The organism is Pseudomonas sp. LB3P58, from assembly GCF_054897895.1.
On sequence record NZ_JBUBVE010000001.1, the window covers coordinates 3,348,402 to 3,405,723 of the forward strand.

Sequence of the window (57,322 nt, forward strand, 5' to 3'; positions counted from 1 at the left end):
GAGATCTTCGGACCGGTTCTGGTCGCCATGCCCTTCGATGACGAAGCGCAATTGCTCGAGCAGGCCAATGACAGCCTGTACGCGCTCGCCGCTGGCATCTGGACCCGCGACTACAAACGCGCCTGGGCGCTGGGCCGAAAAATTCAGGCCGGTACGGTGTGGATCAACACCTACAAACAGTTCTCGATTTCCACACCGTTCGGCGGCTGGCGCGACAGTGGTTTGGGCCGTGAAAAAGGTCGCCTCGGCATCCTGCAGTACATGGAACAGAAAAGCCTTTATTGGGGCATGAATGAACAGCCACTGGCCTGGGCCGGTGTGCAACGAGAGGTTGGGTTATGAGCGTTTTAGGCATTGATGAAGTCACCTACGGCGTCGAGGACCTCGACACCAGCGTGCGTTTTTTCAGCGACTGGGGCCTGACGAAAGTCAGCGAGCAGCCTGACGAAGTGATCTTCGAAACCCTCAACGGTTGCCGCGTGGTGCTCGCCGATATCAACAAGGCCGGTTTGCCGCCCGCCATCGAAGCCGGTTCGACCGTGCGCGAAGTGGTCTGGGGCGTCGAAAGCGACGCTGACTTGACGCTTTATAGCGAACGAATCGCCAACGATCCGGGCTTCATCGAAGCGGATGGGCGCATCGGTTGCACCGACCCCAATGGCCTGGCGATCCGTCTGCAAGTGACCCGCAAGCGTGAACTGGAGATCGAGTGCAGCGGCCATAACACCTGGCAGACCAAAGGCCGGATCAACAAGGCCGCGCCGATCTACGACCGCGCCACGCCGATCGAAGTCGGCCATGTGGTGTTTTTCGTCAAGGACGTCAACGCCTGCGAAGCCTTCTACCACGAGCGTTTCGGCTTCCAGGCCTCTGACCGCTATCCGGATCGCGGGGCGTTCCTGCGCACCGCCGAAGAAGGCGGCCACCACGACCTGTTCATGCTGCAACTGCCCGCCCCTCGCGCCGGCCTGAACCACGTCGCCTTCACCGTGCGCGATGTGCACGAAGTGTTCGGCGGCGGCATGCACATTTCCCGCCGCGGCTGGGCCACGGAAATCGGTCCGGGTCGGCACCCGGTGTCGTCGGCGTTCTTCTGGTATTTCAAGAACCCGGCCGGCGCGCTGGTCGAGTACTACGCCGACGAAGACCAACTGACCGGCGAATGGCAGCCGCGGGACTTCGAGCCGAGCCCGACGATGTTCGCTGAATGGGCGATTGCCGGCGGCATCGATGGCAATACCCGTCGCCAGCAACATGTCGAAGCGCCGCAAGGCAAGTTCCTTACCGACAAACCGAAACCCTGAGCAGGAGTCGTCCATGTCTTCGCTGAATATTGCTATCGCCGGGGCCGGTATCGGTGGCTTGACCGCCGCCATTGCGCTGCTTCGCGCAGGCCATAACGTCACCGTTTTCGAACAGTCGAAAGCCTTTTTGCGGGTCGGCGCCGATATCAACCTGACACCTAATGCCGTACGTGCTCTGGATGGTCTTGGGGTGGGCGCTGCCGTGCGCATCCCGGCCGCTCGTCCAACGCACCGGATCAGCCGTCTGTGGGACAGCGGCGAGGAAACCTCGCGCCTGGAAATGTCCGATGCCGCCGAACAGAAATACGGTGCACCGCAACTGACCATTCACCGCGCCGATCTACTGGCTGCACTGGCGGACGTCTTTCCACCCGAACAGGTGAAGTTTGGCAAACGCGCCGAGCACGTCGTGCAAACCGCCGACGGCATCGAGTTGCGCTTCAAGGATGGCAGCCGTCACGTCACCGATCTGTTGATCGGCGCCGATGGCATCCATTCGGTGGTGCGTAATGCGCTGTTCGGTGATGAGCAACCGCGCTTTACCGGAGTGGTCGCTTACCGCGCCGTCGTACCTGCCGAACGCGTGGCGCATGTGCCGAACATTCAGGCGTTCACTAAATGGTGGGGGCCTACCCCGCAAAGCCAGATCGTGACGTTTCCGCTGAACCAGGGTCGGGACATTTTCATCTTCGCCACCACCGCTCAGGACAGCTGGCATGAAGAGTCCTGGACCAGCGCCGGCGATGCCGATGAGTTGCGCAGTCATTATCAGGACTTCCACCCGGATGCTCGCGCCCTATTGGATGCGTGCAACGAGGTGCTCAAGACCGCGCTGTACGAACGCGATCCGCTGCCGTTCTGGTCCAAAGGTGCGATGACGCTGCTGGGCGATGCCTGCCATCCGATGATGCCGTTCATGGCGCAAGGCGCCGGCCAGGCGATCGAAGACGCGGTGGTGCTCGCTCGCCATTTGCAAGACCTGACCAGCACCGCGCAGATCGCCGATGCCCTGCAGGCTTATCAGCAGGCGCGGTTGCAACGCACCAGTCAGATCCAGATCGGCTCGCGCGGCAACCAATGGCTCAAGGACGGCGGCAACGCCGACTGGGTTTATGGCTATGACGCCTGGGCCGTGCCGATGCCGAACGTGGCGTGAGCAGGACCGTAGCCATGAGCGAGACCTTGCTGGTGACCGTGCTGCTCAAGCACGACCAATCAAAGAACCTGGAAGACATTCAGCGGCACATGAAGCAGCAGGACTGGTGGGAGCGGTTTCCCCCGCAAGGCGTCGAGGTGGTGTCCTGGACCGTGGCCATGGGCCTGGGCCAGATCGTCACCCTGCGGTTGCCGCCGAGTCTGCTGCCGACCCTCAACGTCGAGCTCGAACGCTCGGCCTGGGGCGTGTTCAGCACCGAAGTTTTCCCGACGTATGACTTTATTCCCGTGCGCGAAATGATCCGCGAACGGGTACGTAACGGAGGTCAATGAGATGAGCAATACCGAACCCTACCTGGAGCCCCATCAGGCCCGCAAACGTCCCAACACCCAATTCGAAGAGTTGCTCGGCGACTCCATCGAACGCGCCTTTGGCAACGGGGTGACCGAGTTGCCCGACCTGCTCGCGCACCTGAATCTGGCCGGGCCGCCTTGCCCGCTGACCACCGGAGAGTGGACAGCAGACGCCTATAAAACCCTGATGGCTCGGCTGGGCGAATGACCCGCCGGAGGACAATAAGAAATGAACATGAATACAACCGTCGATCCAGCTGAAAACCTCTTGGCCAACGGGTTGAAAAACCTTTGGTTCCCGGTCCTGCCCTCCGATCAATTGGGCGAAAAACCGGTATCGATCCGCCGTCTGGGCTACAAGATCGCCCTGTGGCGCGACAATGACGGCAGCGTCCACGCCCTGGAAGATCACTGCCCTCATCGCGGCGCGCCGCTGTCCCAGGGGCCGGTGCTGGGTGACCGTCTGCAATGCCCTTATCACGGCGTCGAAGTGCGCTGTGACGGCACGGTCACCAAAGTCCCCGGCAGCCCCGGTTGCAAGCTCGAAGGCAGCCGCCCGACACGCATGTTCCACACCCGTGAAGCCGCTGGCGCGATCTTTCTGTACAACGCTGCAGATCCGCACGTGGACACCCCGCCGGAGCTGGTCCTGCCAGAGCAACTGACCTCCCCCGAATGGAGCAGCTTCCTCTGCTACACCGAGTGGAAAGGCGATTACCGCTACGTCATCGACAACGTCATGGACCCGATGCACGGCACCTACCTGCACAAGATGTCGCACTCCATGAGCGAAGGCGAAGCCACCGCCAAGTTCGTCACCCGCGACACCGACAACGGTTTCTTCTTCGAGAAAGAAGGCCAGCGTGGGGTGAATTTCGACTGGACCGAGTTCATGGACAACGGCTGCCACTGGCTGCGCCTGGAAATTCCCTATCCGAAAACCGGTGGCCCGGGCGGCAACTTCACCATCATCGGCAGCTACACACCGAGCAGCCGTTCCTTGTCGGCGGTGTTCCACTGGCGTTGCCGTCCGCTGACCGGCTGGCAGCGCGACACCTGGCGTTTCCTCTACAAAAATCGCCTGGAAGCACGCCACTGGGCGGTGCTGGAACAGGACCGGGTGCTGCTCGAATTCATGGAGCCGGACGCCAACCAGCGGGAAAACCTCTATCAGCATGACCTGGGTGTGGTGCGTCTGCGTCGCTACCTGAAAAACGCGGCCAAGGCCCAACTGGAGCTGATCGACGCGAAGCAGTTGCCATGAACGCAGCCGTGCATCGTGTTCAGGCCGGCTCGTTGATCGAGCCGGCCAGCGCCACCTGGTCGAATGCCTTGCTGATCGGCAATGAAGTGGTGATGTCCGGCATGACCGGCCATCCCGCTACACGCCTGGCCGTTGTGGCTGACGCGCCGCTCGATACCTACGCCCAGACGCTTGTCGTGTTGCACAAAGTCCGGGCGCTGGTTGAAGCGGCGGGTGGGCATGTCGGCAACATTTACCGGCTGACGGTGTATGTCACCGACATCGCCGACAAGGACGAAGTGGGTCGCGCACGGCGTGACTTCTTCGAAGGTCAGGCGGTTTTTCCTACCTCCACGCTGGTTGAAGTGAGCGCGCTGGTGTTTCCCGAACTGCGGGTGGAGATCGAGGCCGGCGCGCGTCTCGATCTCGATTTGCGTACTGTCGAAAAGAGGTGACCGATGTCCCATTCCTCCCCCCTCACCGCTCGCGTGCACACGCTGCGCTATGAAGCCGAAGGCATCATCAGCGTCGAGTTGCGGCCGTTTGGCGACACGGTGTTCGCCCCGTTTGAAGCCGGCTCGCACATCGATCTGCATTTACCCAACGGTCTGGTGCGCAGTTATTCATTGCTCAACTCGCCAAGCGATCAAGGCCGTTACGTGATCGGCATCCTGCGTGATCGCAACAGCCGCGGCGGCTCGGAATTTGTGCACGCGCAACTGCGGGTCGGCATGCAACTGCCGATCTCGTCGCCGCGCAATAATTTCCAGCTCGACCTGAGTGCCAGACACAGCGTGCTGGTGGCCGGCGGTATCGGCATCACACCGATTTACTGCATGTTCCGCCAACTGCTGGCACTGGGAAAATCCGCCGAGCTGATCTACTGCGCCCGCTCGCGACAGGAAGCCGCGCTGGTTGAGGAACTCAGCGGCTTGAGTGCCAAAGTCGTCTATCACTTCAACGATGAAAAAGGCATGCCGCCAGACCTGAGCGCCTACCTGGCCGATCAGCCCAGCGATACGCACTTCTATTGCTGCGGTCCGACGCCGATGCTCGATGCTTTCGAAAGCACCTGCGAAGGCCTCGGTTACCCTCATGCGCATATCGAGCGCTTCGCGGCGGCCGAACTGCCGCCGTCTGAAGACGCGCAGAGCAGCTACAGCGTCGAGCTGAAAAAAACCGGCAAGACGCTGTCGATCGAGCCCGGTTTGAGTTTGCTCGACGTGCTGCTTGAGGCGGGTTGCGACATCGAATACAGCTGTCGTGAAGGGGTCTGCGGGTCGTGCGAAACACGCGTGCTGGAAGGTGATGTCGACCACCGGGACGGCGTGCTGACCAAAGCCGAACGTGCCGCGAATAAATCCATGATGGTATGTGTGTCGGGTTGCAAGAGTCGGCGCTTGGTACTGGATCTATAACGCGAGTATCAAGTTTCCAGGGTTAAACAGGCCGACAGGTATGTCGGCCTTTTTTATGCGCGTGACATAAAAAACGCACAGTGAACGTGCAGTTTCGTTACCCCTCGACGCGCCCGTTTCATGGGCAATACAAACAAATATGTTTCCCATATAAACAATTGTTTTTATTGAATTTTTAAGCACCTGACAGCTTTCGGAAGTTGGCATAGTTTCTGCTCAGGTAACCCTGAGTTCATAGGCCATACGCCGTATTACCCATGAAACAATAAAAACAGAAACGCACTTAATCAAAGCAACACCCGACGTTATCCGCCCATCGCCACTTTCAAGGCGAACGGAACAGTGTTGCCGGTCACTTTGTAGCGTTCAATTGAGCAGCGGAGTCAACATGAAGCATTACGTTATATGTATGGGACTGATGATGAGCAGTTGCGTGAGCTTCGCCGGTGAACCCGGTCCCGCTGCGCCCATGACATCGACTACCGGTAAAAAGCCATTTCCGCATATCGCCTGGCGCAGCGACGATGGCGAAAGCAGCCTGGACATCGGTGGTGCCCTGCGAACCAACTACCGCGACGAGCATTGGGACACCACCGAAAACAACGGGCGTTTTCTCTTCGACACCTTCCGCATCGACGTACAGGCGACTTACAAAAATCTTTATAGCGATGTCGGCTACTGGTTTCAGGATGACGGCAAGCGCTCCATCGATCGCGGCTTCGTCGGCTACCGCCTGAACAGCAACTCAAACCTGCAACTGGGCGCGCCGCTCAAACCGTTTGGCCTGGAACCCTATCCGCAATTTGGCTGGAGCTATCACCTGCCCTTCTTCATGGGCTATGGCGTCAGCGCCGGCACGGGCTTGAAGTACAGCTATAAGGATCAGGACTGGGATCTGCAACTCGGGTACTTCCCGCGCATGTTGCCTTCCGACATTCGCTACTCGCCGGAAGTCGGGCGTTTTGCCGACCTCAAGGACAATGCCATCCCCTTCACTCAGTCGCGCCAAGACAACGAGAAACACAACCAGATCAACGCCCGGGTCACGCGGACCTTTATCAATGACGGCTGGAAAACCGAGATCGGCGCGTCGGTGGCCGCCGCCCAGTTGTACAACGCCACCACCAAAGACGACGGCGATTACTGGGCCGGCGGTATCCACGCCATCATCAACGCCGGCGCGTGGACCGTCTCCACCCAAGGCATTCGCTACGAGTACGACCCCAAAAACCCTGCCGGTGTCAGCAACGACTCGGTGCTGATGGGCGGCAACGGCCTGACGCCCGCGTACCTGATCGCCTCCAAGGCCACCATTGCTTCGCTGAACGTCGGCTATGACATTCCTACGCCGAAACTGGGTCAGTTGAAGAAGATCAAACTGTACAACGACTACAGTCGCATGATGAAAGACAAGAGCGGTTGGGACGACTCGCAGATGTACACCGTCGGCGCGCAGTTCCTGGCCATGCCGATCATGGCGTGGGTCGACCTGACCTGGGCAAAAAACGCCAACCCCTATGGCGGTGCGGAAAACGGTACGGGCTTTACCAATACCCATTCGGTTGGCAGCAATCAGTGGTATTACCGGACCAACGTCAATATCGGGTACTACTTCTGATCCCGTTATCGCCTCGCCCCTGACGCCCGTCTCTTCGAACAACGCTCGAAAAGCCGCCGCGTCAGTCGGCTCTGCGGGCTCGACATAGCCCCTGAAGCCCGTAAAAGACTCTGCCTATCACGACCCAATACTCCCCCTATTAGCTGACTTCCCAACTGGGGTCTAACCTTACTCGAGCGCCGGCACCATAAGCCGGCCGGTCAAGAGCTGATAAGGAGATAGGAATGGGTCAGAAGCCTGACTAAACCTGCCGTGGGCCACCGTGCAGGCAACTCGATTGCCGCTGTTCAGAATTCCCCTGTGATCAAAACAATCAGTTGATCAAACTGCTGGCCCTGCAGCCTGTGTCATTGGTTTCGCCCGTTGCTGTTTAACGCCCGCGTTGGGCCGGATAGCCGGATGAATACGACCAAAGGTAGCTCACACATGGCAAACGAATCGAAATGCCCGTTCATTAGCGCCGCTGGCGGTGGCACGACAAACCGCGACTGGTGGCCGAACCAACTGAATCTGAAGATCCTCCATCAGCACTCGTCCCTGTCCGACCCCATGGACGAGGACTTCAACTACGCCGAAGCATTCAAAAGCCTGGACTTTGAAGCGGTCAAAAGAGACCTGACTGCGTTGATGACCGATTCCCAGGACTGGTGGCCGGCGGACTTCGGTCACTACGGGCCACTCTTCATTCGCATGGCCTGGCACGCCGCCGGTACGTACCGCACCGGTGACGGTCGTGGTGGCGCCGGTTCCGGTCAGCAACGCTTCGCGCCGCTCAACAGTTGGCCAGACAACGTCAGCCTCGACAAGGCGCGCCGGCTGCTCTGGCCGATCAAGCAAAAGTACGGCCGTAAAATTTCCTGGGCCGATCTGATCGTCCTCACCGGCAACGTCGCGCTGGAGTCCATGGGCTTCAAGACCTTCGGCTTTTCCGGCGGTCGTCCGGACGTTTGGGAACCGGATGAAGACGTCTACTGGGGCTCGGAAAACAAGTGGCTGGGCGGCGACACCCGCTACGGCAAAAAAAACGAGCCCATGCAAGAGCCTGGCGAAGGCCCACTCGTTGCTGAGCCGGGGGAAAATGAGGAGAGCCGCACCGAGCAAGGGCGCTTCCTGGAGAACCCGCTCGCCGCCGTGCAAATGGGCCTGATCTACGTCAACCCGGAAGGCCCGGAAGGCAACCCCGACCCGGTCGCAGCCGGGATAGACATCCGCGAAACCTTCGCGCGTATGGCGATGAATGACGAAGAAACCGTGGCACTGATCGCCGGCGGCCACGCCTTCGGCAAGACCCACGGCGCCGGACCTGCCGACAATGTCGGCGCCGAGCCCGAAGCCGCTGGCCTCGAAGCACAGGGCTTTGGCTGGAAGAACAGCTTCGGCACCGGCAAGGGCGCGGACACCATCACCAGCGGCCTGGAAGTGACCTGGACCACCACACCCACGAAGTGGAGCAACAACTACCTGGAAAACCTGTTCGGCTTCGAGTGGGAACTGAGCAAAAGCCCGGCCGGTGCGAACCAGTGGATACCGAAAAACAACGCCGGTGCCGGCATCATTCCGGATGCTCACGACCCGTCCAAACGTCGTAATCCGACCATGCTCACCACCGACCTGTCGCTGCGATTCGACCCGATCTATGAACCGATTTCGCGGCGCTTCCTGGCCAATCCAGACCAGTTGGCCGACGCGTTCGCCCGCGCCTGGTTCAAGCTGATCCACCGCGACATGGGTCCCCTCTCCCGCTACCTCGGCCCGGAAATGCCGAGCGAAGAGCTGCTGTGGCAAGACCCGATTCCTGCGGTTGACCATGCCCTGGTCAACGACAGTGACGTCGCCGCACTCAAGAGCAAACTCCTGGCCTCGGGCCTGACCGTCTCGCAGCTTGTATCAACGGCTTGGGCGGCGGCTTCGACCTTCCGTGGCTCCGACAAACGCGGCGGCGCCAACGGTGGGCGTTTGCGTCTGGCCCCGCAGAAGTTCTGGCAGGCCAACCAGCCTGAGCAACTGGCGAACGTGCTGGCGAAACTCGAGGGTATCCAAAGCGAGTTCAACAACAGCGGCAAGAAGATCTCGCTGGCGGACCTGATCGTGCTGGCCGGTAACGCCGGCGTCGAACAGGCGGCGAAAAATGCCGGTCAAACCGTGACGGTGCCTTTCACACCAGGACGGATGGACGCCTCGCAAGAGCAGACAGACGTGGAGTCTTTCGGCTTCCTCGAACCCATCGCCGATGGCTTCCGTAACTACCTCAAAGGCAGGTACCGCGTCCCGGCCGAGCAGCTGTTGATCGACAAGGCGCAACTGCTGACACTCACCGCGCCGGAAATGACCGCGCTCATTGGCGGCATGCGTGTGCTGAACACCAACGTCGGACAAACCAAGCACGGTGTATTCACCAAGCAGCCGGAAGCGTTGACCAACGACTTCTTCAAAAACCTGCTGGATATGGGCGTGGAATGGAAACCTCTGTCGGAGGCTAATGAGGAGTTTGAAGGGCGCGATCGCAAAACCGGCGAAGTGAAGTGGACCGGCACCCGTGTCGATCTGGTCTTCGGCTCAAATGCGCAGCTGCGTGCGTTGGCGGAAGTCTATGCAACCGCTGATGCGCAGGAGAAGTTCGTCAAAGACTTCGTAGCCGCCTGGGCCAAAGTGATGGACCTGGATCGCTTCGACGTTAAGTAACACGAGCGTTATCGCTGAAACTGCAACGCCTCCCACTGTGGAGGCGTTGTGCTTTTTGTCACTTGACGCTTCACGCCGTTAGATGGGAAAACGTGCGTGGCCCGGATGCAAGTGTTGGGTTCATAAAAGAATCAAGGAAGACTCATCCAACCATGAAAACCCTATTGTGTTTGCTGATCGCCACCGGCGTCGGCACCGCGTTGCAGTACGCCGGTGTCCCCCATGGCCTGTTGCTGGGTTCGATACTCGCCACCGCGTTGATCGCCAGCAACTTGCGTTTTTCTCCTGCGCTGCCCTTCAGCCTTGTCTACGTGCAAATCGTATTGGGGATCGCGACCGGCCTGATGTTCACCTCGTGGAACAGCCAAACGGCGGCCGCCATGTTGCCGAGCCTGGGCTTCATGCTGCTGGGCCTGACGGTCCAGAGCGCCGTGGCCGGTGTGTGGCTGTTCAAGGTCTCGGGATGGAACCCGAAGGACTCCCTGTTAGCCGTGTATCCGGGCGCACTCGCCGCCGTGTTCGATTTGCTCGAGTCCGAGCGCGCGTCCGGCAAAGTGATCGTCGTGCACCTGGTGCGACTGCTGTCGATCACCGTGCTGGTCAGCTTCTGCATTCCCGGACAGACCGACGTGGCGCTTGCCGAAAGCAGCCCGCTGCTCATGAGTACCGCGCTGACCCTGCTGTCGCTGATCGCCTTGTGCCTGTTGCTCGGCCGCTTGCTGTTGCGCGTCGGCGTTCCGGCACCGTTCATGCTCACCGCAATCGTCGTCACCGGCGTCTACCTCAAGCTCGGCTATCTCCAGGCCTTCCACCTGCCGTCATGGAGTGTCGACACCGCCGTGGTCCTCCTCGGTGTGCTGATTGGCTCGAAATTCAAAGACATCAGCCTCGCAGAACTTGTCCGCCACGGACGGGCCGGGCTGATGGCCGTCGGCCTGATGCTGCTGATCGCAGCAGCGTTTGCCGCAGTGGCCGCGCGGGTTCTGGGCAGCGATCCCTTGTCGTTGTGGTTGGCGTACATGCCTGGCGCCATCGAAACCATCACCCTCGTCGCCTTCAGTGGCGGGCTGAACGTGGTGTTCATCCTGACCCATCACCTGGTGCGGATGGTCGTTCTGCATTTTGCGCCGGCGTTGGTCGTTCAGGCGCGGCGCTGGCGGGAAGATGTTTGAACGCTTGAAGGACTAAGTGGGAGAGATCGTGGCCAGGGCACCAATCAAAATGGTCAACACCAGAAATCCACCCAGGAAAATCGCCATCTTGCCCATTGGGCCTCCTACATTATGAGTTTGCGGTGCAGCGGTTTCCGCGACTGCGGAGCGTGCCGATATTGTGAGCCGGCGGCTGTGTGCATTACAGATGCAGATAGCGCAGGAAAATACGGATCAGAACACCGAACTGGGGCTAGATCGCCTTCAAACGTCAATTCCGCCAGGATCTATTTATGCCGCTGAGTTTTCATAAGATGCACGCCAATGGCGATGACTTCGTTATTGTGGACTCGCGAAATGCGGCCAATCCAATGACAAGTACCCTGGCTCGGCGAATGGGTGATCGGCACCGAGGCGTCGGATTCAATCAACTCGCGGTGGTGCTCGATTGCGATGATGCCGATGCGCGTTTGATGTTCTGGAATGCAGATGGCTCCACGCTGGATGTTTGTGGCAGCGCAACGCGGGGTGCCGCAGATAGGCTGATGCGCGAATCAAATACCACTTCGATAGCGCTCCGAACCAACCGTGGCGTACTCACTTGCGAACGAACGTCGACCGGCGCAATTTCCGTCAGCATGGGAGAGCCGCTTTTCGGCTGGTCGGATATTCCCCTTGCTCTGGAACTGGACACTGCTGTTTTGCCACTTGCTGGTGGCCCAACAGCGTGCAGCATGGGAAATCCGCACTGCACCTATTTTGTGGATGATCTAACAGCCATAGATATAGCGACAATCGGACCGACAATAGAAACCAATCCCCTGTTCCCCCTCAGGACGAACGTGCATTTCGTCCAGATCATTAACCGTAAGCACATTCGGTTGCGCATTTGGGAGCGCTGGGGTGGTATTCCACTCGGTTCAGGTTCCTGCTCTTGTGGCGCCGCTGTTAACGGAATTCGTCGTGGCTTGTTAGACCATTCCGTTGAGGTTGAATGTGATGGCGGAACTGTGACGGTTCAATGGGATGGCGTGGGACCTGTCTTTCTCATCGGACCGGTAGAGGCAATTTTTTCGGGAATGATCACGATCTGAACCCACCCGCAGCCCCGACCGTTCGTCTGATAAACCCTCCTACCTGTTATTTCTGACAGTAGCCAACGCGCTTTCTTCGGGTGTTTGATAGCCCGATCAAGGCCACTTCCATTGGGCCTTCTCAGCAAGGAAGTCTCCCCATGACCGCTATTCAATCGACCCCTGGAATTCTGGTGATTTATCCCCCACAAATTCCAGGCGCGACCACGCCCGTTATCAGTGATCCACCCTCAGCGCCGGGCACTGCCTTGATTGGCCTTCCACAGTCCATCTTTACTCAGACTGCCACGCGGGACGGTACCCTGGCGGCAGCGGTGAAGGTCAGAATTGATCCCCCGGCGCACGATGGCAAGGGCTATGACGCCATGTCGCTTTGGTTGGATGGCGTCATGCTTGAGAGCAAGCCCATCCCGTCCAGCGACTGGGACAAGGTGGCTTTTTTCGATCTTTTCGAATCACTGCTACGTGATGGCCGCATCAATACCCTGACCTACAAGATCCATCGCGCCAGTGAGAACGAGCGTGAATCAGAGCCGTTGTTGATCCTGTACAGCCGGGAACTGCCGGGCGGCAACGACGTCCCCGGCACTGGCGATCACCCGGGTCTGGACATCAGCCTGCCAGCCGAGCTGGGCGACCCGCCGCTCATCGGCAAGGACGAAGTGGACAAAGGCGTCCCTGTCACGATGTTCTACCCGTTCATGAAAGCCTACGACAAGATCACCCTGGAGCTTAACCGCGAGCGATTCACCTTCACGCTGCCACCCGGTGAGGAAGGCAAACCGTACGTGATCACCATCACCCGGGCCATGTTCGAGCAGGCCAGCAGCCATCCGCAATTTCCGATCTCCTACACCGTGGTCGACCAACTGAACAACCCGACGCATAAACGGCGCTGGTCGCGAATCATCAAGGCGGATGTTGACCTGGAGCGGGCCACGTTGAAGGCACCGGGCCTGAGTGAGGATCTAGACGACCCCACAGATGACCCGGACACCATTGACCTGGGCAAGTTGAAAGAATCTCTGTACGTGCAGGTCCACTTACTTTTCCCACCCTGGGTGGCCGGCGACATCCTCCGGATCAGCTATACCTGCACGCCACCCACGGGGCCCGTGGTGACAGACACTGAGGAACTCACTGAGGTTCGACCGCCGGTATTTCGCCAAGGGAAGGTGCCAGCGGCCAAGGTTCTGCCGGACAGTCAGGTGCAGGCGATTTATGAGCAGGTCAGAGATGGCAAGGTTATCGGTACCTCGAAGCCCGCCACGGCGCGGGTGATTGGCGAGGGGTTGCCGAACTTGCAAGCACCGCGCTTGATTAAATCCGACAACGGGGTGCTCAACCCGCTGGACCCGGCCAACCTGCAAGGTGCCAACGGTCAAGTGGAAGTGCTGGGTTTTCGTGCGGGCGACACCGTGCAGCTCATCGTCAAGGGCGCCCCTGGTGCTGGCTCGCCGACCTTCGCGGCCAAGCCGCTCAACGTCAACAGCCGCGCCAACTTTGCGCTGAGCAACGCCTTTATCGCGGCGAACATGGGTAAAAAAAAGCTCGAGTTCAGTTATGTGCTGATTCGCGGCGGCAGGTCATTCCCGTCACCGGTCTTGACAGCGTCCGTCGGCACGATCCCGGATAACCATCCGAGTCTGTCGACGCCAGCAATGGACGGTGCGATTGGCAAGGAACTGGACGTGACCAAGATGCAGGCCAGCGATCAGCTGCGGGTGGGTGAATGGCCGCAGCAAGTCAGCGGGCAGTGTGTCTGGGTGTTCTATGAAGGGACCGATGCCAACGGCACAGCGGTGACTTACGTGGACCGCAAAGGTGAGCCGCACACCACGCTGCCGGGTCTGATCCGGCCCGCACCGATTGACTGGTTGAAGACGCTCAAGGATGGGAGTGTGCTGACCATCAGCTTCAGGGTGAACTTTGACGGGGTGGCCAATGCGGCGACGGCGGTGGCCTTCCCGCTGCGCACCTATACTGTTAGCGCGGAGTATGACGTGCTGACCTTCACCAACGCGCCCTACACCATCGCCCCGGCTGGCCGGTTCAACGTTGAGTTGCTTCTCAGCACCAGCAGTAACACCCCCGTTCCCGAGGGCGAGGTCAGTCTGATTCTCCCGCCCAACTTTGAGTACGCCAATGGCGGCAGCGGCCCGCGCGACTTCATCACCGACGCTGTCGGCAGGCTCAGCGTCCGCGGCGTCAAAGGCGCTCTCATCCCCGACTCTTACAGTCTGAGCGCTATGAGTGGTGCTCAGGTCGGCAACGCAACCGTAACTGTTACGGGACTGGGGCCGGTCGGTAGCATCCCGGTCGGGAACGATCCGAGGGGGATCGCTGTCAGCCCGGACGGTACCCGCGCTTATGTCTGCAACCAGGGTAGCCACATAGTCTCGGTGATTGATACGGCGACGAATCGAATCCTGACGAACATCCTGGTCGGGAGCGCTCCGGCGGAGGTTGCCGTCAGCCCGGACGGTACCCGCGCTTATGTCTGCAACGAGGGTAGCTTCACGGTCTCGGTGATTGATACGGCGACGAATCGAGTCCTGACGAACATCCCGGTCGGGAACCATCCGACCGGGATCGCCGTCAGCCCGGACGGTACCCGCGCTTATGTCAGCAACTATGGTAGCCAGACGGTCTCGGTGATTGATACGGCGACGAATCAAGTCCTGACGAACATCCCGGTCGGGAACAATCCGAGGGGGGTTGCTGTTAGCCCGGACGGTACCCGCGCTTATGTTTGCAACATGTATAGCCAGACGGTCGCGGTGATTGATACGGCGACGAATCGAGTTCTGAGGAACATCTCGGTCGGAAGCCATCCGAGCGGGGTCACCGTCAGCCCGGACGGTACCCGCGCTTATGTCTGCAACTCTACTAGCCACACAGTCTCGGTGATTGATACGGCGACGGGTCGAGTCCTGACGAACATTCCGGTCGGGAACTATCCGACCGGGATCGCCGTCAGCCCGGACGGTACCCGCGCTTATGTCAGCAACTATCGTAGCCACACGGTCTCGGTGATTGATACGGCGACGAATCGAGTCCTGACGAACATCCCGGCCGGGGAAGATCCGCACGAGATCGCCGTCAGTCCGGACGGTACCCGCGTTTATGTCTCCAACATAAATAGCGCAACGGTCTCGGTGATTGGGAGCTAATCAGGGACACCCTTTAGCCAGTATCGAGTCAAGGCTAAATGTCCACTTACCCTGCAGTTCTAAACTGCAGGGTGTTTCCCTCGCCAAACCCGATCGGTTGAACCCGTCGAACCCGTTTCCTCATCGGAAAAGGATGGCACTTCGCGGAATTCGAGGTAACCATCAGTCGCTGCCCAGAAACGGTCGTGCGCTTCAACACCTCGAATGAAGGTCGGGGTAACCACTCGTCGCCACTGTCAGATCTGACAGTAGCCAGTCCGCCCCTGATCCCTGTGTGATAGCTCCAACTGCCGGACCCTCCCGGTATTTCCACGAAGGAGCGTTTTCATGATCACCGAATCCACCGAGACACTCGCTGAGACTTCGTCCGATAACACCGTTCTGGTCCTGTATGCGCCGGATGTACTCGGCAGCACCAAGCCAGTGGAGGATGGAGACTGTGGCGTGCCTATTCATATTTACGACTCACCCCCCATGGGCGCCAAGGTGAGGGTGGATGCGTACCTGGGGCAGGCACCGAACGATACCGTTACGCTGAACCTGAACGGCCAACTAAACATCGCCAGTAAGCAGACAGTTTCCACGGATGATTCTGTCTTCCTGTACATTCCCAAAAATCTGCTGAAGCCCGAGCTCGTCAACAGTCTCACCTATACGGTGACTCGTGGCAGCCAGAACATGGGCACCTCCAGGCCGCCGCTGGAGATGCTGTACAACGCCATCCGGCCCGGCAACGTGGACCGTGATCCGGGTGTCGACGGCCACTCCGAGCTGGAGTTGATCCTGCCCGACGTCATCAGGAACGGCGTCGGTCCCAACTTCGTCAGTGCCCAGGTGTGCGTGTCCTACCCCTATTGCCGGGCTTTCGACCGGATTTGGCTGAACTGCAACGGCTTTCCGGTGTACCACGACGTCACCCCGCTCGAAGCCCCTCCGCCGGTCTCGGCGACCCCGGTCACGGTATGTTTCCCCGTCACTCGCGCGGACCTGGAAAGCGCCAAGGACCATGCGCAGTTCAAGTTCTCCTACACCGTCACCGACCAGGTGGGTAACAACCCCGACCCTAACTCGCCGTGGTCGGCCACCCAGGTCGTCGACGTGGACCTGGCCGGCATTCGATTACCGGAACCGATCCTGCGGGAAATCCAGAATGACCCAACCGACGAGCCGAGCACCATCGACCTGGAAAAACTGGGCAGCAATCCGCTGCTGGTGATCGTCCTCACCAGTGATCACCGTTTCCAGGCGGGCGACAGCATCAGCGCGACCTACATCGCCACATTGCCCGGGCAAGCGGATGTGGTAGTGCCGGTGGTCGGTAGCGTCGAGGTCGACGAGTTTGGGCAGAAGAAGCCCTGCATCCTTCAGGTGGCTAACGACAAGGTGCTGGCCAACAGCGTGGTGCGGGTCAGCTATCAACTGATCAGAGGCGGTGTAACAGTCGCCGCATCCCGGACTGCCACGGCGCGGGTGATTGGCGAGGGGCTGCCGAACTTGCAAGCACCGCGCTTGATTAAATCCGTCAACGGGGTGCTCGACCCGCTGGACCCGGTCAACCTGCAAGGTGCCAACGGTCAGGTGGAAGTGCTGGGTTTTCGTGCGGGCGACACCGTGCAGCTCATCGTCAAGGGCGCCCCTGGTGCTGGCTCGCCGACCTTCGCGGCCAAGCCGCTCAACGTCAACAGCCGCGCCAACTTCGCGCTGAGCAAGGCCTTTATCGCGGCGAACATGGGTAAAAAAAAGCTCGAGTTCATTTATGTGCTGATTCGCGGCGGCAAGTCATTCCCGTCGCCGGCCCTGACAGCTACAGTCGGCACGATCCCGGATAACCATCCGAGTCTGTCGACACCGGCAATGGACGGTGCGATTGGCAAGGAACTGGACGTGACCAAGATGCAGGCCAGCGATCAGCTGCGGGTGGGTGAATGGCCGCAGCAAGTCAGCGGGCAGTGTGTCTGGTTGCGCTATGACGGGTTCGATACCAATGGTGTGGCAATCTTTTTCGAGGACTGTAAGGGCGAGCCGCACACCGCGCTGCCGGGTCTGATCCGGCCGGCACCGATTGAGTGGTTGAAGACGCTCAAGGATGGGAGTGTGCTGACCATCAGCTTCAGGGTGAACTTTGACGGGGTGGCCAATTCCGCAACGGCCGTGACCTTCCCGGTGCGCACCTATACTGTTAGCGCGGAGCATGACGTGCCGACCTTCACCAACGAGCCCTACACCATCGCCCCGGCTGGCCGGCTGAAGAACGTTGAGTTGCTCCTCAGCAACAGCAATAACACCCCCATCCCCGGGGGCAAGCTCAGTCTGACTCTCCCAGCCAACTTTATGTACGCCGACGGCGGCAGCGGCCCGCGCGACTTCATCACCGACGATGTCGGCAGGCTCAGCGTCAGCCGCGTCAAAGGCGCTCTCATCCCCGGCTCTTACAGTCTGAGCGCCACCAGTGGTGCTCAGGTCGCCAACGCAACTGTAACCGTTACGGGGTTGGGGCCGGTCGGTAGCATCCCTGTCGGGAACATTCCGGTCGGGATCGCCGTCAGCCCGGACGGTACCCGCGCTTATGTCTGCAACCATGCTAGCCACTCGGTCTCGGTGATTGAGACGGCGACCAATCGAGTCCTGACGAACATCTCGGTCGGGACCAGTCCGACCGGGATCGCCGTCAGCCCGGACGGTACCCGCGCTTATGTCAGCAACCAGGGTAGCGATACGGTCTCGGTGATTAAGACGGCGACGAATCAAGTCCTGACGACCATCCGGGTCGGGAATAATCCGACGGGGGTTGCCGTCAGCCCGGACGGTACCCGCGCTTATGTCTGCATCTATGGTAGCCACACGGTCTCGGTGATTGATACGGCGACGGCTCGAGTCCTGACGACCATCCCGGTCGGGACCTATCCGCACGGGATCGCCGTCAGCCCAGACGGTACCCGCATTTATGTCAACAACTATGGTAGCCACACGGTCTCGGTGATTGATACGGCGACGAATCAAGTGCTGACGAACATCCCGGTCGGGAACTATCCGTGGGGGGTTGCCGTCAGCCCGGACGGGACCCGCGCTTATGTCTGCAACATAAATAGCGCAACGGCCTCGGTGATTAATACGGCGACGAATCGAGTCCTGACGAACATCTCGGTCGGGACCAGTCCGGCCGGGATCGCCCTCAGCCCGGACGGTACCCGAGCTTATGTCTGCAACTATCGTAGCGACACGGTCTCGGCGATTAATACGGCGACGAATCGAGTCCTGACGACCATCCCGGGCGGGAACGGTCCGGCTGAGATCGCCGTCAGCCCGGACGGGAGCCTCGTTTATGTCTGCAACCAGCCTAACCACACGGTCTCGGTGATTGATACGACCAGATAAGGGGATAGATCTATTTATCCGGTTTTGGCGCGGCGTCGGCAGTGACCACGAAAGGGGGACATACCTATTTATCCGTCTCTCCTGTCGATTGAAAAGTCAGCAATAACTGAGTTGTTTAATCGACATCTCCAGATACTGATTCGGGCTACACATCCTTGCGCCGCTGCCTACGACTACGCCAGAATCCGCCGGCTTGTGCGCCTTGGGCCTGGGCTCTATCGTTTCCCGGTCGCTGAATAACAGCGATGGGGTTTGGTAGCCCGAGTTATACAAGGTGCAATGTATCGCCATTTGGGGCGTTTTTTTGTCTCGGCTCTATGGTGGTCATGCACAGGGCGCCTTCGGGCGCGCCGGTTCCCTTGTACCCGGTCTACCAACCTGCGTATGGCCACCACCCGTCGTTTGGTAGCGAGAGTGATGGCTCCTTTTTGTAGTACAAGGAGATTCATCTATGTTCAAAGTAACGCCCAATCCACCGGACACCGATCCGGCATCCCCGTGCGAACCACTCGATTCAAAAAAACTCCACGAAGCCGCCGACCACGCCCTCGATCACTACCTCAAACTGGCTGCCCACATCAAAGCCACCCCGCGCACACCCGGCACCATGTTCATCGTCAACCCGGAGCTCGATACCGAAACCCTGCTGGGCCATGCTTGCGAATCGCTGGCATCAGCCAATGTCATGACCATGGATCTGGCGGATCACATGGAGGGGTCGAGTCGCAATTCGCTGTTGGGCATTGCGCAGATCATCATGCTGGGCGAACTGGCGGTGAATCGGGCGCTGGATAACATCGATCCACAAGGCTGACAGGCGCACTGATCGTTCCCACGCAGTGGACTGACCCCAAAAGTTGGACACAACTGATGGGGTGCAGACCACTCGGAACCCTACCCGGATGCTTGGATAGCAAAGCAGCACGCCTATCTGTCAGCGCTCAAAAATGGGCAGAATTGATTGGTCATCTCAAGGATCGAGGATAGGTAATGAGTATTTTCAGTCGAATAAAAACTTTCGTAAGACGTGGCCAGGAAGAGCAAGTTGCCGGCTACTCCATACCCGAATTGAAGTCGGTTTTTGCTGAGCCTCTATCACGCCTCCCTCGGTCTCTGAGCGACTATCCGCAAGTGGTATCTTTGGACGATATCGGTATCTCGGCCTATTACTCTGCTTTCTTGATCGGCAATGAAGACACTCATAAGTTTTCGGCACTCGTCGAATCGAATTTCAGGTTCAAGACTGAAAAACTATTCAACGACCTTCCCGTAAAACGTTATTCAGATATCCGAGAAAACAACCACCTGATCTATTTCAGCTCCGACGGAGAATTTAACGCCACAACGATACGGATGGTTACGAACAGCGTCGAATTCCTGAACATCATTCAGCTTGAGAAATTGGCCGTTCCGCCACCCTGGATAGCGTTTGAGGGGTACAACCCTTTGTGGTGGGGAGGAAATATGCAAGGCGCTCAGGGTTACTATAACGACAGCTACTTCTCGCCGTTTTTACAAATTTAAGCGGAGCAGAGAGGGGAATTTATTACGCAAGGTACGACGCGCCGAATGAATGGATAAATAGCCTGGAATTGATGTACGACGAATGATCGTTCACCTTTCTGGAACAATAGCCGGAGCCGCCACCTGACCAATCTCCGGCGGCGGAGTCCGACTTTTTTTGCTTGACCGCTACGCGGCAAGCTCGACATAGCTAGACTCCCCTCCTCCAGTCGCGCCCGACAACCAACCCCATACGAAGGTCAGAGTGGTGCGTCCTGCGTGATCAACACCTACCGTGCCCCGAGACCAACCGGCAAGAATCTCACCATCCGTAGTCAAGCACTGATAAAGAAGCTCAATGGTATCGGGGCCTGTCACGCGTCCGACTTGATTACCCATGCGGATATGGCCGCCCTGGTAAGTACCCCAAATAGCATCTTCCTCGACATGGTAGTGAAATACGGTGCGTGCATCGGACAGCCCGTGGGCGTTGTCTGCTACCGAAAATCGGCGATTGTTCAAACGCTCGCTGATTTGAGAAAAGGGGATTTCCATAAATGTCGCGTCCTTTAGTCGAGATGTTCCATTCCAGCCTTCGATTAGCTTAAGCCATTTTGTCGCGACGGATGAAGGCACTGCTTAGCCGTCTCTGATGCTGCGAACTAACGACGAGGAGTAAATCCGCCCTATTCAGGTCTGCTTCGCAGCCCAACGGGGGCAAGCCCCCTCGCCACAAAAAACTCGTCAGCCTTAGCATTTCGTAATCTTTAAGATGGAATCCCAGACACAAAAAAGCCCACTGACCGTCACCGGTTCAGTGGGCTTTTGATTAGGCCTCTAGTTACAGAGCCATATCAGTCGCAGCATTAGCCTTCGGTGCCTTGGCAGGTGCAGCCGGAGCCGCGACCGGAGCCACCATCTGACCAATCGCCGGCGGCGGAGTCAACTGCAACACCTTGGCGGTGTAAGCCCACTCTTCAGCCACTTTCTCAGGACTGCCATTCAACTGAGTGCCATAGCTAGGCACGATCTGGTGCAGCTTTTCCTGCCAGGCTGGCGAAGCAACCTTGTCCTTGAACACCTTCTGCAGCACGGTCAGCATGATCGGCGCAGCAGTCGATGCACCCGGCGAAGCGCCCAGCAAACCTGCAATGGTGCCGTCTTGCGAGGCAACAATCTCGGTACCCAACTTCAGCACGCCACCAGCGGCTTCATCACGCTTGATGATCTGCACGCGTTGGCCGGCTTGCCACAGGCGCCAGTCTTCGGCTTTGGCGTTCGGGAAGTATTCTTTCAGGGCGTTGAGGCGGTCTTCGTCAGACAGCATCAGTTGGCCAGCAAGGTACTCGACCAGCGGGTATTCCTTGATGCCGACTTTGGTCATTGGCCACACGTTGTGCGTGGTGGTGGTGGTCAGCAGGTCCAGGTACGAGCCTTCTTTCAGGAACTTGGTGCTGAAGGTCGCGAATGGGCCAAACAGGATGACGCGCTTGCCGTCCAGGACACGGGTGTCCAGGTGCGGAACCGACATCGGCGGTGCGCCAACGGAGGCTTTGCCGTAGGCCTTGGCCAGGTGTTGCTCGGCGATGGTCGGGTTTTCGGTGACGAGGAACGAGCCGCCTACCGGGAAGCCTGCGTATTCCTTGGCTTCAGGAATGCCGGACTTCTGCAGCAGGTGCAGTGCACCGCCGCCCGCGCCGATGAAGACGAACTTGGCGTCGGTTTCGGTTTTGGTGCCGTCTTTCAGGTTTTTGTAGCTGACGCGCCAGCTGCCGTCTGCGTTCTTGGTGATGTCTTGCACTTCGCTAGACAGTTTCAAGTCGAACTTTGGCGTGGTTTGCAGGTGCGCAACGAACTGGCGGGTGATCTCGCCGAAGTTCATGTCGGTACCGATCGGGCTCCAGGTGGCCGCGACTTTCTGGTTCGGGTCACGCCCTTCCATCATCAGCGGAACCCACTTCTTGATCACAGCGGGGTCTTCGGAGTACTGCATGCCGGCGAACAGCGGGCTTGCTTGCAGGGCTTCGTAGCGCTTTTTCAGGAACTTGATGTTGTCATCGCCCCACACAAAGCTCATGTGTGGCGTGGAGTTGATGAACGAACGCGGGTTCTTCAGCACGCCTTGCTGAACCTGCCAGGCCCAGAACTGACGGGAGATCTGGAAGGCTTCGTTGATTTCAACGGCTTTCGTGATCTGAACGTTGCCTTTATCGTCTTCCGGGGTGTAGTTCAACTCGGCCAGGGCGGAGTGACCGGTACCGGCGTTGTTCCAGCCGTTGGAGCTTTCCAGGGCGACGCCGTCGAGGCGCTCGACCATTTCCATCGACATACCCGGTTCCAGCTCGTTGAGCCAGACACCGAGGGTCGCGCTCATGATGCCGCCGCCAATCAGCAGTACATCGACTTTCTTTGCCTCTTCCGCTTGCGCGGACGCGATCCCCATCGACAAAGCCAGCCCCAGCAGGGCCGTGTTCATTTTTTTAAACATGTGTAGCACCTATGATAAAACGCCATCCGCCCTTCCATCCCCACGCTTGAGGCCCCTGGTTCACGGCATGCAGGCAGCATGCTGTGGGTTCCGCACGCATAAGGATTGGAGGGTGGGCACACAAGGCCGACGTGTCTCCATCGACCTCAGTTTATATGTCCCTACTGAACTGACTTTTTATCGTTATTGGCTTCAGCTACTTGAGCGACAGTGATTCTGTTGGCGCGTCTCAAGGACGCGCAAACTGAATAGGTCAAAGCAAGTTAGGGCGAAGAATATCACGACACGGCAAACCCGCGCGTCTGTTCCCGACTTGATAGTCCGCCTCGGCCACTATACTCATCGTGCTTTTCTCGATGAGCCGGTGAGGAGATGTCATGAGCGACAAAGTTGATCTGCGCAAATATTCCTCCCTAGTGGTCGACGGCGTGGAACGCACGCCCGGCCGCGCCATGTTGCGTGCCGTGGGTTTCACGGACGAGGACTTCAAGAAGCCGCAGATCGGCATCGCCTCCACGTGGGCGATGGTCACGCCCTGTAACATGCACATCGACAAGCTGGCGATTGAAGCCGAAAAAGGCGCGAATGCCGCCGGTGCCAAGGGCGTCATTTTCAACACGATCACCATTTCCGACGGCATCGCCAACGGCACCGAAGGCATGAAGTATTCGCTGGTGTCGCGGGAAGTGATCGCCGACTCCATTGAAGTCGTGGCCGGCTGCGAAGGCTTCGATGGTCTGGTGACCGTGGGCGGTTGTGACAAGAACATGCCGGGCTGCCTGATCGGCATGGCGCGGCTGAACCGACCTTCCATCTTTGTCTATGGCGGCACCATCCGGCCGGGCGCTGGCCACACCGATATCATCTCCGTGTTCGAGGCTGTGGGTCAGCACGCGCGGGGGGATATCAGCGAGATTCAGGTCAAGCAGATCGAGGAAGTGGCGATTCCAGGCCCCGGCTCCTGCGGCGGCATGTACACAGCCAACACCATGGCTTCCGCGATTGAGGCGTTGGGTATGAGCCTGCCCGGTTCCAGCTCTCAGGAGGCCGTCGGCAGCGACAAGGCGTCGGACAGTTTCCGCGCCGGTCAGCAGGTCATGGAGCTGCTGAAACGAGATATCAAACCGCGCGACATCATGACCCGCAAGGCCTTTGAAAATGCGATTCGGGTGGTGATCGCCCTCGCCGGCTCGACCAATGCCGTGCTGCATCTTCTGGCCATGGCGCATGCCGTGGATGTCGAATTGACGCTGGATGATTTTGTCGAGCTGGGCAAGGTGTCCCCGGTGGTGGCCGACCTGCGTCCCAGCGGTCAATACATGATGAGTGAACTGGTGGCCATCGGCGGCATTCAGCCGCTGATGAAGCGCATGCTCGCCGCCGGCATGCTGCATGGCGACGCGCTGACGGTCACCGGTAAAACCCTGGCCGAAAACCTGGAAAACGTACCCGATTACCCCGAGGGTCAGGACGTGATCCTGCCCTTCGACCAACCGATCAAAAAGGACTCGCACCTGGTGGTGCTGCGCGGCAACCTCTCACCCACCGGCGCCGTGGCCAAGATCACCGGCAAGGAAGGTTTGCGCTTTGAAGGCACGGCGCGCGTGTATCACGGCGAGGAAGGTGCGCTGGCCGGTATCCTCAACGGCGAAGTCAAAGCCGGCGACGTGATCGTGATTCGCTACGAAGGCCCCAAGGGAGGGCCCGGCATGCGCGAAATGCTCTCGCCGACTTCGGCGGTGATGGGCAAGGGGCTGGGCAAGGACGTTGCGTTGATCACCGACGGCCGTTTCTCCGGCGGTTCACACGGGTTTGTGGTGGGCCATATCACGCCCGAAGCCTTTGATGGCGGGCCGATCGCGCTGATTGAAGACGGCGACAAGATCACCATCGATGCTGAAACACGGCAGATTACGGTCGATGTCTCCGACACCGAACTGGCCGAGCGCAAAACCCGCTGGGTGCGCCCGGAATCCAAGTACAAACGCGGGGTGTTGGCCAAGTACGCGAAGACCGTGTCCAGCGCCTCGGAAGGCGCCGTGACGGATAAGTACCTGTAATCGACTTTGTTAGGACTGACGCCTTCGCGAGCAAGTCGGATCGCCGCACCGCCGCTCCCACATTTGATCTCCAGTGAGTACAGATTTGTGTACGACAGAGATCAAGTGTGGGAGCGGGCTTGCTCGCGAAGAGGCCTTTACAACCACCGAAAATCATCGGCTCGGCACACAAACCTCAAAGGCGAAACCGATCCACCGACTGCGACAGCTTACCCGCCAAAGTGGACAGCTCATCGGTGGTCGAAGCAGTCCGGCCGATGATTTTGCTGTTGCCTTCGGACATGCCGGCAATCATTTCGACCTGATGGGCGATTTCGTTGCTGGCCAGGCTCTGCTCACCGATGGTGCGGGTGATGTCGTTGACCAGTTGCGTGGTGTTCAACGTGGCGTCGAGGATTTCGCGGATGGCGCGCTCGACATCGGCGGTCACGGCCATGCCTTTGTCGACCTGCGCCACGCCCGCCTCCATGCTGGTCACCGCCTCGCGGGTACTCTGCTGGATGCGTGAGACCATCGTGGCAATTTCCTGGGTGGAGGCGCTGGTGCGTCCGGCCAGGCTGCGCACTTCGTCGGCCACCACGGCAAATCCACGGCCCTGCTCACCGGCACGAGCGGCTTCGATCGCGGCGTTGAGCGCCAGCAGGTTGGTTTGGTCGGCGATTCCCTTGATCACCTGGATGATGCTGAAAATCCCTTCGGACTCCTTGTCCAGCGTGCGGATCACCTGGGCGGATTGCTGCGCCGAACGCGCAATACCGTCCATGTCGTTGACCACCTGATGGATCACGCGGCCGCCATCCTTGGCCAGTGCCTCGGCTTGATTGGCCATGTTCAACGCACGTTCGGCATGCCGGGTAATTTCCTCGATACTCGCGGTCATTTCGCTGGCAGCAGCTGCCATAGTGCTGGCGGCTACGCTTTGCTGCTGGCTGCTACCGGCGACTTCGTGGCAGCCACTGCTCAATTGCTCACTCATGCCGCTCACGCCGTGGGCGTTGCTGCGCACGACTTCGATCATGCCGCGCAGGTCGCGCTGCATGGTCGCGAGGCTGCGAATCAGGGCGCTCGCTTCGTCGTTGTGAGTGGGCTCGACAATCGGTTCACTCAGGTTGCCATGGGCGATGCTGTCGGCGATGCGGCTGGCGGTCTGCAACGGCCCCATGATGCTCAGCATCACTCCACGCCCCAGGGCCAGCAGCAATAACAGGCTGGCGATGAGGACGCCGCCAAGGATGAAATTGGCGTTACTGATGACTTTCTGAGTGCCGGCACTGGTCTGTTGGGTGTTGGTTTCGATCAGTTCGCTGAGTGCGGCCAACTGATCTTCCAACTGGCTGAATACGCTACTGAAACCGCCCAGTTGTTGTTGCGCGGCCTCCGGATTTTCCAGCGCCAGCCCGACGATGCGTTCGGCTGCGCTGATGTAGGTATCGAGGCTGGGCTTGATCTTGTTCAGGGCCCCCTTGATGGTGTCGTTGACCGGCAGCTTGAGGTTTTCACCGAGCATTTCACGAAAATGCGCCGCATGTTCCTCGATGGAACTGCGCACCTCGGCTTTGCTGCTGGTGCTTTTACCCAACCCGACCAGCATCGCGGACAGCACGTCGGCGCGTAACGCGTCGTGCATCATGTCGGCTTCGAGGTGATTGCGCAGCACGGCCATACTGACCTCGTTGTCTTTCACCGCCTCCGCCATCTGGGTGTTTCCCAGGTAACTGACCAGACTCATGATCAACGCGGTAATCAGCCCGGTGCCAATCAGCAGAATCAAACGTAATTTTATGGACACTCTGTGGATCCTCTCTCAGCACGTTTGTCAGTGGCGTAAAGCCAACTGCGGATTGGCTTGCTGAAAAGGTTATCGACTGGCACGAGTGGTTAATGAAGCGAATACCCATACGCGCATGTCTTTTACGACATGCGGTATGTTTTTTCGGTTTTGAGGGCGCCCGAATCAGGCAGCGGAGAAGAAGTAGCGCGTCAAGTGAAAAAAGATCGGCGCGGCGAAGCAAATCGAGTCCATCCGGTCGAGCATGCCGCCGTGACCTTTGATCATGGTTCCCCAGTCCTTGGCGCTCAGACTGCGTTTGATCGCCGACATGACCAGACCACCGAGGAAGCCCATCACCACGATGACGAACGACATCATCAGTGACTGCCAGAAACTGAAAGGGGTCATCCAGAACATGCAGCCGCCAATCAGCGTTGCAGACAGGCCTCCACCGACCAGACCTTCAACCGTTTTTGACGGACTCACCAGCGGCGCTACCTTGTGCTTGCCGAAGAGCTTGCCGAACACGTACTGCAACACGTCACTCAACTGAACGACGAACACCAGATAGAACAGCAGCAACGCGTTTTGGCCGGTGAATCCTTCCAGATCCAAAAGCAAAAGTGCGGGCGCATGGCTGATGCAATAAATGCAGATCATCACGCCCCACTGGATCTTCGCCGTCCTTTCCAGGAAGCCGTCAGTGTCCTGACTCAGCACCGCAATCGCCGGTAACAGCAGGAATGAGTACACCGGAATCAGCAGCGTGAACATCGAATACCAGTGAGTACCGATCAGAGTGTATTGCAGCGGGATCAGGATGAAGAACGCCGAAAACAGCGCGTTATGGTCACCTCGTCGGGTCGGTGTCAGGGTGATGAACTCCCTGAGCGCGAACAGTGAGATGAAACCGAACAGGACGACCGTTGCATTACCGCCCAGCAAGTAGGAAACGAAGAAGATGATGACCATCCCCCACCAGGCATTCACGCGCTGATTGAGGTTTTCGATGGTCGAGACAGCGCCTTCCGTTTTGGCCCGCCGGGCCAGCAGTCGACCGGCGAGCGAAGCAATCGCCAGCAAGCATGCCAATCCAAAAAAGAACCACAAAAACTTTGCTTCAAGACTCATTTCGACAGCCCCACAATGGCGTTACGCGCGCGTTCCAGAAACACCTGTTTATCCTCGCCAGCAATCCTTTCCATCGGATTGCCGATACGGATCGTGCAGATGATCGGCAGAGGGACGTGTTTGCCTTTGGGCATGGAGCGATGAAGGTTTTCCAGGTAGATCGGCACCAGGTCGACATCGGGGAAGGTCTCGGCCAGCCGGAAAAGACCTGATTTGAATTCTCCGGGCAGTGCCTCGGATGAGCGAGTGCCTTCCGGAAAGAAGATGATCGAATGACCCGCCTGCACCACATCGAAAATGGGCTCCAGCGCGTTTTTACCAGGCGCCGGTTTACGGTCAATCAGCACCGCGTTCAGGCCTTTCTGGGAGATGTACGACAGAAACCGGTTCTTTCCCCAGTAATCGGCAGCGGCGATCGGCTTCACATTCAACCTGGCCTCGGGCGGCAGGGCCGCAATGATGGCCAAGGTGTCCATGTGACTGGTGTGATTGGCGAAATAGATTCGCTGACGCGTGAGATCTGGCGGGCTCTCCCATCTGGCCGTGACGCCAATCAGCAGTCGAAGAACAGAAATCAGCGCATTACTGATCCACATGGTCGGCCCCCCTCAGCTGCTTGGCGATCGCCAGCGTTCGGGTGACGCAGGTGGCGACTGAGCCAATGGCGATGACAGCCAGCGCGATCAATAGGACGTAGTGAGTGCCATAAACGTTTGCTTCGATGGCATTCAGCAGCAGTCCTGCGGTCATCACGGCCATTCGATGCTGTTTGGCCATAGGGCCGATGAAGGTCTGCTTGAGGCCAATCGAGCCGCCGAACACCCTGACATAAGCAGTAAGGGCTGCCGCCAGGGCAGCGAACCATCCGAGGTCGGATTGGCCAATGGCATACCCCAACCCTACGATCAGCAGGCTGTCGGCAATCCGGTCCGGGAATTCGTTGTAGAGACTGCCGATATCGGACTTCTTGCCGCCCTCTATCGCCACCATCCCATCGAAGAGGTTGCACAGCAGGCGCAACTGAATGCCGATCGCGCAGCAGATCGATCCAATGACACCGCTATCAATATTGAGCGCCACGACGCCGGCAAACGCGAAGGCGATGCTGGCGACGGATATCTGATTGGGGGAAATGTCTCTTTTCACCAGAATGTCGGTGATGCGTCTTGCCCAGCCCGCAGAGCGCGTCTTGATGGGCCTTCTGTTGTCATCCACTAGCCAATATCCCTATAAATGATGAGTTACTACGTGTTGCATTGTAATGGCGAGTTGCGCCGACTACACCCAGCAATTGCAGTCTTTGCTAACGAACTCTGCTTCCTGGCCAAAAGTTTTCACCTTCATTTTTCGGGACGTCGTTCCGACCTTAAACCTCGAGACAAGCCCTCAACGCCAGTTCGTTTTTTCCTTGGTCTCATGCTAGGTTGTACGATGACCGATAAGTGATATTTTCACTCTCGCTCCGACGACCCACAACAACAAGGAAACACCCATGAAAAAAGTGAAACTGCTGATTGGATTCTTGTGCCTCTTCAGTGGCTACGTAGCCGCCGCCCCTGCTCCCGCGGACAAGGATGTTGCGCAAGCCGTCGATCATCTGACGCAGGCCATGTTGCACAAGAACATTGCCGAACTGAAAGCGCTGACTGCCGAGAACCTGACCTACGGGCACTCCAGCGGGAAGATCCAGGACAAGAAAGCATTCATCGACGATATCGAAACCGGCAAAAGTGCCTTCAAAACCCTGGAGATGCAGAACCAGACCATCACCGTATCGGGTGACGTAGCGTTGGTCCGTCACCACTTCTCGGCACAAGCCCTCAAAGGCACCGAAGTGGTTCCGACCGAAATCGAGAACTTCCAGATTTGGCAAAAACAGAAAGGCCAATGGTTGCTGGTAGGTCGACAAGCGTTCAAGTTCTGATTCTTGCGTAACGAAGGGGACATCGGTCAACCAGGCTACGGTGTCCCCTACTCTCCCCTTTTACCTACCGTTGATCCGCGAGTTTGGCTTGGGCCTAATAAAAACATATTTGTATGCTTAAATTGATATTGTCGAACAATCCCACCACCAGAGGGTGCCGTCATGAATATCAAAGTCCTGGCTTTAATGCTGTTGGCGTTCTGTGCTCAACCGGTCTGGAGTCAGAATCCCCCCGCCGCACCGGCCTCCGCTGATAGCGCTGCGCTGACCACACGCCTGGCCTTGCGCGACCTTTGGGTCGAGCATATTTTCTGGATCAGAAATTACGCGGTCGCCAACCAGGCAGCGAACAAACAGCAAGCCAAAGTCGCCGCTGACCAGGTCGTCGACAACGCGACCAAAATCGCCAACAGCATCGCTCCGCTCTACGGCCAGCCTGCTGCCGATCAACTGCTCAAGCTGCTTGCCGGTCACTGGGGCGCGGTGAAACACTACAGCGACGCCACGGTCGCCAAAGACACGAAAGGCAAGCAGGCAGCCGTCACGGATTTGACCAGCAATGCCAAGGCGATTGCGGCCTTTCTGGCCAAAGCCAACCCCAACCTGCCTGAAAACACGCTGGTTGCCATGTTGTCAGCTCACGGCGGCCACCACGTTGCCCAGGTCGATGAACTCGCCGCGCACGACTATGCAGGCGAAGCACGCACCTGGCAGATGATGCGCACCCACATCGTGTCGCTGGCTGACGCGCTGACGGCCGCACTGGTCAAGCAGTTCCCGGACAAATTCTGATTCCGCGCGAGGGCAAACCATGCTGGAAGGACTGGGCCGTACACAGCAGGACCTGCTCAATGCGCTGCTGCACCATGCGGGCGGCATGAGCATTGACGAGTTGGCTGACCATCTTTCGGTGACACGCACCGCCGTTCGCCAGCATCTGGCGGCACTGGAGCGTGACGCCTTGGTGCTGCGCGGCGAAACCCGTCCGACGGGCCGGCGGCCAGAGCAGCTGTATCAGCTTACCGACCATGCGCGGGAGCAGTTCCCTCGCCAATACCAGATGCTGGCCAGTGTGCTGATCGAGGAAGTGGCCGACATCATCGGCCACGATGCTCTGGCTTCGCTGATGCGCAGCATGGGCCGAAAACTGGCCCAGGACCGCGAACCTCAGGTGGTTGACGAAGCCAGGATCGTGCAGCACATGAACCAGGCGGGATACGAAGCAGAAGTGTTTTTTCGCTCGTCCGACGACAAGGAAATCGTCGCGCATAATTGCGTCTTCCACCGCCTGGCCGCGGCCCACCCGGTGGTCTGCGAACTGGACCTGGCCTTGATCGGAGCGTTAGGCGGAGGTGAAGTCGATCACACGGAGTGCATGGTCCGTGGCGGAAATGTCTGTCGATTCAAACTGCGACCAGTCGTAGAAAAGGCCAGCGAGCCTGATAACTCCGGGCCTTCTGATCGAACAGATCGGGCTGATGATTCACCGGATTGATCCGTAAAAGCCCTTCTTCGACATCGCTCAAACCGTAAGGCGCATACACCTCGCCGGTCACCACATCCAGACCGATACACGTCCCCGCAATCAGATACCGATCGATGCCATCCTTTGCCGACTGAAGCTTGGGATAAGCCCTGCCGAATCGCTGACCGTACCAAAGGTGAACCCGTGCCTGGTTCTTGATTTCGATGTTTTCGTCGAGGTCGTGAAAGAGCTTCCGGGCGGCAACGATGACTTCATTTTCGGCCTCCCACGACACGTCTTCATCAAAGTAGAAAACGTCGTAATCCTTGATGCCCCAAGCAACTGGAAGCCCGGCTTGATGATTCCAGACCGCCTGAAAAAGGCAGCCCGCCGTCAACAGGCATTGGTCCAGGCCGAGTGAAGGCAAGCGCCGGGCAATCTCCGCGTTTGCCGGATTGGCCATCGCGATCTCAATCAACGTTTCAGCGGTTAACGTCATGCTCTCTCCATGGGATGCATCAAATCCTGGGGGCTGACGATACATTAAAACCGCCTGACGGAAGACCGGGCACTTGGGTTTCACTCAACCCGGCAGACCGCTACAGTGACGCGACCGACACCTGAGAAACGATGAACATGGATGCACTTCACCAAGGAAGTTGCCTGTGCGGCGCAGTGAAATATGGAGTGGCCGCTGAGCTGAAAGCGGTTACCCATTGCCATTGCAGCCAATGCCGCAAGAGCCACGGGGCAGCGTTCGCAACGTATGCAAGTGCGCCCAGGTCGGCGATTACGATCATTGCGGATGTCGAGACGCTCAAAACCTTTCACTCGTCTGAAGGCGTCGTCCGACAGTTCTGTGGCGACTGCGGCTCTTCGCTGTTCTGGTCTGATTCCAAAGGTGAGTATTCGGACTGGGTGTCAGTGGCGATAGGCACGCTGGATACACCGTTTCTGAGTGAAAAACAGAAACACGTGTGCGTTGCATCGAAAGCGCCGTGGTACGCAATCGAGGATCGGTGGCCGCGGACCGAGTGAGCGCTTTCGGCCAAAAAGTGAAAGCACATGAGGTACATTGATACCTGATCCCAAATTCACTGATGGGAGGGACCGTACTATGACGACGCGAACTGAAACTGCGATCCTGGCCGGTGGCTGCTTCTGGGGCATGCAGGATTTGCTGAGACGTTACCCCGGCGTAGTGTCCACGCGGGTGGGATACTCGGGCGGCGATGTGCCCAATGCCACTTACCGCAACCATGGCACGCATGCGGAAGCGATCGAGATCGTGTTCGATCCGGACCAGATCAGCTATCGCCAGATCCTCGAGTTTTTCTTCCAGATCCACGACCCGACGACGACGAATCGTCAGGGCAACGATGTGGGTATGAGCTACCGGTCGGCACTCTTCTATCTCAACGATGAACAGAAGCAGGTGGCCGAGGACACGGTAGCCGACGCTGATGCATCTGGCTTGTGGCCCGACAAGGTCGTCACTGAAATCGTGCCCGCAGGTCCATTCTGGGAGGCAGAGCCGGAACATCAGGACTACCTCGAACACTACCCCAACGGCTACACGTGCCATTTCATTCGGCCAAACTGGAAACTGCCTAAACGAGCGTGATGGTACGGCCAGAAGCGCAGACTGAATGCTGTCTTGCCCAGCCATGAAATTGCGCACGAATCTCGGCGGCGCAACGCATTGGGTCAGTGGTCGAGCGTTTACGCGGGGTTACACCAGCGCGAAGGCGAAATACCGAAGGCCTTCTTGAAGTGCCTGGACATGTGGCTTTGATCGAAAAAACCTGCCTCGATCGCCGCATCCGACAGCGCCAGCCCCGCTTGGGTGAGCGCTTTCACTCGGTCCAGGCGCCGCAGCGTGAGATAGCGGTGCGGACTGGTGCCGAAGAACACACGAAAGTCATTCGACAGGCTCCAGCGATCCCGCCCGGCGCAATCGGCCAGGTCGTCGAGGGTGATCGGCCGATCAAGGTTGTCGTCAATGTACTCGCGGGCTCGCACCGCAGCGGCGAAGTGGTGGGCTGTCCGGCCGGGAGGCTTGCCCGCGAGTTCCGCCAGGGTCGTCACGAAGGTGTAGAGGGCGTCGTCTTCCGCCAGCGAATCCAGTTCGTCACCCAGCGTATCGAGCAGCACATCGGCCGCAGCGGCCAGGCGCGGATCCCCGGTGACGCCCGCCTTGAAAAACGGTAGCGGCTTGCCCTTTACAGTCTGCTGGACCAGGGATGGCGGTACGTACACGCCGCGATAACGGAAACCCGCCTCGGAGCCTGCGCAACCATCATGTAATTCGTCTGGATGCACGATCATGGTTTCACCGGGCAGACACAGTTTCGACTCACCCCGGTAATTGAAACGGTGCACGCCGGCGACGGTTCGACCGATTGCGTACGTGTCGTGCCGATGCGGGTCGAAGGCGTGCGCGCAGAAGAACGCTTCGAACCGCTCAAGCTTCGAAGTCTGGGGAGCATGTCTGACCCAGTCTCTTTGCGAAGGGTGATCTTGCATGGTGGCGCACCGGTGCGATTGCAGATAGGTACCTTCGAAACCATAACACGACGAATCGACACGTAGCTCGAGCCGGTTCATGTCGCCTGAACGTGCAGGTAGAACGCGTGGAACATGAAGAAAGCACAGACCACCAGCGCCAAGCCCATCAGACGATTGAACACCGTGAAGTAAGACTCACGGGTAATTCGCCGACCGAGGATGGCGCCCAACAGTGAATAGACACCCGGCGCCCCGCCGCCGGCGATCGCCAGCAGCGCAGAGACGATCGCGATGGAGGCACCGGTAATGTGCGCCGCCGGCAACATGACGCTGGTGATCGGCAACACCACCATGATGCCTTTGGGGTTCAGCACCTGAATCAAAAATCCGTTCCAGAACGTCAGTGTCTTCTGCGCCGCTACTGTAGGCTCGCGGCCCTCCCCCGGCACCACCGTCGTTGCGGTATAGACCTGGTAGGCGAGATAGAGCGTATAGAGACCGCCGATCAGGGAAATATAAGGCAGCGCCCCCTGGGAAATAATCGCTTCACCGGTGTAGCCGAAGAGGATGAACAGCACCAGCAACGCGCAGCCCACGCCGACGAAGAAGCCCAGGGAACGCCGAAATCTACCTGTCAGCCCGGCATTCAGCGCCATGAAATTGACCGGCCCCGGGCTGTACATCACGCTGAAGGCGTAGAGAAAAATGTCCATGACTTGCCTGTAATTAACCCAGAAACGCGGTACGAATCGTTGGAGTCTACGCAGGCAGCCTGACGCTTGGCTTGTACGTTTGTGGGTGGTGAATGAGTGGGTTGACGCCTGGTAATAACCCACTTATTGATTGAGCACGCTCATCGGTTTTTCCGGTTGAGAGCGTCTCATCAACAAAAGGATTATTCAGTGATCAGCTTCAGACAGCGCGCCGCCAAAGGGCTGCAAGTAGGCGACAGCTTCACGGTATCCCGCCGCTTCAGTGAGCAAGACATTCAACGCTTCGCCAACATTTCCCGCGACTACAATCCCGTGCATTTCGATGCACGTTTCGCCGAGGCCCGCGGCTTCAGGGCACCGGTTTCCCATGGCCTGCTGACGGCCAGCCTGTTCACCGAAATCGGTGGGCAGATCGGCTGGCTGGCTTCAGGTATGACGTTCCAGTTCAAGAAGCCCGTGTATGCCGGCGACACCATCACCTGTCATTGGGTGATCACAGACATCGATGAAAAGGACCGCGCCACGGCGGCTATCACGATGACCAACGAGGACGACATCATCGTCCTGGAAGCACAAACCAGCGGCGTCGTGCCGGGCGTGAAGGAGCGGGAAATCCTGACGCAGATGTTGCACGAAGGTGATCCCACAAACGGTGTAACGGCCCCTCGCGAATGACGGCTGAACACGTATCGGTAACGCATCAGATAGCCCGAAGATTTGTATCGCTGTGTATTTTCGCGGGCGATCTTACACAGCGATACACAACCACTGAATCAGGACACATACGCAGTACATGAAGGTGAAAAAGTGGGCGGCGTCGAACACCTGGCGTTCTCCGATGAACCCAGGCTAAAGAGCCCAACACCCCAGCAGGAGCCACCTCATGATCAATGAAATCGATACCGTGCTTTACACCGGCAAGACCCACACGACCGGAGGCCGTAACGGCGAGTCACGAAGCGACGATGGACGTTTGGACATCAAACTTTCCGCGCCTGGCTCGTCAGGGAGTGGCACCAATCCCGAACAGCTGCTGGCGGCAGGTTGGTCGGCCTGTTTCATCGGTGCAATGGGTAAGGCGGCTGTCGCGTTGAAGGTGACCCTGCCGAGCGACGTCGCCGTCGATGCCGAAGTGGACCTGGGCAAGACCGAGGACGCCTTTTTCCTCCAGGCGCGCCTCAATGTCAGTCTTCCGGGTCTGGACCCTGCTGTCGCTCGGGCGGTGGTGGATGGCGCCCACCAGCGGTGCCCGTACTCGAAGGCGACCCGTGGCAACATCGACGTTACGATCAATCTGGTTTAACCCAAAGCACTCCGTGCGACGCTGTTCACTTAAGATCGGGGTACATATCCGTTTCTGCGGTGATGGCTGATTACGGTTTCGCTTTTACAGCGAGTCACTTGGAAAAGCCCCAAGTAACCAAGGGCTCTTGCCCCTCCATTCGGTGCCTCGCCTAGGCTCGGCATGCCCTCACTCCGGCATTGCTCCGGGGGCCCGCCGCCATCGGCCATCCATGGCCGGGGGCGGCTACCGCGGCATCCTTGCCGCGGTGCCCCCTGCGCAACGCCTGCGTTCGGCCTCTGGGAAAGGGGCAAGCAGATCAAGATCAAAATCCAAAGCCAAAACAAGATCAACAGCTCCCGGCACCCACTGATCGTTCCCACGCTCTGCGTGGGAATGCATCCCGTGACGCTCCGCGTCACCAGTGCGTAGGACTTAAGTCTTGCGTCGACAGCGGAACGCGGAGCGTCCCCGGCGGCATTCCCACGCGGAGCGTGGGAACGATCAACAACTTTCGCTTCTCACCACTCAACAGGCCGAGCGTTAGCTCGCCTGCAGCTTTTGATCTTGATGCACCGCCCCATCGAGAGGCCGAGTGGAGGTTCTGCGCAGTGGGCAACCCGGCATGGATGCCGGGTTAGCCGCCCCCGGCCATGGATGGCCGATGGCGGCGGGCCCACGGAGCAGGACCGGAGCGAGGGCATGCCGAGCCTAGGCGAGGCACCGAACGTCAGGGGCAAGAGCCCTTGGTTACTTGGGGCTCTTCCAAGTGACTCGCTGTAAAAGCGAAACCGATAGCCGCCGTGACCGCAGAAACGGATATACACACAAAAAACAAAACACAGCCCGGCAGGCTGCGCTGGCCAATCCGCTCAATCGTCCTCATGCAACTTGATGCCGCGAGCGTGAAGCAGGTGCGGAACCACCAGCACCAGCAGCGTCAGCGCGAGGAACGCGGCCGATATCGGTTGCGTCACAAACACCAGCCAGTCTCCCTCGCTGATGGACAAGGCGTTGCGCAGCTGTTTTTCAGCCATCGGCCCCAGCAGCATGCCGACGATCACCGGGGCGACGGGAAAATCGAAACGACGCATCAGCACCCCGCCCCAACCAATCGCCAACATCAGCAAAAGATCGAAGGAAGAGTGACGCATGCCGTACACGCCAATGGTGGCAAACACCAGAATGCCGGCGTTCAGGTACGGCCGGGGAATCTGCAGGAGCTTGACCCACAGCCCCACCAACGGAAGATTCAGCACCAGCAGAATCACGTTGCCGACATACAGCGAAGCCACCAGGGTCCAGACCAGTTCTCCCGACGTCTGGAAGAGCATCGGCCCCGGTTGCAGGTTGTAGTTCTGGAACGCGGCCAACAGAATCGCCGCCGTGGCGGACGTCGGTATGCCGAGCGTCAGCAGTGGCACCAAAGAACCCGTCGCGCTCGCGTTGTTGGCCGCCTCGGGACCGGCAACCCCCTCGATCGCCCCCTCGCCCTTGCTGCCCGCAAACTCTTTCGGGTACTTGCTCAATTTGCGTTCCGCCGAATAGGACAGGAACGTCGGAATTTCAGCGCCACCGGCCGGAATCGACCCGAATGGAAAACCGATCAATGTGCCCCGTAGCCAGGCGGGGACCGAACGCTTCCAGTCAGCGCGCGTCATCCACAACGAGGTCAAGCGGTGCCGACCGGACGCTTCTTCTTTTTGATAAAGCAGGCTGTACAAGGACTCACCCACGGCAAACAAACCGACCGCGACGAGCACGACTTCAATGCCATCCACCAACTCCGGTACCGCCAAGGTGTAGCGGGCAATGCCCGAGGTCGAGTCCAGGCCGATCAAGCCGATGGTCAGTCCAATCCCGAGCGAGGCAAAACCGCGCAGCATTGAAGCGCCGAGGACCGCAGATACCGTCGTGAAGGACAGCACCAGAATCGCGAAATACTCCGCAGGACCAAACTTGAGCGCCAGTGTGGCAACAACAGGGGCAAACAACGTCAGCAACACCGTCGCGATGGTGCCGGCAACAAATGACCCTATCGCGGCCGTTGCCAGGGCCGGTCCTGCCCGGCCGTTGCGCGCCATGAGATTACCTTCCAGCGCCGTGACCATGGAGGACGACTCACCGGGCGTATTGAGCAGGATGGAAGTGGTCGAGCCGCCAAACTGCGCGCCGTAATAGATACCGGCGAACATGATCAAGGCGCCCGTAGGATCGACCTTGGCGGTGATCGGCAGCAGCAACGCAACGGTCAGCGCCGGCCCAATACCCGGCAAAACCCCAATGGCGGTGCCGAGCAAACAGCCGATAAAGCCCCACATCAAATTGATCGGTGTCAGCGCAGCAGAAAAACCAATGGCCAGGTTCGCGAGAGTTTCCACCTTGTTTACCTCCTTCAGCCCGGGTCAGATCCAGGCGTTGACAAGGGGCGGCAGGGAAACCCCTAGCCCGGCGTTGAACAGCCAGTAAATCGGCAGGGTCAAGGCAATACCGATGGCAAGATCGCGCACCGGACGCCGACTGCCAAACCCCCGCGCCGAACAGGCAAACAGCAGCCCGGCGGCCAATACGAACCCGATGAGGTTAATCAGCACGGCCACCCCCACAAGCCCCGCCGTCACCCAGGCTGCGCCGGATTTGCCGCCGGGCAGCGCTTGGGCCGCTTCGTCATCGTGGTCTGCCAGCTCGCGGAAACCGCCGGTGACGGCCTGATAGCACAGCAACAGACCGACGACGCCCAGGAACACCGAGACGGCGTACGGATAGACGTGGGCTCCCAGGATGACGAAGCCCATCTCGGGAGGAAACCGGAATGCGCCCACCGCCAACACGGCGCTGATGGCAATCACTCCGACGCCAATCGCCAGTTGCACCGGCACGATTGCGCGAGGCTGGGTCATTTCGAAACCAGCCCGACCTCGACCAGCATTGCACGCAGCCGCACATGCTCTTCGTCGACGAATTTGCCGAACTCATCGCCAGTCAGGACGTTGGGTGACCATTTGTTGGTGTCGATATTTTCTTTCCAGACTTTGCTGTTGGTGGCGGCAACGACGGCGTCGATCACTTCTTTGCGCTGCTCGGGCGTGAGGTTCGCGGCACCGTAAACACCACGCCAATTGCCGATGGTCACGTCGTAGCCTTTCTCTTTCAGGGTCGGTGCATCGATGCCTTCAATGCGTTCTGGCGCGCCGATGGCAAGTACTCGGAACTGGCCGTTCCTGATGTATTGGCCAAGCTCGGCATAGCCACCGGTGATCACCTTGATCTGCCCGCCCAATGCCTGAGCAACGACTTCACCCCCACCCGCGAAGGCGACGTAATTCACCTTGTTGACCGGGACACCCATTTTCGCGGCCAACTCGGCAATACCGATGTGATCGATCGACCCCTTGGAGCCACCGCCCCAGGAAATACTGGTCGGCTTGTCCTTGAAGACTTTCAGCAAGTCCTCCAGAGTTTGGAACTCGGATTCCTTGCGGACGGCAATCACGTTGTATTCGGTAAACAGCCGAGCAATCGGCGTCACGTCCTTCAAGGTGATTTGTGGCTTGTTCTGTTCGATGGCAGTGACCATGATCGCACCGACAACCAGCAGCGCATTCGGATCGCCCTTGGTGCTGTTGGCGAACTGCGCCAGCCCCAATGTCCCCCCTGCTCCGCCCTTGTTCTCGAAGGTGGTGGATTTGGCCGTGTTGGCCTCGATCAAAGCTTTGCCCAGGACCCTGGCGGTCTGGTCATAACCGCCACCCACAGAACCCGGGGCCATGAACTTGACGGTGTCCAGCGCAAGGGCCGGTGTCGCGAGTGCGGCAGCGGTCATTCCTACTGCCATGTAGCGGCTGAATCGACTAAACAAAGCGAACATGCGTTTTCTCCCGAGACTTTTTGTTTTTATGGGCACCCGTTGGACGTCGATCAGGGAGCAAACCCTGATCAATGAATATCCATCTCGGGATAAGCGTAGGCCATGGTTAGGGCCATGACATACAACAAAGAATCTCTTGGAATAAGACCTGGACACTTTCCGCGAATTATCGCCGATTGCCTGAGTGCCCGAAGTTATGTGTTGGTTTTCAACTTGGTCCACAGGCGGGTCGTCAACCGTGCGATGGCCGCGGGAAGTTCCTCGACGGTAAACAACTTGTCCAACACACGTGTCGGCGGGTAAATCGCCAGGTCCTGCTTCACGGCCGGAACAACATACTGATCCGCCGCAAGGTTGGGGTTGGCGTAATGGATACTGTTGCTGATGTTGGCAATGACTTGAGGTGTCAGCAGGTAGTTCATGTAGGCGTAGCCATTCTTCTCGTGCGGCGCACTCTTGGGCATGACCACCATGTCGAACCACAGCGTGGAACCTTCGTCAGGGATCGAATAGGCGATGTCGATGCCGTTGTTGGCTTCCTTGGCGCTGGCGGCCGCCTGCACGATGTCGCCATTAAAACCGATCACCGCGCAGACATTGCCGTTCGCCAGGTCGCTGATGTACTTGGAGGCGTGGAAATACTGGACGTAAGGTCTGATTTTGAGCAGCGCCTGCTCGGCTTTCTTGTAATCCGCCGGCTCGTGGCTATGCGGTGGAAGCCCCAGGTAATTCAGGGTGATCGGCAGGATCTGCGTAGGGTTATCGATAATCGCCACGCCGCACTGACTCAGCTTCTTGATGTTGTCTTCATCAAAAAACAGTTTCCAGGAATGGGTGACATCGGTGTTGCCAAAAATCGCCTTGATCTTCTCGACGTTGTAACCAATACCCGCCGTACCCCACATGTACGGATAACCGTACTGGTTGCCCGGATCATTGACCTCGAGTTTTTTCATCAGCGCCGGGTCAAGGTTTTTCCAGTTGGGTAGCTGGCTTTTATCGAGTTTCTGCACCGCCCCGGCTTTGATCAATCGGGACAGAAAATGGTTTGAAGGGCTCACCACGTCATAGCCGGTATTGCCGGTCATCAGTTTGGATTCGAGCACTTCGTTGCTGTCGTGAATGTCGTACGTTGCCTTGATCCCCGTTTCCTTGGTGAACGTGGTCAAGGTGTCGTCGGCGATGTAGCCGTTCCAGTTTGAAATATTGACGACTTCGTCGGCGTAAGTGGCTGCCGACAACGTCGTCAGCACGACCATCAGGGAAATGTTATTGACGCGCATGTTCAATCACCGAGTGTTTGATGAGTTTTTATTGTTTGATCGCCGGGTGTTCTAGATTTCTGTTTTGGCCCTGACCGCCTCCACGCGCATTCGAAGCATGGCACCGATATCGAGCAAGGGGCGCGGCGGCAGCCAGCCCGGCGCGGCTCTGCGCATCACTGATTCGAGGATGGGCGAGCTGTCACCCGATGCCAGTTCGGCGAGCAAGCGTCCCCAAAGGGTGCCGCGTGCGACGCCCGAACCGTTGCAGCCGGCCACCGCAAACACACCTTCGTCGACCTTGGAAAAATAGGGTTGCCCGGTGCGCGAAGCGCTCAAGTGTCCGGTCCAGGTGTATTGAATGTCCTGCTCGCTCAAGAACGGGAAGCGTCGTTGCAAGCCGAGCACATGATGTTTGCGCCGATGCAGCAGCTCACTGTCGGATAAATCCCGAGAACGGTATTCCGCCGTGTTGCGGATCATCACGCGGCGGTCCGGGGTCAGTCGCACCGTGGCGCCCAAGGGCCGGGTGGACAGCACGCCCCAAGGCTCAACCGCGCCGATGGACTTGAACTCGGCGTCGGTGAGCGGCCGTGTCAGGCTGGCGCTGAGTTCCATCGGGAACGTCCCGCTGTCCTCTATCCCTGAGCGCGGAATGAACGCGTTCAGGCACACCAGGACTTGCCTGGCCTCGATGCTTCCCTCGGCGCCATTGGCGCGAATACGCCCTTTGCCCAAACGCTCCAGGCCGGTGATATCGGTATTCTCAAACAGGGTCACGTTGGCCGGCAGCGTATCCAGCAGGCCCTTCACGTATTTCGCCGGTTGCAGCAGTGCGTTGCCATTACCGCACCAGATCGCGGCCTGGTAATGCGCGGTGCCCAGTTGTTTGCTCAGCGGTTCACCTTCCAGAAAATGCGCAGAGGCGCCGACAGCGCGTAGCGTTGCCAGTTTGGCCGCGACATCGGTCAACTTGCCGGGATCGTTGACGGCGAAGTAGTAGCCCGACTCCCTGAATTCACATTCGATATCGAGACGCGCAATGCGCTGGCGTACTTCGTCACTGGCGGCACGGGAAATCGAGGTATCGACTTCAAAACCGGCGAACCCGGGGTTGCCGATCAACTCATCTTTGGCAGGATGTTCGTGTCCCACCACGAAACCGGAATTGCGCGCCGAGGCGCCCTGCGCCGCCCGTTGTCTGTCGACAATCACGATCCGCGCCTGAGGGTGCATTTCAGCGAGTGTGTGAGCGGCGCACAGCCCGGTGATACCGGCGCCGACAATCAGCCAATCGGCTTTTTGTGTGCCTTTGAGAGCATCGCGAGCGGGAGAACTCCCCGCCTGCGCAATCCAGCCACATACATTGGTCATGCATCACCTCATTACCTGTCGTTCTGCAAGCACCGCACATGACGTCATCGCATGAGTATTTCCGGCTGGCGCTGGCTAGAGCTAGAATCTATAAGGCCTGTAGTGATACAACCAACGTTATAAAATCATCGAGCTATTCAAAAAACGCATGGATAAAATTCACCACGTTCCTTCTCTCCAGGCCTTGCAGGCGCTGGTCGAGGTCGCAGGCTCGGGCAGCTTCACGCAAGCGGCGCAAAAGCTGTGCCTGACCCAAAGCGCAGTGAGCCGAAAAATCCAGCAGTTGGAGAGCCACTTCGACTTGCCGATGTTCGTGAGGAATAGCCGCAGCGTTCGACTGACACCGGAAGGCGAGCAGGTGCTTGCGACCGCCCGAAGTATCCTGGCGCAACTGAAAACCCTTGAAGATCGGCTGACGCCGCAAAAACGCCCCTTCCGCATACGCATGCATGTGTCGCTGGCGGTTCGATGGTTGCTGCCAAAGTTGAGCGAGTTCTATCGAAGTCATCCGCAGGTTTCGCTGTCGATCGAAACCGTGGCCACGGAAGTGGTGGAACCGGCCATCGACAGCGACGCCTACATCCTCTATCTGCCAGAGCCGTCCCGCGATCCTGACTGCCTGACGTTGTTCGAGGAGGCGCTGGTGCCGGTGTGCGCCCCAGGCCTGGGTAGCACGACCCAACCGTTGGAGTCGGTGGCCGACCTCGTGCGTTTCCCGCTGTTGCATCGTTCGGCGGACAAACATGACTGGTTCCGGTGGCTGCAAGCCAATGACGGCCAGTCACTCGAGGACTACCGCCACATCCCCTTCAACCTCGACGAGTTGGCGCTCGATGCGGCGGCGCGAGGGCTGGGGGTCGCCATGACTGACCTGACCCTGGCAGGCGAATCACTCGAACGCGGCGTGCTCGTCGTTCCGTTCGGCCACCCCTTGAAGACCCGCGGCATTTACGCCTTGAACCTGCAACCTTCCGCCGCCGCTCATCCAGCCTGTTCGCTGATCATGCAGTGGTTCACCCAACAGGCCGAACAGCCATCGTCGGATCGCCGCCCGGAGACAAGCTCGCTCCCACAAGGATCTTAGTTGTGGCTAGATCCAATGTGGGAGCGAGCCTGCTCGCGATGGCGTCCGCTCAGACACCAAAAATCGCAAAAACAAAACTGGATGTCTATGCCCCGCGCCCTAGCCCTTCAGTCGCATTGGCAAAAGCAGCGCTCGCCTCTTGAACCAACCTGCGCCATTCAGCGCTGTTGATGAGTCCGGTGCGCTCCATCTCATCGGCAGCCTTGAGCAACGCGTCATATTGCTCTTCGGCATCCATCCGGATTTCGGGCACTTTCAGGAGCTGATACCAGGCCGCCAGGGCTTCGCTCTTTTGATCATCACTCATGCTCAAACTCCCAAAGACAGTCTTCGTTTTGAAGTTTTTTCATGGGTGGCGTTCCTCGCTCCCGACATACGGCAGGCACGCATAAAGACGGGCGCGCCGTGCATTACAAACTTGTCATTGAGTTGTCAGCGTCGCCAGCACCCTAGCTTCATACAGTGGCGTCGTCAGTCACCTACCGCGGGTGACACACCTCCCACTGATGACAAGGGTCGACACCATGAAAGCAATGAGTAAATTCTGCCTGATCGCCACCAGCCTGTTGATGCTGGGCACCGGTTCCGCCATGGCCAGCAACATCGCGCAGGTCAAGGCCAACAACGTCGTGCTGGTGCACGGTTCCTGGGCCGATGGCTCGAGCTGGTCGGACGTGATCACCCGGTTGCAGGCCGCTGGCTTGCACGTCACGGCGGTGCAAAACCCGTTGACCTCGGTCGCCGACGACGTTGCCGCCACCCAACGCGTGCTCGATCAGCAAGACGGTCCGACCGTACTGGTCGGCCACTCCTACGCCGGCACCGTGGTCAGTGAAGCCGGGATCAATCCAAACGTCAGCTCGCTGGTTTACGTCGCAGCCCGGGCACCGGACGCCGGCGAGGACTTCGTCGCGCTGTCGGCCAAGTACCCGACCATGCCCGTGCGCGCCGGCACCGAGGAGCACGATGGTTTCATCAGCCTGAAGCAAGACGCCTTCCTCAAATACTTCGCCAGCGACGTGCCCCACGACAAGGCGATGGAACTGTTTGCAGTCCAGCAACCGATCGCCAAAACCCTGTTCACCGACCGCACCACCGCCGCCGCCTGGCACACCAAGCCGTCGTGGTACGCGGTCTCCAGCCAGGACCAGACCATCAACCCGGACCTGGAACGCTTCCTCGCCAAACGCATGAACGCGACCACCATCGAGCTGCCGTCGAGTCACCTGTCTTTGGTCTCCCACTCCAAAGAAATCGCTGACCTGATCCTCGAAGCCGCTGGTCGCCAACCGTAACGTCGACGCCGTTTCATTACAAAATTGTCATTCCACTGTGGGTCGGCTGTGCGGATCGCCTGGTTAACCTGAGTTCACTGCCAGGCAACCCATCGGCAGCCAACCTGCCCCTGAATAGAGGGAATCATCATGAAAATGTTAATCCTCGGTGTTGCTGCTCTCCTCGCCACCGGTTCGGCGTTTGCCGCTACCCAGACCACCGAACCTGTCATCCACGACAAGACCGGTTTCTTCGTCCACCTGGACATCGCCAAAGACCTGTCCAGCAATATCATCTCGCAAGAATGCGGCATCGTCCCCGAGCAGCTGATTTACCTCGACCATCAGGGTCGCAAGCACGTGCTGGATTACCAGGTCCAGGGCATGGGTTGCATTGGTGACAATTGATCAGACGCCTGTACTCACGGAGGATCGGGCTACACTGGCGCCACTGGCTGACCTCTGTAGCCCGCCGCCGCGACCTGTATGTTGCCGACACCGAACCAGGCAGACCCCATGAACATCCTCGTAGTCGAAGACGAACCCAAAGCAGGTAATTACCTGCTCAACGGCCTGCAGGAACTCGGCTACTCCGTCAGCCTGGCCCGCGATGGCGCCGATGGCTTGCACCTGGCGCTGGAGAACGATTTCGACGTCATTGTGCTGGACGTCATGATGCCGAAAATGGATGGCTGGGAAGTCCTGCGCCGCTTGCGCAAGGAAGCCGATACCCCGGTGCTGTTTCTCACGGCCCGCGATGACATCGCCGACCGCATCAAGGGCCTGGAACTGGGCGCCGACGATTACCTGATCAAACCGTTTTCCTTCGCCGAACTGGTGGCGCGCCTGCGCACCCTGACCCGGCGCGGTCCCACCCGGGAAGAAGAACAGTTGCAAGTCGCCGACCTGCAAATCGACGTGCTCAAACGCCGCATCACCCGTGCCGGCGTGCGGATCACCCTGACCAACAAGGAGTTCGCCCTGCTGCATCTGTTCGCCGCGCACCAGGGCCAGGTTCTGTCGCGCTCGATGATCGCTTCGCGAGTCTGGGACATGAATTTCGACAGTGACACCAACGTCGTGGATGTCGCGGTGCGGCGCCTGCGGCTAAAAATCGACGACCCGTTCCAACTCAAGTTGATTCACAGCGTGCGCGGTATCGGCTACCGCTTCGATACTCAACCATGACCTCACGCCTTCGCCACTCGTTGACGCTGCGCCTGGCCCTGGTGTTTGCCTTGCTCGCCTTTGTCTCGCTGACCCTCCTGGGTGTGGCGTTGTCCCGGGATCTGGAACGCGAGCTGATTCGTCGCGACGACGCCGCCCTGGTGAACCGCATCGATCAACTGCGCACCTTCCTCAACGACAGCAACACGCTGGATCTGATCAAGACCAAACCGGCGCTGTTCCAGAACATGCTCGGCAATCGCGAGGCACTGCTGACCATCGGCGCCCCCGGACAAAAACCCTTGCTGGTGGTCAACCCGGGAAACCTCGCCGTGCCGTCACTGGCGCCGGTGGCCATGGACCATCCGTTGGCGCTGGCCGACGTGCAGCATTACCCAAGTGTGGACGGCGTGCCCTTCGCAGCGCTGGCGGCGACCATCGACTCCGGCGATCTGGGCAGCCTGCAAGTGGTCACCGGGCGCCTGATGACCGAGCGCACCGCGGTCCTCGCCCGCTACCGACTCAACGTGTACCTCTTCGCCAGCGTGGCGGCGATTCTACTGGCCCTGTCCGGCTATCTGCTGGTGCATCGCGGGCTCTTGCCTGTGCGACGCCTGGCCCGACACGCCCAAGGCATCGGCGTCGGCAACCTCACCGAGCGCCTCGACAGCCAGGGTGCACCGCGGGAACTGCTGCCGATGATCGAAGCGTTCAACGCAATGCTCGACCGTCTCGGCAAGGGCTTCGTACAACTGGGTCAGGTGTCGACCGACATGGCCCATGAACTGCGCACGCCGATCAACAACCTGCTCGGCGAAACCCAGGTCGCCCTGCAGCAAAACCGCAGCATTGAGGCCTATCAGCAACTGCTCGCCTCCAACGTCGAAGAGCTGGAGCGCCTGGCGCGGATGCTCGACAACATGCTGTTTCTGGCCCGCACCGACCCGGCCAGTGCTTTGCGCCAACGGCAGGAACTGGATGCAGCCGATGAAATGGAACGCATGGCCGACTATTTCGAAGGGCTGGCGGCGGATGTCGGGATCAGCATCGATGCCCGGGGCAGCGGAGTGATCTGGGCCGAACCGATGTTGCTACGCCGCGCCCTGGCCAACCTTTGCGCCAACGCGATCAAATACGGTGCGCCTGACTCCGAGCTGTTCATCCGCGCCACACCCGCGGCCGACGGCATCCGCCTGCAAGTGCGCAACCACGGCCAGACCATCCCCGCCGAACACTTGCCCAGACTGTTCGAGCGTTTCTACCGCGTCGACGAATCTCGCGAACGCTCGGCCCACTCCAACGGCCTGGGCCTGTCGATCGTGGCGACGATCATGCAGCTGCACAATGGGGCTTACAGTGTTAGCAGCAGCGAAGGCATCACGTGCTTCGAGCTGTTCTTTCCGGCGCGGCAATTGGATGAATGATGTCCCGGCACCCACTGATCGTCCCACACTCCGCGTGGGAACGATCAGGTAAGTCCGGGCTTGCTCCGGTTTTTTTACCTTTTGCGCTTTCGACCTGTTCAGGTGGATCTAATATCTACTTCAATTGAAATGGCAAAAAACACCAGCGCCCTTGAGCAGTTTCGGCATAGGCCAATAACGTTGCCGACTCTAGACTCGCCCTCAATAAAAATACTGAAACGCAATCGAATCCAGGGGAACCCGCATGAACCCATCCGACATTTTTGTTATCAGCGCCGTCCGCTCGGCTATCGGCAGCTTTGGCGGTTCGCTCAAAGATGTGCCGCCTATCCAACTGGCCACTGACGTTTGCCGCGCCGCCATTGAGCGTTCGGGGCTGGCGCCTGAACACATCGGTCACGTGGTGATGGGGCATGTGATCCCGACGGAAGCCCGTGACGCCTACATCTCTCGTGCCGTGGCGATGAATGCCGGCCTGCCGAAAGAGACGCCCGCCTTCAACGTCAACCGCCTCTGCGGTTCTGGTTTGCAGGCCATTGTCAGTGCCGCTCAAAGTTTGATGTTGGGGGATGCCGGGGCTGCGCTGGCGGGTGGCGTCGAGTCCATGAGCCGCGGGGCCTATATCTTGCCGCAGGCGCGCTGGGGCGCACGCATGGGTGATATGCAAGCCATCGACTACGTGCTCGGCGCTCTGCAAGACCCGTTTGGCGGTTACCACATGGGCATTACTGCGGAAAATATCGCCGAGCGCTATGGCATCACTCGTCAGGCTCAGGATGAGTTGGCGCTGCTCAGCCAGCAACGAGCGGCCCGGGCGATTGCTGAAGGGCGGTTTACCGACCAGATCGTGCCGATCGAAGTGGCCTCCCGCAAAGGTACCGTGACGTTTGCGACGGACGAGCATGTCCGCGCCGAGGTCAATGCCGAGCAACTGGGCAAGATGAAACCGGCCTTCAAAAAAGACGGCAGCGTCACCGCCGGCAACGCATCCGGCCTCAATGATGGTGCCGGAGCACTGATCATGGCCACGGGTCAGATGGTTCTTGACCAAGGCCTCAAGCCCATCGCACGACTGGTCGGTTATGCCCACGCCGGTGTGGAGCCAGAGCTGATGGGGTTGGGACCGATTCCCGCCACCCGCCTGGTCCTCAAACGCGCCGGCCTGACCGTTGCCGACCTGGATGTCATCGAGTCCAACGAAGCATTCGCGGCCCAGGCGTGCGCCGTGGCGCAGGAACTGGGCTTCGACCCGGAGAAGGTCAACCCCAACGGTTCGGGGATCTCGCTGGGGCATCCAGTCGGCGCGACCGGTGCGATTATCGCCACCAAGGCGATTCACGAACTGCACCGTGTTCAGGGTCGTTATGCCCTGGCTACCATGTGCATCGGCGGCGGCCAAGGCATCGCCGTGTTGTTCGAACGCGTCTGATCGACCCAAACGAAGACGGCGCCCATTATGGGCGCCGTTTCGTTTTACCCCGATGGAATCAGTGCGCAATGCAATCAGACTCCCTGCGAACAATCCCGAAGGCTGACCAGGCACGACCTTGCTGCTGACACAGCGGACGCCCCCGCTGCAGGCCGGTCGGTATCTCGATGGGCTTCATTTTTTCAGGCCCTGAGGTTCTACTAAACTACTCAGGACTACGCAGATTCAGTGAATGATTTCACAGTACTGCTAAAGTGATAGCACGCGTCGCCACATGCTCCCAAAGCCTGTAATTTTCGAAGGTGGGTGGCTAATCACGGTGACGACAACGCTCTCAAGCGAGGGCAGCATGAACTGAATCGCGTCATCATCGAGCGCGAGGGGCAGCAGACATGAGGTCTAAATATGATATTTGAGCCCAACAGTACCCGTTCCGTTCTCCAGCGAAGAAGCAGTACCAGTATCGTTATTCAGGCTGGTCTCGATTGTGTTGCGGTGACCGGCGTTGCGTGGTTTTTGATCAATTATCATATCGGCTTCATAACGCAGTCCTATGTCATCCTGCTCCTGTTGCTGCTGGGGGCGTTGGCCGTCGTGTACGACCACTATGCTATTTACCGCAGCAATGTTGTTTTTACCGTCAAAGCCTTCAAGCTTTTGAAAGCGTGGACTGCCACGTTTGGCTTTCTCGTTGCCATGGCCTTTCTTACCAAGCAAAGCGAACAGTACTCACGTTTATTGGTTGGGCAGTTATTTGTTGTTGGATATTTTGCTCAGTTGCTTTTGCACCTCGCGACACGCGAGATGCAGAAGAAGTTTTTGGCCCACCCGACTCAATTGGAAAACTCGCTCATCATTGGCTCGGGCGAACTGGCCAGCTATCTTCACAAGAAAATCAGCAATAATCCCTGGCTCGGTGAGCGCATAGTCGGCTGTGTGTTGATTGGCGCGGACGATGATCGGGGAAAGGAAAGTCTGGAAGGCGCGCAACGTCTGTCGATACTGGGCGATATCTCCGACCTTGATGAGTTAGTTGTTAAACATGCCATTCGTACCGTCTATTTCGTGACCCCTCTGGGTGGCTCAGAGGTCATCCAGGATGTTTATTTAAGGCTGTTCGATAAACACATCTCTGTTAACTGGGTGCCTGATATTTTCTCGTTGCGCCTGATCAACCACAGTGTTCGCGAGATTGCCGGCATTCCCGTGCTGACCTTGTCTGAAACTCCGCTGATGGGGATGCGTCTGTTTCTGAAGAACCTTGAGGACAAAGTCCTCGCCTTTCTCATTTTGGTTCTTGCAGCGCCAGTCCTGGTAGCCGTCGCCATTGCCATCAAGCTCGATAGCCCCGGCCCCATATTCTTTCGTCAGCAGCGCATGGGGTGGAGTGGAGAAGCTTTTCGGATCTGGAAGTTCAGAAGCATGGTCGTCCATCAGCCGGAAGACGGCATCGTCAAACAGGCGCAAAAGAATGACCCGCGCATGACCAGGGTGGGAGCCTTTATTCGGCGAACCAGCCTCGATGAACTACCGCAGTTGTTCAACGTTTTGATGGGGGAAATGTCTCTGGTGGGGCCTCGCCCGCACGCTATTCAACACGATGTGCAGTACTCGCCCGACGTCTCGGGCTACTTTGCGCGTCACAACATTAAACCGGGCATCACAGGCCTGGCTCAGGTGCGTGGCTATCGTGGTGAAACGAGGGATATAGATCAGATGATTCGGCGTGTTGACTCGGACATTGAATACATCAACAACTGGTCGCTATGGCTCGATTTCGTCATCCTTGTACGAACGGTGTTTGCCTTCTCCGGTAAGCATGCCTACTAAGCTGACATTACCCAAAATACCGGGGTGGCTTCCTGCCCCGGCATGAATTCAGATATCCAGAAACCTGAAGAAGCTGTTATGCCGGAAATAGATCCAGCGTCCGCTCAACCTCATCGGGATCGATCCTGAAGCCATTGCCCTCTTGCGTACCGACCACAAAGCCAAAGTTTTGGTGATCACGATCCGTTAGATATTTGAAAAAACAGAGGAAGCGATTAGGGGGCTGCAAAACCAGCAGCGAACCACCCGGCTGGAGTACATTAACGCCGTGTATTAGATGACTCCCTTCAATCCCTACCACTGTTCTTGCACCGGCACAGGCCGCCACGATAGTCGGAACGTCGGATGTTGCAGGATCGATAATCCGAAACCCCCTGCGGTCACGCAGACGCTCGGCAAGTTCCAATTCATTGCGTAACAATCGCAATTCTCCCGTGCCACCTCGCAAAACGAACACGCCTGGGTGATCGCAAACTTTTACGTGCGAGAGTAACTTTTCACCCATCGCCCGAAAACGCAGGTGCTTATGTCGATTTTGACTTAGGTCGTCAAAGATAACGAGCTCACGAAAAAATGCATCGCGCAAACGAACCGGCGTCATACCAAGCCAGTCCTCATAGCCGGGGGCGTGAAGTATGCAGGTCGTAACGGTGGACACAAGGTTGGCAGACACTGCCGTGGTCACCGGAACGCCTTCCTCGCAGGCTATTGGATAGGTTATACAATCATCCATTAACCACGAGCCAAACCATTTATTCCCTCCCGCCGTACAAAACATCGCACCGCGATCAATTTCGTTTTCTACGCGAATCTTTGGTAACCATCCAGATCTAGGCGACAACGAAGACTTGGCATTACCTTTGTAAAGAGTGCCATCAATTAACCAGACATCTTTAAGCAGGTAGCCTCGTGTTGGCCCATGTTCAACACTGCCCACTCCTTCCATTGTGCGACGGGGATGCTCGTAAGGATAAAAAAGCTCCCCTGCCCATCCCGTCACACGTTCGAGTTGATTGGGAAGGAAAAAAGCGGGCGGAGCAATTGAGATTTCGCCTGGAGCAATTTCCCACGTTTTCACGGCCAGGCTTTGCAGCGTTAACGACGGCTTCCGTATAAGTCGCGTTTTAAGAATGTGTTTATACGCAGCAAGGCTCCACTTTGATTGGCCGCCACTCGTCAATGCGTTAAATTTCGACATATGCCCCCCATCGTAATGTGGTTATACCGAAACAGCGTTTATCGCCAAACACGTAAACCGTACTTCTTTAAAGCAACCTATTCAGGTGGATACAATAGTTTCCAGAATAGGGGGTAATGCCAGATGAGCGTAGCGGCCGCGCAAGGTGTCGAGAAGCGCCTCTTCCGGTTTTCTAGAACAATGAAGATATATTTTGAACAGCCCACCAAAACCCATTTCACGATATCGACCCGCGACTTCCTCATCACTTGGTCCGTCCGGCAACCCAAGATGAAGTGTCAGCTTTTTGCCTTCGACAGCAAATAGAGGCGTCTCCCAAAGAAATTGCGCCGCGCCCACCTTAGGCAGTCGAACAAATAAATAGCCGTAGTTACCCAGCGTATCGACATCACCACCACGCCGTCGTTTCCATTCGAGAAGTCCATCGTCCGGGCGTGCCAGGCAAGTTCCGATATCATAATAGTCAAAACCATTTTCTATCGCCCACTCAAGCGCCATGAACGTGGTAATCGAGTTAATTTCGCGTAATTTCTTAGCATCTGAAAATACAACATCGGGGTAGCCGAAACGGACGGTGCTCCAGTAGCGTTTTCCTGCCCGGGTAATCACGCACCCAAGATGGCATGCAACAATTTCATCCTCCAGCAGTACTAGATCGAGCCGCCCGGCGCTTTTTGCCACCCGTTGAACTTCACGAGATTCAATTTGAGAGGCCGCTGCTCCATGCCTTGCGCTGGCATAGGGCTTCAGCATTTCCCGATCTGCGATTTCAATTTCGTCATCGTTCAAGGCCTGTTTCATACGATAGCGCAACCGGTTCTTGCGCAGATTTCGACGCAACTCGGTATTGTACCTGGCCGTAATATCCTCAATTGACCGGCTCAGCGGAACGACAGCACTTAAATATTGAGGCACGTATAATGCACCCAAGGTCGGCATTTCACTGACCCACACTGTCCGTTCTGAATTATCCAACTTCAATTGGCTATTAACCGTTTGAGATTCAGCGCCCAGTAGAACCTTTACAAATTCCCGCTGTGTTTTCCTGCCCACATAGAGAATGTCATAAGTGCTGTCTTCGCGCAGTTTGAATCTGGCAATTTCCCAGCGCCAAAAACATGCCCTCCCCCCTATATCTTGCAACCAGGCGCGCGCTTTCCTTAGCTCAAATCGCATTGAAGGAGAGATTAGCTTACGTATTAATTCGGTTATGTATTTTTTCATTTGGTTATTAGCACACTTCAAGGAATGGCCATTTGAGTTTACAAATCAATAACCTAACTACTCGAAATGAGCGCTCGACAGCCGAGCACTTTTTTCAAAATATGCGGCGTCTGACAACATTTTGTTGACGCCAATCTTAATGATGAAAACGACCCCGAACATACCCGTCAAGTCGATAATTCCAACCTGAGTAAAGGTGCTACGTCGGGGTTTTGCAAGATATTTCAGCCGTGTTTTTTATGGCGCCGGCCAGGCGTCAAATTCTTGTAACGTCAGGAATCCCTGTAGATCAACGTGCGTAACAAGAACATCGGATTACCCACCACATAGCGACTGAATAATCGCTTTGGCTCACCTAGTAACCTGAACACCCACTCACAACCGAGACGACGCACCCATTGCGGTGCACGCGTCACCTTGCCGCCGAGAAAATCCAGGATCGCCCCTCCGCACACGACCAGACAGGGCACGCCGCTGACGGCTAACCTGGCAGCAACGGCTTCTTGCTTGGGCATGCCCATCCCCAACACAACCAGTTCCGGTTGAAACTGCCGGGCAAGATTTATGTAGGCATCCACCGGCGCGAAACCGTGGTGAGCAGACACAACATTGACCGCAAATAGTGCTTCGCTACGCTGCACCGCATTGGCTAGAAAGGGCTCTTCAGTACCCCAGAAAGCCACGCGCCGGCCCTTGAACGCGGCCAGCAATTTGGGAATGAAATCGGTGCCATTCATGTTTAGCCCCGGCTCCAGGCCGAGGCGACGAAACAGGATGGCCATGCCGGAGCCGTCCCGTAATAACACGTCAGCAGCCAGCAGCGCGTTAAAGTAGTCGGTATTGGCCGCCACCAGATTCATGGCATGGGCATTCGCAAACCCGAGCACTGTCGTCACGTCAGGTCTGGATAACGCATCAATCAAGGCTTGCTCGTCATTAACATCGCTGACCACCCTGAGTTTCCGGGTAATCGTTTGCCAGCTGTGCTGCCAGGATAAAGCACGCATTAGCTGTCATCTCGCTTCGAACGCACCCATTCAACCTGGCGCTTAAGCAAAAATCCGAGATACAGAGGGATTTTCTTCAGCGCGTAGAACGGCGCATACAACAAGGCTGAAAAAGAAATAATCCCGCGACCAAATTGGCTCCATGCCAGCAAGATCGTCACACCCAATATTGCCACCCCAGAAGAAGCGATCAATGCTGGCGCCAACGCTCCCGACAGCATAAATACCAACCATGACAGACCAAATGCCGCCGCCAAGGCCAACGTCAACAAGGCCAATGGAGGGACCATCAAATCCAGCGTCATCGCCAGCAGACTCCCGTTACGCTGGCCAATCGACTCCACCAGCAACTTTGGCGTATCTCCGAGAATCACCCCTAAATGACCATGCTCCCAGCGCGTACGCTGGGTAGTTAAGCCTTCATCGCTGCGCGGAAAATAACTGGTCACCCGCGCATCGGGGCAAAACACTGGCGGCTTGCCGCTTCGGCATAAATCCAGGCCCATCTTCAAATCTTCAACGATGTGGCCACTGGCTAAATTGATCAACGTCAGATCCTGCCAGACGAAAGCCATTCCCGTGCCCATTAGCTGACAGGGCAAACCAAGTCGGGTCCAACCCTGCGGCCGTACCCGATTCTTCACACACCAGGCAAACTCGGCAAGCCGCACTTTCAGCCCGGAACCTGCGGGAGCAACCATTAAATTAAGGGCTTGCGCTGGCCGCCCTGAGTCGATGCAACAGATTGCCAAACGCTCAATAGAACCCTCGGCCACCTGGCAATCCGCATCGATAACAATCATGACGTCCGGCGCATCGCTCGCCAAATGACGCACCCCACAGTCCAGCGCATAACCCTTGCCACGCTGCTGAACATTGCTGCGCTCCACCACCTCGGCGCCCGCCGTGCGGGCCAGCGCCGCCGTGTCGTCAGAACAGTTATCCGCCACCACCAATAGGCGATCACCCAAAAGCAACTGCGGCCGAATGCTGTTTAATGTCGCAACGATGATCGAGGATTCATTGTGTGCCGGTATCAACACCGCCACCCGAGGTCGCGATCCTTGCACCGACGAGCGCGACCGTGCAGGCAGACAGGCCATCAGCACCTGTACAAACAGCACCAACACCGGCAGGAGGATGAGTATCAGCAGTAAGCTGAACAGCCAACTAAGTAATGTGATCATGCTTGCGCCCTAAACAAATTAGCCAACTTGGTCGCTTCGATATCGATGTCGTGTCGCTCCAGCACTCTCTGATAAGCCGCCTCGCCCATCCGCTGCAACACCTCGACAGGTTGCGCGAGGCAGTCCGCCAGTGCCGCCGCCAACTCATCCACCGCTCCAGCGGGAAACAACCAACCGTTCTCACCCTGTCGCACTAACTCGGGAATGCCCGCCACATAGCTCGTCAGTACGGGTCGGCGCAACGCCATGGCTTCCATGATGACCACCGGCAACCCCTCGGCGAAGCTCGGCAACACCAAGGCCCGCGCCGCGAGAATCTCTGCCCGCACCTGATCGCTGCTGATCCAGCCGGTAATTCGCACCCGCGCCTGCAAGCCATACCGTGCAATCAGGGTTTCGATATCCGCGCGCATTTCTCCGTCGCCGGCCAGTACTATTTCGAACTCCACGTCTTGTGCTGCCAGGATGCGGGCGGCCTCAAGCAGCAAAAGTTGACCCTTCTGCTCACACAAACGACCTACACAAACCAACCGCGGCGCGGATGGCACGGCAACGGCCGGCACATCGTGAAACGCCCGCTCCAGCCCACAGTGCACCACCTTTACCCTTGACCAGTGCGCATGAGCCACCCAGCGAAACAGCTGGCTGCGCCCATAAGAACTGATAGCAGCGACAAAGGCAGCGCGCCGAACTTTCTCGCCCAAATGAATAAACTGCGGTTTGTCGAACTCTTCCGGCCCGTGCACGGTAAAACTGTACGCCGGCCCACCGAGCACATTGGCCAGCATCACCACCTCGGTTGAGTTGGTGCCGAAATGCGCATGCACATGCTCGGCCCCAAACGCCTGCAACCAATTCAGCACGCGGCACGCCTCGGACAAATAGACCAAATGATACGGCCAGGGGCGATCGGCACGCCGGCCCATGCGTAGTGCCAGCCACAGCGCCGAAAAAAAGCGTCGCGGCTGGGCGCGCAACACCTGAAGCACAGGCACTAACAGCTCTTTGACTCCGCCCTGCAGCACATACTGGGTTTTATCGCGTTCGGACACGTCCTCGGCATCCACCAATTCGGCATCCCAGCCACGCAGGGCAATGCGCTGCACCACAAACCCCTGACGCTCCAACGCCAAAATCTCGCGACGAATGAAGCTATGGCTGACTTTGGGGTATTGATTGATGAAATAAGCGATGCGCATAGGAACCAGACTTAGTTGTCGTTGCGGTGGATTATTACTGCAAGTAATCCCACAGTAGTACAGGTATCAGGAACGTCAACTAGCCACACGACTACTGCTATAACTTCCTATCAACACGCTGTCTATCTTTTTAAAGGTGTCATCCAGCAGCTCATAGCGCCTGCGGTACATGGCACGTTTTTTTGAAGCAATACTGTCGAGCGGCTTTCTGGACAGCATCATGGGAATCTCAAAAAAATCTTCGCGCTCTGAGGGAGTCGCTCCATGCTCTAACCAGATCACATCATAATTTGCCGCCAGTTCCAGGGCTTTGTGAGCGCCAAAATACGGATGACGATGGTGGCGATACCCATCCCCTACCGCATAAATTTTTTCAACACCGATATTGATGGCAATGTATTTAATAACTTCGATCAGAAAGCTTCTTGGCCGAAGGCCTTCAAAGTCTTTTGTCAGGTCCCTGTAGATACTCAACGACAGTTCACTCTCGACGCCTTTATGTATCCCTTGAACGGCGCCGATAAAAATACATAACTCTGTGTCCGTGCGACACAAGGTGAAGGCTATTGAAGCAATGCGCAGGTCCCCCTGAAACAAGTTCAGCACCAACTCCCCTTCACGCATAAACCAGAAGGGACGATCCAGCACCAGGGAACAACCAGCCGCAAACTCCGACAAATCACTCAGCATCAAACTGTCACTTCGCCCCAACAGCAATAGCTGCGGACAGCTTTTGGTAACCACTTCGTAATGCGAGGCTAAAACACTAAGTTTATTCTTGGGGCTCCAGCTTTTACTGATGTATGGCCAATGAACAACGCCCACACAATCCCCGCCTAATTTCTCAACACCAGACTTACCCAGGGCGTTCGACATCCGCCCGCAAAACAACTTTAGATCGGACCAGTTTTTTGCAACCAGAACCAACATTTTAAATTTATTATTCAATGCCCTTAAGGAATACCCGGCGTGTAAAAAAAACACGCTCTTTAATATCACCCAATTATTCATATAAGTCTCACTTGTATTCGATCAACGCCGTCTTGCCGGCGCCGAATCTGTTCAGTAGAAACTTGACTTGCCCGAGCATCTCGGGAAATTTCCCCAGCACGAGAAAGAAAGCCCGCAGCCAGTTTTCGCGCGTGGATCTATCGCCCCCTCGGGCGAGGCGCACGACCTGCAATGGATAGACCAGCAGCACAAGCAGCCCAAACCATCCAAACACCAAACTCGCGATAACAGTCGCCAGCGGGACACCCAATCCCCAGAACCAGGCACGGCGCGACTCACGCAACCAATGTTGCTCCGGTGCGGCCCCATGTAAAAATGCGCCCTCGGCAAAGGCATAACCACCGCGCAGGGTACGCTGCCACCATTGGCCGA

The 57,322-nt window shown here is 58.0% G+C and carries 53 protein-coding genes and 1 pseudogene (2 of these 54 only partly in view); 31 read left to right on the plus strand and 23 right to left on the minus strand.

All coding sequences use genetic code 11. The features are described from left to right. From ACYZTZ_RS15480 to ACYZTZ_RS15555, 16 genes are all read left to right on the plus strand, one after another. Positions 1–342 carry the final stretch of an aldehyde dehydrogenase gene (locus ACYZTZ_RS15480; RefSeq protein ID WP_461998849.1) on the plus strand. 1,155 nt of this gene lie to the left of the window's left edge, so the window shows 342 of its 1,497 coding nt (coding positions 1,156–1,497); its start codon lies beyond the left edge, outside the window; the stop codon is at positions 340–342. Then, entirely contained in the window at positions 339–1,304 is a 966-nt protein-coding gene (locus ACYZTZ_RS15485; protein WP_461998850.1) for a VOC family protein, read from the plus strand. Before ACYZTZ_RS15480 ends, ACYZTZ_RS15485 begins: the two co-directional genes overlap by 4 nt. A gap of 13 nt (positions 1,305–1,317) precedes the next feature. Further along, positions 1,318–2,460: an FAD-dependent monooxygenase gene (locus tag ACYZTZ_RS15490; protein ID WP_461998851.1), complete on the plus strand. Its 1,143-nt coding sequence runs from the start codon at positions 1,318–1,320 to the stop codon at positions 2,458–2,460. 14 nt (positions 2,461–2,474) lie between these two features. Then, complete coding sequence (locus tag ACYZTZ_RS15495; protein WP_461998852.1) at positions 2,475–2,792, plus strand: hypothetical protein; 318 nt, start codon at positions 2,475–2,477, stop codon at positions 2,790–2,792. 1 nt (position 2,793) lies between these two features. Further along, entirely contained in the window at positions 2,794–3,021 is a 228-nt protein-coding gene (locus ACYZTZ_RS15500; RefSeq protein ID WP_027923567.1) for a recombinase-like helix-turn-helix domain-containing protein, read from the plus strand. Positions 3,022–3,042: 21 nt separating this feature from the next. Continuing rightward, on the plus strand, positions 3,043–4,077 hold the full coding sequence (locus ACYZTZ_RS15505) for an aromatic ring-hydroxylating oxygenase subunit alpha (RefSeq protein ID WP_056745372.1): 1,035 nt from the start codon (positions 3,043–3,045) through the stop codon (positions 4,075–4,077). Beyond that, entirely contained in the window at positions 4,074–4,511 is a 438-nt protein-coding gene (locus ACYZTZ_RS15510; protein ID WP_461998853.1) for a RidA family protein, read from the plus strand. The genes ACYZTZ_RS15505 and ACYZTZ_RS15510 overlap by 4 nt, the downstream gene beginning before the upstream one ends. Positions 4,512–4,514: 3 nt before the next feature. After that, positions 4,515–5,474 (plus strand): PDR/VanB family oxidoreductase, encoded by a 960-nt coding sequence (locus ACYZTZ_RS15515; RefSeq protein WP_461998854.1) that lies wholly within the window; start codon positions 4,515–4,517, stop codon positions 5,472–5,474. Between the two features lie 388 nt (positions 5,475–5,862). Beyond that, positions 5,863–7,092 (plus strand): hypothetical protein, encoded by a 1,230-nt coding sequence (locus tag ACYZTZ_RS15520; protein WP_461998855.1) that lies wholly within the window; start codon positions 5,863–5,865, stop codon positions 7,090–7,092. A gap of 426 nt (positions 7,093–7,518) precedes the next feature. Beyond that, a complete protein-coding gene (gene katG / locus ACYZTZ_RS15525; RefSeq protein WP_461998856.1) occupies positions 7,519–9,774 on the plus strand; it encodes a catalase/peroxidase HPI in 2,256 nt (751 codons plus the stop codon). Between the two features lie 152 nt (positions 9,775–9,926). Continuing rightward, entirely contained in the window at positions 9,927–10,946 is a 1,020-nt protein-coding gene (locus tag ACYZTZ_RS15530; protein ID WP_461998857.1) for an AbrB family transcriptional regulator, read from the plus strand. Between the two features lie 272 nt (positions 10,947–11,218). After that, entirely contained in the window at positions 11,219–12,019 is an 801-nt protein-coding gene (dapF, locus tag ACYZTZ_RS15535) for a diaminopimelate epimerase (RefSeq protein WP_461998858.1), read from the plus strand. A 140-nt stretch (positions 12,020–12,159) separates the two neighbouring features. After that, positions 12,160–15,192: a beta-propeller fold lactonase family protein gene (locus tag ACYZTZ_RS15540; RefSeq protein WP_461998859.1), complete on the plus strand. Its 3,033-nt coding sequence runs from the start codon at positions 12,160–12,162 to the stop codon at positions 15,190–15,192. Between the two features lie 327 nt (positions 15,193–15,519). Beyond that, positions 15,520–18,567 carry a beta-propeller fold lactonase family protein gene (locus tag ACYZTZ_RS15545; RefSeq protein ID WP_461998860.1) on the plus strand — a complete coding sequence of 1,016 codons (3,048 nt, stop codon included), beginning with the start codon at positions 15,520–15,522 and terminating at the stop codon, positions 18,565–18,567. Positions 18,568–19,018: 451 nt separating this feature from the next. Next, positions 19,019–19,381 carry a DUF6124 family protein gene (locus ACYZTZ_RS15550; RefSeq protein ID WP_461998861.1) on the plus strand — a complete coding sequence of 121 codons (363 nt, stop codon included), beginning with the start codon at positions 19,019–19,021 and terminating at the stop codon, positions 19,379–19,381. Between the two features lie 176 nt (positions 19,382–19,557). Next, on the plus strand, positions 19,558–20,091 hold the full coding sequence (locus tag ACYZTZ_RS15555; RefSeq protein WP_461998862.1) for a hypothetical protein: 534 nt from the start codon (positions 19,558–19,560) through the stop codon (positions 20,089–20,091). Between the two features lie 168 nt (positions 20,092–20,259). Here ACYZTZ_RS15555 and ACYZTZ_RS15560 read toward each other — a convergent pair whose 3' ends face one another. Next, the gene (locus ACYZTZ_RS15560) at positions 20,260–20,625 is read right to left on the minus strand and encodes a hypothetical protein (RefSeq protein ID WP_283180662.1); all 366 of its coding nucleotides are present in this window, start codon (positions 20,623–20,625) and stop codon (positions 20,260–20,262) included. Between the two features lie 286 nt (positions 20,626–20,911). Then, a complete protein-coding gene (mqo, locus tag ACYZTZ_RS15565; RefSeq protein ID WP_461998863.1) occupies positions 20,912–22,558 on the minus strand; it encodes a malate dehydrogenase (quinone) in 1,647 nt (548 codons plus the stop codon). Between the two features lie 377 nt (positions 22,559–22,935). Between mqo and ilvD the strand changes: the two genes are divergently transcribed. Next, complete coding sequence (ilvD, locus tag ACYZTZ_RS15570) at positions 22,936–24,618, plus strand: dihydroxy-acid dehydratase (RefSeq protein WP_461998864.1); 1,683 nt, start codon at positions 22,936–22,938, stop codon at positions 24,616–24,618. Positions 24,619–24,793: 175 nt separating this feature from the next. Here the strand turns inward: ilvD and ACYZTZ_RS15575 are convergent, their stop codons facing one another. The 5 genes and pseudogenes from ACYZTZ_RS15575 to ACYZTZ_RS15595 all read right to left on the minus strand — a co-directional run bounded on the left by ACYZTZ_RS15575 (position 24,794) and on the right by ACYZTZ_RS15595 (position 28,735). Next, on the minus strand, positions 24,794–25,657 hold the full coding sequence (locus ACYZTZ_RS15575) for a methyl-accepting chemotaxis protein (RefSeq protein ID WP_442965804.1): 864 nt from the start codon (positions 25,655–25,657) through the stop codon (positions 24,794–24,796). Then, positions 25,652–26,407, minus strand: a pseudogene (locus tag ACYZTZ_RS15580) (MCP four helix bundle domain-containing protein); the annotation flags it as partial. The gene ACYZTZ_RS15575 and the pseudogene ACYZTZ_RS15580, both read right to left, overlap by 6 nt. 165 nt (positions 26,408–26,572) lie before the next feature. Beyond that, entirely contained in the window at positions 26,573–27,520 is a 948-nt protein-coding gene (locus tag ACYZTZ_RS15585; RefSeq protein ID WP_461998866.1) for a phosphatidate cytidylyltransferase, read from the minus strand. Then, entirely contained in the window at positions 27,517–28,116 is a 600-nt protein-coding gene (locus tag ACYZTZ_RS15590; RefSeq protein ID WP_046049021.1) for a lysophospholipid acyltransferase family protein, read from the minus strand. The genes ACYZTZ_RS15585 and ACYZTZ_RS15590 overlap by 4 nt, the downstream gene beginning before the upstream one ends. After that, positions 28,103–28,735, minus strand: a complete 633-nt coding sequence (locus ACYZTZ_RS15595; protein ID WP_461998867.1) for a CDP-alcohol phosphatidyltransferase family protein — start codon at positions 28,733–28,735, stop codon at positions 28,103–28,105. Before ACYZTZ_RS15595 ends, ACYZTZ_RS15590 begins: the two co-directional genes overlap by 14 nt. Positions 28,736–29,012: 277 nt before the next feature. Here ACYZTZ_RS15595 and ACYZTZ_RS15600 point away from each other — a divergent pair, with 277 nt between their 5' ends. From ACYZTZ_RS15600 to ACYZTZ_RS15610, 3 genes are all read left to right on the plus strand, one after another. Further along, complete coding sequence (locus ACYZTZ_RS15600) at positions 29,013–29,444, plus strand: nuclear transport factor 2 family protein (RefSeq protein WP_461998868.1); 432 nt, start codon at positions 29,013–29,015, stop codon at positions 29,442–29,444. A gap of 162 nt (positions 29,445–29,606) precedes the next feature. Then, positions 29,607–30,236, plus strand: coding sequence for a hypothetical protein (locus ACYZTZ_RS15605; RefSeq protein ID WP_461998870.1), 630 nt, complete (start codon positions 29,607–29,609; stop codon positions 30,234–30,236). 19 nt (positions 30,237–30,255) lie between these two features. Beyond that, positions 30,256–30,939: a helix-turn-helix transcriptional regulator gene (locus ACYZTZ_RS15610; protein WP_461998871.1), complete on the plus strand. Its 684-nt coding sequence runs from the start codon at positions 30,256–30,258 to the stop codon at positions 30,937–30,939. Here the strand turns inward: ACYZTZ_RS15610 and ACYZTZ_RS15615 are convergent. After that, on the minus strand, positions 30,848–31,408 hold the full coding sequence (locus tag ACYZTZ_RS15615; protein ID WP_461998872.1) for a nucleotidyltransferase family protein: 561 nt from the start codon (positions 31,406–31,408) through the stop codon (positions 30,848–30,850). The genes ACYZTZ_RS15610 and ACYZTZ_RS15615 overlap by 92 nt on opposite strands. 137 nt (positions 31,409–31,545) lie before the next feature. Here ACYZTZ_RS15615 and ACYZTZ_RS15620 point away from each other — a divergent pair, with 137 nt between their 5' ends. Further along, a complete protein-coding gene (locus tag ACYZTZ_RS15620) occupies positions 31,546–31,947 on the plus strand; it encodes a GFA family protein (protein ID WP_461998873.1) in 402 nt (133 codons plus the stop codon). 79 nt (positions 31,948–32,026) lie between these two features. After that, the gene (msrA, locus tag ACYZTZ_RS15625; RefSeq protein ID WP_046049025.1) at positions 32,027–32,533 is read left to right on the plus strand and encodes a peptide-methionine (S)-S-oxide reductase MsrA; all 507 of its coding nucleotides are present in this window, start codon (positions 32,027–32,029) and stop codon (positions 32,531–32,533) included. Positions 32,534–32,631: 98 nt separating this feature from the next. On the opposite strand, the gene ACYZTZ_RS15630 is transcribed toward msrA, so the two are convergent. Next, positions 32,632–33,435, minus strand: a complete 804-nt coding sequence (locus tag ACYZTZ_RS15630; RefSeq protein ID WP_461998874.1) for a helix-turn-helix transcriptional regulator — start codon at positions 33,433–33,435, stop codon at positions 32,632–32,634. A 77-nt stretch (positions 33,436–33,512) separates the two neighbouring features. Further along, positions 33,513–34,130 carry a LysE family translocator gene (locus ACYZTZ_RS15635; protein WP_461998875.1) on the minus strand — a complete coding sequence of 206 codons (618 nt, stop codon included), beginning with the start codon at positions 34,128–34,130 and terminating at the stop codon, positions 33,513–33,515. Positions 34,131–34,319: 189 nt separating this feature from the next. Here ACYZTZ_RS15635 and ACYZTZ_RS15640 point away from each other — a divergent pair, with 189 nt between their 5' ends. Together ACYZTZ_RS15640 and ACYZTZ_RS15645 are read left to right on the plus strand one after the other, a co-directional pair. Next, on the plus strand, positions 34,320–34,805 hold the full coding sequence (locus tag ACYZTZ_RS15640; protein ID WP_461998876.1) for a MaoC family dehydratase: 486 nt from the start codon (positions 34,320–34,322) through the stop codon (positions 34,803–34,805). A 208-nt stretch (positions 34,806–35,013) separates the two neighbouring features. After that, positions 35,014–35,433, plus strand: coding sequence for an organic hydroperoxide resistance protein (locus tag ACYZTZ_RS15645; protein WP_192409698.1), 420 nt, complete (start codon positions 35,014–35,016; stop codon positions 35,431–35,433). An 851-nt stretch (positions 35,434–36,284) separates the two neighbouring features. Here the strand turns inward: ACYZTZ_RS15645 and ACYZTZ_RS15650 are convergent. From ACYZTZ_RS15650 to ACYZTZ_RS15670, 5 genes are all read right to left on the minus strand, one after another. Further along, entirely contained in the window at positions 36,285–37,793 is a 1,509-nt protein-coding gene (locus tag ACYZTZ_RS15650) for a tripartite tricarboxylate transporter permease (protein ID WP_461998877.1), read from the minus strand. A gap of 24 nt (positions 37,794–37,817) precedes the next feature. Then, positions 37,818–38,312 carry a tripartite tricarboxylate transporter TctB family protein gene (locus ACYZTZ_RS15655; RefSeq protein ID WP_461998878.1) on the minus strand — a complete coding sequence of 165 codons (495 nt, stop codon included), beginning with the start codon at positions 38,310–38,312 and terminating at the stop codon, positions 37,818–37,820. Continuing rightward, positions 38,309–39,280 carry a tripartite tricarboxylate transporter substrate binding protein gene (locus ACYZTZ_RS15660; protein WP_461998879.1) on the minus strand — a complete coding sequence of 324 codons (972 nt, stop codon included), beginning with the start codon at positions 39,278–39,280 and terminating at the stop codon, positions 38,309–38,311. Before ACYZTZ_RS15660 ends, ACYZTZ_RS15655 begins: the two co-directional genes overlap by 4 nt. A gap of 194 nt (positions 39,281–39,474) precedes the next feature. After that, on the minus strand, positions 39,475–40,563 hold the full coding sequence (locus tag ACYZTZ_RS15665; protein WP_461998880.1) for a polyamine ABC transporter substrate-binding protein: 1,089 nt from the start codon (positions 40,561–40,563) through the stop codon (positions 39,475–39,477). A 51-nt stretch (positions 40,564–40,614) separates the two neighbouring features. Continuing rightward, positions 40,615–41,916 carry an NAD(P)/FAD-dependent oxidoreductase gene (locus ACYZTZ_RS15670; RefSeq protein ID WP_461998881.1) on the minus strand — a complete coding sequence of 434 codons (1,302 nt, stop codon included), beginning with the start codon at positions 41,914–41,916 and terminating at the stop codon, positions 40,615–40,617. Positions 41,917–42,064: 148 nt separating this feature from the next. Between ACYZTZ_RS15670 and ACYZTZ_RS15675 the strand changes: the two genes are divergently transcribed. Then, complete coding sequence (locus ACYZTZ_RS15675) at positions 42,065–43,000, plus strand: LysR substrate-binding domain-containing protein (RefSeq protein WP_461998882.1); 936 nt, start codon at positions 42,065–42,067, stop codon at positions 42,998–43,000. A gap of 85 nt (positions 43,001–43,085) precedes the next feature. Here the strand turns inward: ACYZTZ_RS15675 and ACYZTZ_RS15680 are convergent, their stop codons facing one another. Further along, positions 43,086–43,307, minus strand: a complete 222-nt coding sequence (locus ACYZTZ_RS15680; protein ID WP_461998883.1) for a hypothetical protein — start codon at positions 43,305–43,307, stop codon at positions 43,086–43,088. Positions 43,308–43,524: 217 nt separating this feature from the next. On the opposite strand from ACYZTZ_RS15680, the gene ACYZTZ_RS15685 reads away from it, so the two are divergent. From ACYZTZ_RS15685 to ACYZTZ_RS15710, 6 genes are all read left to right on the plus strand, one after another. Continuing rightward, positions 43,525–44,295: an alpha/beta hydrolase gene (locus ACYZTZ_RS15685; protein WP_461998884.1), complete on the plus strand. Its 771-nt coding sequence runs from the start codon at positions 43,525–43,527 to the stop codon at positions 44,293–44,295. A 129-nt stretch (positions 44,296–44,424) separates the two neighbouring features. Next, entirely contained in the window at positions 44,425–44,682 is a 258-nt protein-coding gene (locus ACYZTZ_RS15690) for a DUF2790 domain-containing protein (protein ID WP_056743465.1), read from the plus strand. 108 nt (positions 44,683–44,790) lie between these two features. Further along, positions 44,791–45,462, plus strand: a complete 672-nt coding sequence (locus ACYZTZ_RS15695; RefSeq protein WP_056743466.1) for a heavy metal response regulator transcription factor — start codon at positions 44,791–44,793, stop codon at positions 45,460–45,462. Next, positions 45,459–46,865, plus strand: coding sequence for a heavy metal sensor histidine kinase (locus ACYZTZ_RS15700; protein ID WP_461998885.1), 1,407 nt, complete (start codon positions 45,459–45,461; stop codon positions 46,863–46,865). The genes ACYZTZ_RS15695 and ACYZTZ_RS15700 overlap by 4 nt, the downstream gene beginning before the upstream one ends. A gap of 244 nt (positions 46,866–47,109) precedes the next feature. Continuing rightward, complete coding sequence (locus ACYZTZ_RS15705; RefSeq protein WP_461998886.1) at positions 47,110–48,294, plus strand: acetyl-CoA C-acyltransferase family protein; 1,185 nt, start codon at positions 47,110–47,112, stop codon at positions 48,292–48,294. Between the two features lie 405 nt (positions 48,295–48,699). After that, entirely contained in the window at positions 48,700–50,124 is a 1,425-nt protein-coding gene (locus ACYZTZ_RS15710; RefSeq protein WP_056743474.1) for an undecaprenyl-phosphate glucose phosphotransferase, read from the plus strand. 76 nt (positions 50,125–50,200) lie between these two features. Here the strand turns inward: ACYZTZ_RS15710 and ACYZTZ_RS15715 are convergent, their stop codons facing one another. The 7 genes from ACYZTZ_RS15715 to ACYZTZ_RS15745 all read right to left on the minus strand — a co-directional run. Then, complete coding sequence (locus ACYZTZ_RS15715; protein ID WP_461998887.1) at positions 50,201–51,322, minus strand: glycosyltransferase 61 family protein; 1,122 nt, start codon at positions 51,320–51,322, stop codon at positions 50,201–50,203. Between the two features lie 81 nt (positions 51,323–51,403). Then, complete coding sequence (locus ACYZTZ_RS15720) at positions 51,404–52,546, minus strand: hypothetical protein (protein WP_461998888.1); 1,143 nt, start codon at positions 52,544–52,546, stop codon at positions 51,404–51,406. Between the two features lie 272 nt (positions 52,547–52,818). Next, the gene (locus tag ACYZTZ_RS15725) at positions 52,819–53,553 is read right to left on the minus strand and encodes a WecB/TagA/CpsF family glycosyltransferase (protein WP_461998889.1); all 735 of its coding nucleotides are present in this window, start codon (positions 53,551–53,553) and stop codon (positions 52,819–52,821) included. Next, positions 53,553–54,740 (minus strand): glycosyltransferase family 2 protein, encoded by a 1,188-nt coding sequence (locus tag ACYZTZ_RS15730; protein ID WP_461998890.1) that lies wholly within the window; start codon positions 54,738–54,740, stop codon positions 53,553–53,555. The genes ACYZTZ_RS15725 and ACYZTZ_RS15730 overlap by 1 nt, the downstream gene beginning before the upstream one ends. Beyond that, on the minus strand, positions 54,737–55,939 hold the full coding sequence (locus tag ACYZTZ_RS15735; protein WP_461998891.1) for a glycosyltransferase: 1,203 nt from the start codon (positions 55,937–55,939) through the stop codon (positions 54,737–54,739). The genes ACYZTZ_RS15730 and ACYZTZ_RS15735 overlap by 4 nt, the downstream gene beginning before the upstream one ends. A 75-nt stretch (positions 55,940–56,014) precedes the next feature. Continuing rightward, the gene (locus ACYZTZ_RS15740) at positions 56,015–56,950 is read right to left on the minus strand and encodes a DUF535 family protein (RefSeq protein WP_461998892.1); all 936 of its coding nucleotides are present in this window, start codon (positions 56,948–56,950) and stop codon (positions 56,015–56,017) included. A 7-nt stretch (positions 56,951–56,957) separates the two neighbouring features. Further along, positions 56,958–57,322, minus strand: the 3' end of a protein-coding gene (locus ACYZTZ_RS15745; RefSeq protein WP_461998893.1) for a glycosyltransferase family 2 protein. Its footprint extends 613 nt past the window's final position; the window shows 365 of its 978 coding nt (coding positions 614–978); its start codon lies off the right edge, out of view; it ends in the stop codon at positions 56,958–56,960.

What these genes read in the sequence shown, in the direction of transcription:
- ACYZTZ_RS15485 (WP_461998850.1), top strand. Translation starts at nt 339, where the DNA reads ATGAGCGTTTTAGGCATTGATGAAGTCACCTACGGCGTCGAGGACCTC.
- ACYZTZ_RS15490 (WP_461998851.1), top strand. Translation starts at nt 1,318, where the DNA reads ATGTCTTCGCTGAATATTGCTATCGCCGGGGCCGGTATCGGTGGCTTG.
- ACYZTZ_RS15495 (WP_461998852.1), top strand. Translation starts at nt 2,475, where the DNA reads ATGAGCGAGACCTTGCTGGTGACCGTGCTGCTCAAGCACGACCAATCA.
- ACYZTZ_RS15500 (WP_027923567.1), top strand. Translation starts at nt 2,794, where the DNA reads ATGAGCAATACCGAACCCTACCTGGAGCCCCATCAGGCCCGCAAACGT.
- ACYZTZ_RS15505 (WP_056745372.1), top strand. Translation starts at nt 3,043, where the DNA reads ATGAACATGAATACAACCGTCGATCCAGCTGAAAACCTCTTGGCCAAC.
- ACYZTZ_RS15510 (WP_461998853.1), top strand. Translation starts at nt 4,074, where the DNA reads ATGAACGCAGCCGTGCATCGTGTTCAGGCCGGCTCGTTGATCGAGCCG.
- ACYZTZ_RS15515 (WP_461998854.1), top strand. Translation starts at nt 4,515, where the DNA reads ATGTCCCATTCCTCCCCCCTCACCGCTCGCGTGCACACGCTGCGCTAT.
- ACYZTZ_RS15520 (WP_461998855.1), top strand. Translation starts at nt 5,863, where the DNA reads ATGAAGCATTACGTTATATGTATGGGACTGATGATGAGCAGTTGCGTG.
- katG (WP_461998856.1), top strand. Translation starts at nt 7,519, where the DNA reads ATGGCAAACGAATCGAAATGCCCGTTCATTAGCGCCGCTGGCGGTGGC.
- ACYZTZ_RS15530 (WP_461998857.1), top strand. Translation starts at nt 9,927, where the DNA reads ATGAAAACCCTATTGTGTTTGCTGATCGCCACCGGCGTCGGCACCGCG.
- dapF (WP_461998858.1), top strand. Translation starts at nt 11,219, where the DNA reads ATGCCGCTGAGTTTTCATAAGATGCACGCCAATGGCGATGACTTCGTT.
- ACYZTZ_RS15540 (WP_461998859.1), top strand. Translation starts at nt 12,160, where the DNA reads ATGACCGCTATTCAATCGACCCCTGGAATTCTGGTGATTTATCCCCCA.
- ACYZTZ_RS15545 (WP_461998860.1), top strand. Translation starts at nt 15,520, where the DNA reads ATGATCACCGAATCCACCGAGACACTCGCTGAGACTTCGTCCGATAAC.
- ACYZTZ_RS15550 (WP_461998861.1), top strand. Translation starts at nt 19,019, where the DNA reads ATGTTCAAAGTAACGCCCAATCCACCGGACACCGATCCGGCATCCCCG.
- ACYZTZ_RS15555 (WP_461998862.1), top strand. Translation starts at nt 19,558, where the DNA reads ATGAGTATTTTCAGTCGAATAAAAACTTTCGTAAGACGTGGCCAGGAA.
- ACYZTZ_RS15560 (WP_283180662.1), bottom strand. Translation starts at nt 20,625, where the DNA reads ATGGAAATCCCCTTTTCTCAAATCAGCGAGCGTTTGAACAATCGCCGA.
- mqo (WP_461998863.1), bottom strand. Translation starts at nt 22,558, where the DNA reads ATGTTTAAAAAAATGAACACGGCCCTGCTGGGGCTGGCTTTGTCGATG.
- ilvD (WP_461998864.1), top strand. Translation starts at nt 22,936, where the DNA reads ATGAGCGACAAAGTTGATCTGCGCAAATATTCCTCCCTAGTGGTCGAC.
- ACYZTZ_RS15575 (WP_442965804.1), bottom strand. Translation starts at nt 25,657, where the DNA reads ATGCAGCGCGACCTGCGCGGCATGATCGAAGTCGTGCGCAGCAACGCC.
- ACYZTZ_RS15585 (WP_461998866.1), bottom strand. Translation starts at nt 27,520, where the DNA reads ATGAGTCTTGAAGCAAAGTTTTTGTGGTTCTTTTTTGGATTGGCATGC.
- ACYZTZ_RS15590 (WP_046049021.1), bottom strand. Translation starts at nt 28,116, where the DNA reads ATGTGGATCAGTAATGCGCTGATTTCTGTTCTTCGACTGCTGATTGGC.
- ACYZTZ_RS15600 (WP_461998868.1), top strand. Translation starts at nt 29,013, where the DNA reads ATGAAAAAAGTGAAACTGCTGATTGGATTCTTGTGCCTCTTCAGTGGC.
- ACYZTZ_RS15605 (WP_461998870.1), top strand. Translation starts at nt 29,607, where the DNA reads ATGAATATCAAAGTCCTGGCTTTAATGCTGTTGGCGTTCTGTGCTCAA.
- ACYZTZ_RS15610 (WP_461998871.1), top strand. Translation starts at nt 30,256, where the DNA reads ATGCTGGAAGGACTGGGCCGTACACAGCAGGACCTGCTCAATGCGCTG.
- ACYZTZ_RS15615 (WP_461998872.1), bottom strand. Translation starts at nt 31,408, where the DNA reads ATGACGTTAACCGCTGAAACGTTGATTGAGATCGCGATGGCCAATCCG.
- ACYZTZ_RS15620 (WP_461998873.1), top strand. Translation starts at nt 31,546, where the DNA reads ATGGATGCACTTCACCAAGGAAGTTGCCTGTGCGGCGCAGTGAAATAT.
- msrA (WP_046049025.1), top strand. Translation starts at nt 32,027, where the DNA reads ATGACGACGCGAACTGAAACTGCGATCCTGGCCGGTGGCTGCTTCTGG.
- ACYZTZ_RS15630 (WP_461998874.1), bottom strand. Translation starts at nt 33,435, where the DNA reads ATGCAAGATCACCCTTCGCAAAGAGACTGGGTCAGACATGCTCCCCAG.
- ACYZTZ_RS15635 (WP_461998875.1), bottom strand. Translation starts at nt 34,130, where the DNA reads ATGGACATTTTTCTCTACGCCTTCAGCGTGATGTACAGCCCGGGGCCG.
- ACYZTZ_RS15645 (WP_192409698.1), top strand. Translation starts at nt 35,014, where the DNA reads ATGATCAATGAAATCGATACCGTGCTTTACACCGGCAAGACCCACACG.
- ACYZTZ_RS15655 (WP_461998878.1), bottom strand. Translation starts at nt 38,312, where the DNA reads ATGACCCAGCCTCGCGCAATCGTGCCGGTGCAACTGGCGATTGGCGTC.
- ACYZTZ_RS15660 (WP_461998879.1), bottom strand. Translation starts at nt 39,280, where the DNA reads ATGTTCGCTTTGTTTAGTCGATTCAGCCGCTACATGGCAGTAGGAATG.
- ACYZTZ_RS15665 (WP_461998880.1), bottom strand. Translation starts at nt 40,563, where the DNA reads ATGCGCGTCAATAACATTTCCCTGATGGTCGTGCTGACGACGTTGTCG.
- ACYZTZ_RS15670 (WP_461998881.1), bottom strand. Translation starts at nt 41,916, where the DNA reads ATGACCAATGTATGTGGCTGGATTGCGCAGGCGGGGAGTTCTCCCGCT.
- ACYZTZ_RS15675 (WP_461998882.1), top strand. Translation starts at nt 42,065, where the DNA reads ATGGATAAAATTCACCACGTTCCTTCTCTCCAGGCCTTGCAGGCGCTG.
- ACYZTZ_RS15680 (WP_461998883.1), bottom strand. Translation starts at nt 43,307, where the DNA reads ATGAGTGATGATCAAAAGAGCGAAGCCCTGGCGGCCTGGTATCAGCTC.
- ACYZTZ_RS15685 (WP_461998884.1), top strand. Translation starts at nt 43,525, where the DNA reads ATGAAAGCAATGAGTAAATTCTGCCTGATCGCCACCAGCCTGTTGATG.
- ACYZTZ_RS15690 (WP_056743465.1), top strand. Translation starts at nt 44,425, where the DNA reads ATGAAAATGTTAATCCTCGGTGTTGCTGCTCTCCTCGCCACCGGTTCG.
- ACYZTZ_RS15695 (WP_056743466.1), top strand. Translation starts at nt 44,791, where the DNA reads ATGAACATCCTCGTAGTCGAAGACGAACCCAAAGCAGGTAATTACCTG.
- ACYZTZ_RS15700 (WP_461998885.1), top strand. Translation starts at nt 45,459, where the DNA reads ATGACCTCACGCCTTCGCCACTCGTTGACGCTGCGCCTGGCCCTGGTG.
- ACYZTZ_RS15705 (WP_461998886.1), top strand. Translation starts at nt 47,110, where the DNA reads ATGAACCCATCCGACATTTTTGTTATCAGCGCCGTCCGCTCGGCTATC.
- ACYZTZ_RS15710 (WP_056743474.1), top strand. Translation starts at nt 48,700, where the DNA reads ATGATATTTGAGCCCAACAGTACCCGTTCCGTTCTCCAGCGAAGAAGC.
- ACYZTZ_RS15715 (WP_461998887.1), bottom strand. Translation starts at nt 51,322, where the DNA reads ATGTCGAAATTTAACGCATTGACGAGTGGCGGCCAATCAAAGTGGAGC.
- ACYZTZ_RS15720 (WP_461998888.1), bottom strand. Translation starts at nt 52,546, where the DNA reads ATGAAAAAATACATAACCGAATTAATACGTAAGCTAATCTCTCCTTCA.
- ACYZTZ_RS15725 (WP_461998889.1), bottom strand. Translation starts at nt 53,553, where the DNA reads ATGCGTGCTTTATCCTGGCAGCACAGCTGGCAAACGATTACCCGGAAA.
- ACYZTZ_RS15730 (WP_461998890.1), bottom strand. Translation starts at nt 54,740, where the DNA reads ATGATCACATTACTTAGTTGGCTGTTCAGCTTACTGCTGATACTCATC.
- ACYZTZ_RS15735 (WP_461998891.1), bottom strand. Translation starts at nt 55,939, where the DNA reads ATGCGCATCGCTTATTTCATCAATCAATACCCCAAAGTCAGCCATAGC.
- ACYZTZ_RS15740 (WP_461998892.1), bottom strand. Translation starts at nt 56,950, where the DNA reads ATGAATAATTGGGTGATATTAAAGAGCGTGTTTTTTTTACACGCCGGG.